We start from the raw sequence: 57,671 nt of genomic DNA, 5'->3' as shown, positions 1-57,671 counted from the left end.
TCCGGAGTCTTTTACCTTAACTTTGGTAAGCAGTTCGTTGGAGTAGTAGCCAAGCTTGCGCTGCGTTTCCACGCCAAAGTTACTCAGGGTTTCAGGGTTACTCGGGTCGATGGTTTTAGAGATGGCCTGTGCTTTCTGCTCGATAAGCGCTTTGTTTTCGGCGATGGTGATTTCTTTGTCTGCCATTATGTTCTGGTTCCGGGTTGGTTTGACTGATATTTATCTAACGAATGAAGGTGCTTTTTAATATTCTCGTGCCGTTGGGTGGTTTCGTACCACTCTATCTCTTCCAGGGGCAGGTACTCGCCAAGCAGGTCCTGCACTTCGCGCAGCAGGGCCTCTCCTTTCTTGGTTCTGAACTCCGGGTTTTTATAGTACGCACTAAGATACTGCACCTTTACCTGGCCAGCTTCTGTAACTGCCAGCTCCTTCACTTCGGTTACCAGCTCCGAGGACTGGTTATGATCGGTAACAATGGTTTTATAAACACCTTTGTTTCCTTCTTCCAGGGCCGCTATACTTTTAGCCCTTACTTCTTTAAGGGCAGCCTGCAAACGGGTATTAGGCCGTATGTAGTGTCCAAAAATATAGCCCAGTATGGCTCCTATAACAAGTGTCCAAAAAATTAACATAGCGGATGGTTCTCGTACCTGAATTTAAATGCATTCTTCTATACGCGGATTAGGGCTTGCGAGATAGCTATTGTTTTACCGCATGCCTTCCACGTAAAACAAAATACACCATTACCAGTAGGCCACTAAAAAGCTGCTGGTGCTATGCCTGATGCAGTATTCGTTTAGCTAAGCCTAATATAGAGATTATTTTCTATACTTTAGTTGGATTATCCTTTTTAGAGACAGGCTTATTATACTTTCGAAACGCAGCCGGTGGCGCAGGCTGCACTCCCGGCTGCTCTTAGTATCGATTTCTGGCTTACATGATTCCTGTCGCGGCGCTGATGTGAGAAACAAGCCTGTAAAACCTGTAAAATGACCCTGCGCCAAGCCAATTTCCCGGGCTACAAGTGTGCATTAATTCTTACCTTTGGGCATGGATTTTATCTCTATTGATTTTGAGACTGCCACCCCGCAACGAGACAGCCCTTGTGAGATTGGCTTGACTGTAGTTCGGAATAAGAAGATTGTTGAGACGCGTTCCTGGCTTATCAAACCCTTATATTACCCGCACTTTAATCATTTTAATGTGGCGGTACACGGCATCAGGCCCGCCGATGTAAAAGACCAGCCGGATTTCCGGGAGCTGTGGCCGGTGCTGAAGCCATACCTGGAGGGCCAGTTCCTGATCGCCCACAATGCCAGCTTTGACATGAGCGTGCTGCGTAAAACCCTGGCCACCTACAGCATACCTTTGCCCGAAGCACGCTATTCCTGCAGCCTGAAGTTCTCCAAAAATATCTGGAAAGGCATGAGCAAGTATGACCTTAAAACGCTCTGTAACATGCACCAGATAGATTTTCTGCACCACAGGGCCGCTTCAGACGCACATGCCTGCGCCGCGCTTTCTTTAAAGGCCATCGCACTTACCGGCACTACATCAGAGGCAGACTTTGATGCTAAAATGGGAAGCAAGATCAGCCGCATCTGATAGTATAGCTGCAGGGCTGCAAATAGCTTAGCGCTGTTGTTTCATGCCAGCTGCCTCTTAAGCCTACTGCAACAGCGTGTAAAGGCGGGTGCTCAAGTATGAGGTAGTCTTTGGTTTGGGCCTGCATAAGTATAAAAGGCTTACTTTTTTTCCTGCTGATCATAGGGAATATAGTTTTCCCAGGCCCAGGGGGTGAAGGTGTCGGCAATGGCTGTTTCGAGGAGGTACTTAAAAATGCTTTCGGCGTTATCGGAGTTGCTCATAAGTATGATGCCTGTCCCCTGCTCCGGGAAAATAATGCTGTAGTGCTGGAAGCCATCGCCGTGGCCCTCTTTAAAAGCCCCTGTACCGTGTGGCGACTGCAGCAAACCCCACCCTAGTCCGTAGCTCAAGGCAATGGCATCGTTGGCGTTTGTTTCGCGCTGGCTCAGGGGGCCAAACTGCGCCGCAGACCTTATCCTGACCTGGGGCGAAAACATCTCTTTGGTTGTGGCTGGTTTTAAGAGCTTGTGCTGCAATACTGCCTGCATAAACAAAGTATAATCGTGGAGAGTGGTTTCGAGGGTGCTGGCCGACCTGGCTTCGTTGTCTTTGTCTTTGGGGTAAAGCGCTCCGTTTATCTTATGCCCCAGCGCATAATCTTTTTCAAAGCGTGGCTGCCAGGTATACGATGATGCCTTCATGCCTGCCGGCTTAAACACCTTTTCCTGCATCAGCTGCGCCAGCGGTTTGCCCGTCATTTTCTCGAGCACCACCTGCAGGTATACCAGCCCCTCGCCGGAGTAGCTATATTTTGTACCGGGTTTATACTTTACTCGCAGCTTCTGGTCCTCTTCAAAGAACCTCCAGTTAGGAAAGCCCGACGTATGGGCCAGGCACATTCGCGCTGTTACCTGGCTGTACAGACTGTCGGCTTCCAGGTCGGAGTAGTTGTCGTGCCATTTGGTCTGGGGCTTGTACTTATAAATGGGCTGCGGCAGGTAACTTTGCAGCGGCTTGTCCAGGTCCAGCGTGCTTTCTTCAACCAGTTTCATCACCAGCACCGCAAACACCGCCTTGCTCAGCGATGCGCCATACAGGTTGGTTGTAACTTTAAGTGGCTCTTTTGTTTGTAAGTTCTTGTAGCCAAAGGCTTTCTTGTAAACCGGCTTGTTATTAAACACCGCAACTGCCAGGCCTTGCACCTGCGCCTCCTGCATCAGCTGGTGTATCTTTTGGTCTAAGGCTGTGGCGGTTATTTGGCTGCCATCAAGTTTGGTAATGGTTTGGGCGTGGGTTTGGAAGAATAGGATGGTGAGGAGGAAGAAAATGGGGAGGTTTTTCATAGGAGCAAGAGGTTAAATAGCAAGATTACATGAACTTACCATTTATACTTTTGCAACGCAAAGTAAGACAAGTATTTATCAAGTATTTCATAGTTTCCATACTTATCCCGATGCATTTCTTTGAACTGTGATTGTCTGAAGCGTTACCAAAACCCAGTTTCATAAACAGACTTGCTGACCGGACTGGTATGCTGCGTGATATGAGCTGGTTTCGATTTTCAGTATAAAGTTTTCAGCATGCGATTCGGACAGGTCGGTGCAAGGTTCTGACAGGTCAGGGATCGATTCGGACGGATTGGTGCACGATTCGGACAGGTCGCGACCTGTCCCTACGAAAGGGATTCCTGATAAAAGACATCTTCTTGCCAGAGGGCGGGATTGTTTAGGATGTATTGCATAATGTGGCGGTATGCTCTTTCGTGGCGGATGATGTGGTCGTGAAAAGAACGCTGCCAGGCAAAATTATTCAGGCCAGCTTGCCGGATCAGCTTGGAAGTAGTGGTTTTGTATACCCCCATCAGCTCAGAAATTGATTTGATCTTCCTCGTAGGGACAGGTCGCGACCTGTCCGAATCGTTCCCGAAAAATCGTTCCTTAGCAGTCATTTGCGAATCTTTCCCGTATAAATCGGTGTCAAATCCCTGATCAATCTCTAGTATGGCGTGCACATGGTTCGGCATCACCACGAAAACGTGCAACACCACGTATGGGTACTGCTCCGCAAGCCAATGCCATTGTGTCTCTGCAATTTGCCCATACTTATTCAGCACCATTTCCCCGTCCGCCACATATCCGAACACGCAGGCCTTATCCTGCACACAGGAGGTAACAAAATACAGCCCTTCCCTGCTGTAATTATACCCCACCAACCTGTTCCGCTTCCGATCCGGTTTTACCATAAAAAAAGTGTACGATCATTCGCAGGGACAGGTCACGACCTGTCCGCGGATTGGCTGACCTATATCCCGTAAAGTATAAGCTTGTTAACCATACGTATTGTTCATTCTGCAGGCCTGTCAATTCTGATGCAAACAATGATTACCTTGCACACGATTCGGGCAGGTCGTGACCTGTCCCTACGAAAATGCATCAGTTAAATGACCAGAACCGAACTTCTCACCCAGTTCCAGAACATCAATACCTGGAAAAGCAAAGGCACCCGTGCACCGCACAAGCCCTTACTTATACTGATGGCTTTAGGTGAGATACAAAGAGGAAATACCGGCTTTATTCCTTACACTCACATTGAATCCAGGTTAAAGGACCTGCTGATTGACTTTGGCCCGTACAGGAAAAGCTACTATCCTAACTTTCCGTTTACAAAACTGGCGAATGATGGGCTCTGGCAACTAAATGAACCTGGGCTGATCCATACAAAACAGGATTATACTTCAAAGTTTCTTCGCGAACATCACTTAGCAGGTATGTTCCCGGAGCATATCACCCAACAGTTAAGCCATGATCCGGAGCTGGTAATAAGTATAGCAGAACTTATACTTGAGCAGAACTTCCCGGATACCTTGCACCAGGATATACTGGATGCAGTCGGTTTAGACATCACAATCAGTCCGACAACTAAAATTATAAAAACAACCCGAAAGCGCGACCCACTATTCCGGGAAAGTATACTGAAAGCCTATGAGTACCAATGCGCTGTTTGTGGGTTTAGCGTAAGGCTGCGCCACCAGCTACTGGCATTAGAGGCAGCACATATTATGTGGCACCAGGCTGGCGGACCGGATGTAGAAGTTAACGGTTTAGCCCTTTGCGCAACACACCACAAACTTTTTGACATGGGTGCGTTTACTATAAATTCAGAGCTTAAAATGCTTGTGTCCGATGAAATTAATGGCGTAGGTGCACAAGAGTGGCTGCTGCGGCACGATGGCAAATCAATAAAGCCACCTCAAAAGAAAGCTTTTTACCCCAACCCGGATTTTACGACCTGGCACGTGAACGAAGTTTTTAAAGGAGGCTACAGAGAAGGATAACCGGATGCTGTTGATGCCGGCTAATTGCAATTGAAAGAGAAAAGTGCGTTGTTGCAGCCTTGTAAGCTACCGTTGCTATACTTACCCCACATGAAAACCATTGACAAACTAGCCTGGATTGAGATTCGGGACGGCAAGATATTGAGCACCCGCAGCAAAGGCAGAACCAAATACTACCTGCCAGGCGGAAAGCGCGAAGCCGGCGAAACCGATTTCCAGGCGCTGCACCGGGAGATACAGGAGGAGCTAAGTATAAACCTGCTAGCGGAAAGTATAACGTTTACTGGCATTTTTGAGGCACAGGCCGATAGCCACCCGGAGGGAGTGCTGGTAAAAATAACCTGCTACGAAGGGGTTTATACCGGTACGCTTTGCCCCGCCAACGAAATAGAAGAAAAGGTTTGGCTGGGCTACAACGACAAGCACCTTACCTCGGCAGTCGACCATATTATTTTTGACTGGCTGAAAGAGCAGAACCGATTGCATTAAAGATTTTAAACTATACATCACATGTCAGCACAACCGCAGTACATACCCATTGCCAAAGATGCGTTCGGGCAATACCTGGACTCTAAAATAGACTTGCATACCCTGATACAGCGGTTACAGGAAATAGAACTGCAGGTGCTATCTGAGGAGGACGAAGACGAAGAAAGTGGCAAAAGCTTGTGGTTCAGGTTTTTTGACGGAGACACCCTGGCTACGACCATCAACGAGATTGAAAAAGACCTGGCCGACCCGGCACACCCAAACAGCCAGATACTGTTGCGTGGCATCGCCTACGGCTTGCAATCTGATGAACTGGAGGTGCATTATTCGTAGCAGGTAAGGCAGCAGTTGTATTATTTATACTTGCCGGAAACGCGTGCAGCTGGTCTCTCCCCTGTTCAACATGCATACAGCATCTTGCGTATCATACTTAAAAAAACGTACCTTTAGGTAAACTAAAACCTACCCATCATGGCAAAGTCTCAAGACGCAAAAAAAGATGTAAAGAAAAAGCCTGTTAAAACCGATAAGGAAAAGAAGGCTGCTAAACTGGAAAAGAAAAAGAACAGCTACGACTAAAACCGGGCTGTTGCCGGCATAATTGTCGCTTTGCCCGCCGCTATACCTCTGGCTTGCATTAAAGTATAGCGGCGGGCTGCTTTTGCTGTTAACGCGCAAAATACCTAAGCCCATTCGATACTTATTCAGTAGCTAAGCCCTTCGTTTTGCCTGGTTATGGTTATTGGGCAGCTGGCTACTACAATTCATCTATCCTGCTATGGCTGTAGACCCCGAGCAATTGCCCCTTTTCCAGAAAGGAAAAGAGATTTTTGAGATTACCGCTAAAATCGTGGAGCTGATTCCGGAGGAGGATGAAGTATTGGGGCATATTAAACATATGATGCTGGAAGACGCTGCCTTGCTTACGGTAAAAGTGGCAGGAGCTGAAGCCGGCGACCTTTACGATATCCGGATGGAGAACGCGGCAATGGCACGAAAGGCTGCCCGCGACCTGGGCACCCATTGCGCAACACTGGAAATGTTCCGCTTTCCGGATACGCAGTACCTGGTGCTGATACGGGAGGCGCTGCTGGTTTATAAAGTCTTGTTCAGGGATTGGGTGCAGGGCTTCGACCCCTGGAATTATATACTGGATGATTGGGGGCTGTTTAACCCTCCCGGCATACAGCCAGAGCAATAGCCAGGCATTATAAAGTATAAAATGGCAGCGCTTCCATCCCGGAGTACTGCCTTTTTTTGATTGCTCCTGCTCCTGAAGTGGCTTTGCAAACCTCATCACCAGCTTTATACTTCCTAAGCCCAACAGTATAAGTATAACTGCTAAGAAACCTCTTCGTTTTGCCTTAAGGCCACCGTGTTGAGGTTAAAATCACTCCAGGCCACCTACTACAAAAAGTATAACGCTGGCTTTTAAAAAAGTATGGCTTACACTCACTTTCACATCTTTTCAGCCACAGGCTTAAACCTGAAATTGCACTCTTTTTTTAGATCAATTACGGTATGCAAAACTCGCAATAGCTTAATATTCAAATAGTTGCATTACGTATAAACACTTAGATTATTTACGTATTTGCACCCGAACTGACACCAATTGAGGTCGTTTAAGAGGTTAGGTTTAGCAAACACCGTATAAGATGAAGTGGTGCTGGCCCTAAAATAATTAACCATTAAATCAAAAGCCTTTGAAAATGATAGCAATGAGAAGTTGGAGACTTTTAGTAATTTTAGTTTCTGTGGTAGCCGTTACAGCCTGCGATGACGACGATGATGATCCGATTGATATTGACCTCCTGACCGAGACGGAGTTTGTGCAGCGGGCTGCTGCAAGCGATGTATTCGAAATCGAAACCGGTTCTCTGGCAGAGAATCAGGCCGAAGCCCAGGAAGTAGCTGATTTTGGCGCCATGCTGGTAATGGACCACACCATGTCCAGCCAAAGGTTGATGGATATAGCACGCGATGAGAATATCAATGTGCCGATGCCTACTGCCGCCACACTACCAGAAGACAAACGAACCATATTAACCAGGCTGCAAAGCAAAAACGGTACAGCTTTTGACCAGGACTTTGCAGCGGTGCAAGTACAGGCGCACCGTGAGGCCATAGAGCTTTACGAAAGAGCCGTTGATGAACTTGACGACGATGACCTGAGAACTTTTGCTGAACAGACTTTGCCTACTCTTCGTCAGCACTTAGAACGTGCAGAAGATCTGCGAGACCAGGTGGGCGGATAACCCGTACATACCTGGTTTGACTTAAAAAAAGACCTGCTTTTATAGCAGGTCTTTTTACTTTTACAGCAGGTTGTTTTAGCCGAATTGTACGGTCCCGCCAGGCATATAGTAAGTGTGCACAACCCTCAGATTTTAAAAGAAACCCTTAACTAGTTTTTTTTAATTTATACTTGCAGCTAAAGTATAGGTATGTGAGGCAATGGGTAAGGCATGCCTCTGTCTTAAACTGTTTTTATATTGCCAAAGTATAAATACCATGGAAAACATGAACCTTGCTAATTGGGACGGAGAACGCTACAAGGAACTGAACACCTATTTCAGGATTATGATTGAGCAATTGCTGCGCACCAACAGCGACTTGCAGGCACACATGCAGCAAAACGCCAACCTGAAATTAGACGACCTCGTGGAGCACTTCTCGCCCGACGACCAGGAGCGCTGGCAGGAGTTTCTGGAGCTGGACCAGATGAAAATGCAGATAGACATGTGGGACCACCTGAACGGCAGAGGCACGCGGTTTAAACCCGGCGAAGGCTTTGTAAACCCCGATGACGATACCACCTGGTAAGTATAAACAAAGAGGCGCCTTGTAAAGCGCCTCTCTGTGTTATGTAGGCTTCCTCGTAACCAGAAGAAGCATGCTGTAGTAGATGTAACTAACGCAGGTTAATTCGCTCTGTTTCTTTCTTCTTCGGCACCTCCGGTACGGCGGCGCGAAGGCGTTACCTGCGAGCCGCCAAAGCGGTAACTAAAGCTAAGATTTGCCACCCGCGACTCACGGCGCTGATCAAAAGACTCGGCGTAATTTGCCAGCTTGTTTTCGCCGTGCACCTTATTTGAGAAGAAGATATCCGACACATTCAGTTTTATACTTGCCTTCTTGTCCCACAGCTGCTTCTGCACGCCACCCGAAAAGTAAAAGAGAGGGTCAACGGTCATAAAGCCATACACTTCGCTTGACCGGTATACACCTACCAGCTCTGCAGACCAGCCGTTTTTGATCGTAAAGGTATTATTAGAGTTCAGCGTAAAACTAGGTCTGCCGGCATCCAGGGTGGTGTTGGATAATTTGCCACGGTACAGGCCATAGTATAACGTACCGTTGTTCATGCTGCTAAACCAACTGCCTATCGATACAGGCACAGTCATTGTCATCCCGTAATAATCAAACGTAGACAGGTTTCTAAAAGTCTGCACAATGGTGTTCTCCTCCTCGCTCTCCCGCGATAGCACGTTAACCATCACATCTGTAGTATGGCTGTAGCTCAGCTTGGTGGTAATGCGCTTATCAAAGGTATGCGTCAACTCAAACGAATAGGCCAGTTCCGGATTCAGGTACGGGTTGCCGGCAGAGTTGGTGCTTTTATCCAGGTAGTTTTTAAACGGGTTCAGTTGTCCGTAGGAAGGGCGGTTTATACGGCGGCTTAGCGACAGGCCCACCTCATGCTTTTTGTTAAGGTTGTAGCCTACAAAAGCACTAGGGAAAAACTGGGTGTAATTGCGGTCAAAGGTACGGTCTGCCTCGTTCACCACCTCGGCAAGCTGCTCCCCTTTGGCAATGGTATTTTCCAGGCGCAGGCCAAGCTGCAGGCTAAACTTTTCCCATTTTTTAGAGCTGTTGAGGTAAGCTGCATTGATGTTTTCTTCATAGATAAAACGGTTGCTTCTGTCGGTTAAAAGCTCGTCCGCTCCGTCTGTGCGGTCATAAAATCTTTGGTCGTTGTCAGCCGTAACAATGCTGCTTTTAAGGCCTGCTTCCAGGGTGGCACCCAACGTTGGCAATGGCTGTGTGTAATCAACTTTGGCAGATTTTATCGTAAGGTTGCCATCCAGGTTGCTGTACAGCAGGTCCGAGGTTCGTAGCGGCTCGTTGCTCAGGTTAAGAAAACGCGTGGTAAAGTTCTGCTCATCCCCGTTTTGATAAGCAATGTAATCGATGTCGGCGGTCAGTTCGCGGCCAAGGCTATCCAGGGTGTGCTTTAGGTTTAGGTTGATGCTCTGGTTTTTGCGGGCGTGCTCTACTGCGGCATTTGTCAGAAACACACTTTCGGGGTTACGTTGCGCATCCAGCACCAGCGCACGGTTGCTGTTGCTGCGGTCCAGGTTAAAGAAGTTACCTGTAGTTACAAAGCCTACAACAGTTTTAGAGGATGCAAAATAATCCATTCCAAAACGGCCGGTAGTATTCCTACCCCTGAAGTCGAAATTATTTTGCTGGTCGTAAGCACCCTGGTATTCCTGGCCGGTAAAAAACTCACGGTAAATATCCAGTTCGCTGTAGCTTTTGCGGTTTGAGTAGTTCAGTCCTCCGAAAACATTAATTTTTTTAGCGCGATGGTTTAGCTGCAGGCTGGCATCGCCTTTGCCATAACGCCCCTGCCCATAGGTGGCAGAAAAGGTACCATTGGTACCCATACTTTTATCGCGCTTTAGCTGTATGTTAATGATACCCGCGTTACCGGCTGCATCATACTTAGAAGAGGGGTTTGTGATCAACTCGATCTTATCAAGCGCGTTTGCCGACAGCCCTCTGAGGTAGTTGGCCAGTTCTGTTCCTGTCATCGGCACCTGCTTGCCGTCTATCATCACCATAACACCCTGGCGCCCACGCATGCTGATGTTGTCATTCTGGTCTACTGCGATGCCAGGTGCTTTCTCCAGCACATCGAGGGCTGTATTGCCAGCTGCTACAATGCTGTTTTCCACGTTCATCACCGTTTTATCAAAATGTTGCTCAATCAAAGGCCTTTGCCCTTCAATTACTACCTCTTTCAGGTTGTTGGCAGCTTGTTTTAGTTGTATTGGGTCCAGGGCAATGGTTTCGGAAGTACCTGATACACTAAATTGCCGGGAACTGGCTTTGCCCTGCCCTACCATACTTGCCACCACTTTATAGGTTCCGGCGGCTATGCCCTCAAACAGAAAAGTACCTGCGTCTTCTGTCAGGGCCCCTTTTACGAGCGATGAATCTGCAGCATTCAGGAGCAGCACATTGGCATAGCCAACTGCCTTGTTCTCTCCGTCGGTTACTTTACCAGAAATGCTGCTTTGCTGCGCATGCAAGGTGGTAAAAGCTAAAAGGAAAAGGAGTAAAAATAGATTCTTCATAGTTTTAGGATATAGCTGGTGTTGTAATTGGTTCTTTGCTGCAGTAGTAGCATTTGCCCATACTTTCAGAAGCGCCTGTTTCAACATATATGCCAAATCATAAAATATTCTAAATCAGATTGTTAACAATATTAGAAGTTTTAAATGCGCTAATCCTTCGTCTGAAATCGGACAGTAGTACGTACGATTTCGTACACCGCCTACGGCTTAGCCAGGCAGGTAGCAAAACGCCTGCCGACTGGACCTTAAGCTTATGACTTAGGTAGAGCAGAATAATAGTGGATGTCCTGGTAAATTCGATTAAGTGCAACTAGCCAGCCAGCAGAACTGCCTATATGAGAGGCCCCAAAATAAAATAAAAAAGGTACAGGCCGTGTGGCCTGTACCTTTCCTAATAAATTAAGTGTCGGTTAACGCTGTAGCAGTAGCTTAACAGTCTGTACTTTATCCCCGGTTCTGAGCTTTACAAAGTATAAACCCTGGTCCAGGTCTCTGCCGTCTACCTCTACCTCAATTGCCTGTGCAGCCTGCGCTGTACCGCTTTTAAGTGTGCCCACTACGGTTCCCTGAGTGTTATACAGCACAGCTTCGTAGGCTCCTGCTGCCAGGCTCTTGAAGGCAACCGTTGTTCTGTCTACGAATGGGTTAGGATATGCTTTGGCCTGCTCTGTTTCTTCCTGGTCCCCTTCTGCCAACTCACCAGCGCTGCCGTTAATAATGATCTGCCCAAACCCGATGGAAGGAAGCGGTTGGTGCAGGTCTAGTTTAGCAGGGTTGGCAGCATAGCTGTCGAATACAAGTTTGCCATAGGCGTTCAGGTCCCATACTTGCAGGCGTAGGCCATCCCCCAGGTCAGTCGGGCCAGGGCCTCCGGCATCCATCATAGTAGCCACAAACTTATAGTTGCCAAGTCCCGAAATACTGGCTGTACCCTGTATAGCTGCCCTGTTACCGTCTATCACCAGCCAATCCAGGGTTCTGCTGGCCATATACTCTTTATCTCCTACCATCACACGTAAGCTGCCAACTGGCTCAGTAGCATATTGGTTCGGGTACTGTATTCTGAAGTTATAAGCCAGTTTTGTATTGCCGAACTGGGCTGGGGCCACAAACTCTCCTGAGCCGGTTACAAAGCCTGCCTCCGGATCGAAAATCACCATTTGCTGGGTGTAATCATCAGAGTTAGGATTCAGGCAACTCTCCTCAAAATCGAGCCCAATAGTATAAATGCCCGCTTTTTGGTACGTGTGCTCTCCGGTGATGCGCTGTGTGCCGAAGGCTGTATAGGAAATGGTTGGCTCGCTGCCATCTCCCCAGGCCCAACGCACGCCGGTATCCTCGTTAAGTATATAACTTCCAAAGTCGGCGGTGGTGCGTACCTGCCAGCCTACACGCTTGGCCATCGGTGGCAAGTATAGTTTTACATCTACAGGCTCGTTGCACGGCTCTTCTGGTTCGTCGGTGCTGCCATACTTTACGAGGAGTAAATCAGCAGTTTCGCTGCCAGGCATGCCTGAGGTACCGGCGGCATAAAGGTTGCCCCTGTCATCCATGGCCAAGTGCGTGCCCACTTCTGTCAGGTTTGCTTCGGCGCTATAACTATCCTGTTGCACACGTACACCCTGCGCATCATACACATACACAAAAAGGTCGGCGTAGGCGGTGCCGGTTGCAGCCACATAACCGTTGTCCATTGCCAGTACCCCCATTAAACCTTCCTCCATTTTAAACCATACCTGCTCTCCGTTGCTGTTGATTTTAGAAACAAACCTGGTGTTGATTCCGGCTCTTGGGTTGTATAAGGTGCCCACTACTGCCATACTTCCATCCATGCCCAGGGAGGCATCCAGCAATTCTATCTCACTTCCATCGCCTGCGCGGGCATTCCAGAGCACATTGCCTGCTGCATCTGCTTTTAATACAAATGCCGTAGGGTGGCTGATGCAACACGACTGTGTCGTACCTGCTATGTAAAGGTTTCCGTCGCTGTGGATGAAGAGTTCCTGCGGGTCGTAATGCGTGGCTGTTTCACTTTGCGGGTATACTTTGTCCCACAGGAAAGATCCTTCACTCCCATCATACTTTAGCAAGAACAGGTGGCGCAAACCTACTTCCATCGCATAGTTGCCTGTTACATACACCTCGCCTTGCTCGTTAAGTACCAGGCCTGCTGCGCGTGGGTTGCTAAAGTCAGCGTTGCCCTCATAGTTTGCTTGCCAGCTTTCTGTTCCGTCTGCATTCAGCTTGATTACTTTTACATACCCATCGTTGCCGGAATTAAAGACTGTACTGCCCACAAATACTTCGCCCTGCTCGTTTACAGCCAATCCGCCGCCACGCATGTTGTGGTGTACCTGCCCGTACTGGTACTTCCATAGCTGTTCGCCGGCGCTGTTATACTTTGTTACAAGCAGTATGTTGTTTGTATCGCTAATCGGCCATTCGGTGAGGACGTAAATGTTGTTTTGCTTATCCTGTACGGCATCCTTAAAGTTGATCGTAGAAGGACTTTCCCATACTTTCTGGCCTGCTGTGGAGAAGGCTGAGATTGCGTTGTTGCTGAGGAGCACAGGCTTTTGTCCCTCTCCTATCAGTAGCTTCTTCACTTCACCGGCTTCATCTTCCTCTGTCACGGCCCAGGCGCGGGTAAGGCTGCCTGCTGGCGGCGGAGGTGTTACGGTGCCACCTGTTGCATATTTTATAGCAAGCAGGCTGGTGGCATTGGTGTTTGATGCGTATGCATGGCCTGTTACGTATAAATCACCAGCGGCATCAAAGGCAATACCCCACCCTGATTCGGTTGCGTCTGCTGTTTGGTTATACCTGTCCATGTCAAGTTGTTCTCCATTAGCGGCATACAGGTACGTAACCAGATCAGGAACTTCGTGCGCGAGGCTGCCTCTTACAAAACCCGTAAAAGCAACCACGCCATCCTCACGCATCGCCAGGGAGTTTGAATAAATGTTGTCTCCGGCCGCATCTACGATAATATCTCCCCAAACCTTCTCCCCATCGGGGTTATACTTTGCCACATACGCCTCTGTATCTGAGCGGCCAAACTGTGCGGAGTAAAGCACGAGCAGGTTCTCCGCGTCATCTAACAGGGCATCGCTGAAATAGGAAGCATAAGACGGCGTTTCATCAAACTTACTCCAGACGTGGTTGCCTTCGCTATCAAGCTTTACCAGCAAAGGCCTTAAGTTAACAGTGGCGATTGCGGCTCTTGTGCCTGCTATGTACATGTTGCCACTTTCACCTATAAATAGTTTATCGGCGGTATAAGTGTTTACAAACATTATCTCTCCGCCCTCAGGCAGGTTTACCCATACTTGTTGCCCATCCGCCTGACTATACTTGGTTACAAATAAGGTGCGTCCCCTTTCAGTTGAGATTATATTTCCGGCAACCACAACATCTCCGGCAGCATCAAGGGCTATCGACTGCACCTGCGGATCCGAGACATCCTCTGGTCCTGTAAATGTTTTTTCCCAGGCAATGTTTCCTGCAGCATCAAACTTAGCAGTTAGTACCTGGCTACCTCCCGGCACCTGCGATGTGCCGGTAACGTATACTTCCCCGGCATCAGAAACTGCCATACTTTCGGGCAGGTCTCTTATGCCATCGCCGCCGTTCACGTGCTGCGCCCACATAAAAGATCCGTCAGAGCTATACTTTAAGGCAAGCAAATCCGGGTTGTCTTCTTCAAAAGCTACCGAACCGAGAATGTAAATATTGCCTTGCCGGTCCAGCGACATCTGGTTTGGAGACTCGCCCATGCTTCCTGCTACCCCTGCATATTCCTGCTGCCACACAACATCGCCTGTGGCGTTAAGTTTAGTTATAACAATACGAGTTGTACTATTGCCGTCTCTGCTAAAGCCAACTACCACAGGCATTTGATCAGGGCCGATGGCGGTGGCAACGGTAGCGGCATAGCTACTAGCGCCGGTACTTATCTGCTTGGCCCACTCGCGTTCCAGCTCAGGCTCCTGGTTTGACTGTGCCTGAAGATCAGGTGCAAAAAGAAACGCAAACAATAAGCAGTATATCCACCTTTTGCCTGCGTTGACCGGGTTAAGAAAATTTTTAATGAGCAGATACCTACTCATTACATCAGGTACTTGTTGTTTCATAGCAATTGGTATTAAGGTAAAAAATGGCGGCGGGTGATTGTGGAAGTGTAGGTGGTGTTAGGGCTATGGCTTTAAGTATAAGCATTGGATGCACGGCTTATCTACAGCAGGCTGTTAACTCTACTATCATACTTTCTTATACTATTTTGGTTTCAGATTAAACTGGAAAAAGAAGTGACAACAGCAAATAGCTTCATTTCAAGATTGTACTATACTTATACACATAATTCCAATTACTGAATCAGCTTTAGTTAAACAGCAGCCTGCAAGTATAAAAATTCTCAGTACAGATACTGAACGCACTACAGCTATTGTTGTGGCAGCTATAGCTTTGACTGTTACTCATGTAACTCCCGATCATCTTACTGTGCAAAAAAGCGGTAACTGCAACCGGGCCAATACAGGAACAAAGCCGCTGAAAATCTTTTTTAACACAAGGAATAAACTTTTTAGCTAGTTACCGTTTATTATGTAGGTTAAGCGAGGCTAATAAGATTAAAACATCGTTAAATCGAAATATTGTACCTACAACGAATTTCTTTTTAGAACATTTTTCTATAATTTCGCTTCCTAAGACATACAACAACAGACATAAACGAAAAATACACATGTCAGAAATTGCTGAAATAATTTTAGACGGTAAATCTTACAAGTTGCCAGTTGTAGAAGGTACTGAGAATGAGAAAGCTATTGATATCAATTCTCTTCGCTCAGAGTCCGGCTACATCACTTTGGATTCTGGTTATAAAAACACAGGTGCCACTACCAGCGCGATCACTTTCCTTGATGGTGAGCAGGGTATTCTTAGCTACAGGGGCTATCCTATCGAGCAACTGGCTGAAAAATCAAACTTCATTGAAGTTGCCTACCTTCTGATTTACGGCTCGCTGCCAACTGCTCAGGAGCTTGAAGACTTCAGCAATAAAATAAAAATGCACACCCTCGTAAACGAGGACATGCGCAAAATTCTAGATGGTTTCCCATCGGCAGCTCACCCAATGGGTATTCTGTCTGCTTTAATTAGCTCTTTAACCGCTTTCTACCCTGAGTCGCTTAACCCGAACCAGTCTAAAGAAGAAGTTGATCTGTCTATTATTCGTTTGATGGCTAAGTTGCCAACTATTGCAGCCTGGTCGTACAAAAACTCTGTTGGCCACCCGGTTAACTACCCAAAAAACAAGTTAGACTATTGCTCTAACTTCCTGCACATGATGTTTGCATACCCAACCGAGGATTATGAAATTAACCCGGTAATTGTGGATGCGTTAAACAAACTGCTTATACTGCACGCTGACCATGAGCAAAACTGCTCTACGTCTACTGTGCGTTTGGTTGGTTCTGCAAATGCAAGCTTATACTCTTCTGTTTCTGCTGGTATCAGCGCACTTTGGGGCCCGCTTCACGGTGGTGCTAACCAGGCTGTTATCGAGATGCTGGAGCAAATCAAAGCTGACGGTGGCGACTCTAAGAAATTTATCGCTAAAGCAAAAGACAAGGATGATCCTTTCCGCTTGATGGGCTTCGGCCACAGAGTTTACAAAAACTTTGACCCTCGCGCCAAGATCATCAAGAAAGCAGCTGACGAAGTATTAACTGCCCTTGGCATCAACGACCCTATTCTGACTATTGCACAGGAACTGGAAGAGGCTGCCCTGAACGATCCATACTTTGTAGAGCGTAAACTATACCCTAACGTAGACTTCTACTCAGGTATCATTTACCGTGCTTTAGGTATCCCGACTGATATGTTTACTGTGATGTTTGCTCTTGGTCGTCTGCCAGGCTGGATCGCACAATGGAAAGAAATGCGTGAGAACAAGGAGCCAATTGGCCGTCCGCGTCAGGTATATGTTGGCGAGACAGAGCGTAACTACGTTCCGATTGAGCAACGCTAGTATAGCATAAACTAAAACAGAAAAGGCTGATCTTCGGATCAGCCTTTTCTGTTTTTATACTTTGAACATATTTGTAAAGAAAAAAGGAAGTCCCCGTAACAGCAGTCCGCTTATACTTTTGATCCTACAGCACCCGCATTTCGATGCGGCGGTTGCGCTGGCGATTTTCTTCGGAGGTATTTGGTTTAACGGGTTTGGTTTCGCCATATCCTTTGTAGCGGATGCGCTCTTTGCCGATGCCGTTGCTGGTAATATAGTCCACTACTGATTTCGCTCTCTTCTCTGACAGCACCTGGTTATCCTTATCGGCTCCTACATCATCTGTATGGCCTTCTATTTCAATCTTCATGGTGCTGTTAAGCTGCATAAACTTTATCAGCTTACTTAGCTCCGTCTCAGACTTTTTCTCCAAAGCATACTTTCCTGTATCAAAAAAGAGATTATTCAGCACCATCGCAGCACCTGCTTTAATCGGCTCCAGGTAAACATCCAGGGCAACGGGTGTCAGGCTTTTAGATGATGTATAATCAAAGCTTACGCTGTTCATCAAGTAATTTGGCGCAGCAACATACAGGGCATACTGCCTGCCCTCGGTTAATACAACCGTATATTCCCCGGATACCTTATCAGACCCCACCTGTTGCAACAGCGAATCCTGCTTCACATCGTAGAGCTGCACCTGAGCGGCTAATGGCTTTTTTGTTGTAGCATCAAACACCCGGCCTTGGGCATAGGTGCTGTTCTCCAGGCTTTTCCATGCTGCTGGCACTTTAAACCGGAACAGTTGCACCGTTGGCGCACCCGCATCTGTTGTTACCTGCCTGGAGTAGTAGCCAACTTGGTTATCAGGGGTAATAAACAAAGAGCCTTCATCAGCGTGCGTGTTTAGCGGGTACCCTAAGTTTTGTGGCTCACTCCACTTTTTCTGTGGGCTTAAGCTGGTTTTGAACACATCCAGGCCGCCCATGCCCAAATGGCCATCGCTTACAAAATATAACGTAGAGCCACTCATGTGCACGGAAGGTGCCATGTCACGGCCTTGTGTGTTGATGGTATTGCCCAGGTTTACCGGTTTAATCCAGGTGCCGTCTTCACTTTGGTACGTTACCCAGATATCTTCTTTGCCAATGCCGCCGCCACGGGTTGAAGTAAAGTATAACGTGCGGCCATCGGCAGATAAACTTGGCTGCGAGTCCCAGGCTTTGGAGTTGACAGCTGTACCCATGTTTTTAGGTTTGCTCCACTCGTTGCCTGTTCTGAAGGAGATGTATAAATCACAATCGCCTATACCGTCGGGGCGGCTGCAGGAAGTAAAAACCAATGTTTTGCCATCGCCGGATATAGTGGCTGCCCCCTCGTTTGCGTTTGTATTGATATTTGATGAAATGGAGACAGGTGTTTGCCACTCGCCATTGCTTCGTTCGCTTATATAGATGTTCTCGTCGTGGTCGGGTTTTGTGCTGGCGCGCGCCGTATAAATAAAGTAGCGTTGGTCTGCGGTAGTGTAAGGAAAATACTGTAGCCCAAATTTATTTACTGCACCAGACATTTGCTCTGCCTCGAATGGCACAGGGTTTTTCATCGCCTCTATTGCATAGTCGGCAGTTTTTACCTGCTCACGTGCCCAGGCCACGAGCTTTGCGCTTTTAGGCTTCGACTTCAGAAAAGACTCAAAGTTCTGCTTCGCTGCTTCGTAGTTGCCTTGCTCAAAGTATAAATCCGCTAAATCGAAATAGAAATTGGCATAGGCTGGATTAAAAGGTGCCAACCCAAGCCCTTTTTGCAGGTTATTGAAGCTTGCAGCTTTGTTGCCCATTAACTTGTGCAGGTTGGCGGCCCTGATATAAGCTTCCACAAAACCTGGATCTCTTTCGGTAGCCTCTGCCAATGATTGCAAAGCCCTTTCAAAGTTACGGGACCTGGCGTACTCATCTGCTTTTAAGTATAATTTCTCTGCTTTAGAGTTAGCGGTACTTAACTTTTGATGCTGTGCCTGCGCAGAGGTGGCTAACAGGGAAAGTATAAAAAAAGAGATCAGCAGTACTTTATGCATACAGTATTAAGGAATATCCATGTATTTGTGCGTTTGCAAACTAACGCGCCACTTCGGGTTATTTTTGACGTATTCTACTATAAGTGGCGTAATTTCGTTTACCTTTCCCCACTCCGGTTGCAAATAAAGCTTGCAATTTTCGCCCACGCGAGCCGCATGTTCCTCTGCCCACTTAAAGTCACTCTTGTTAAAGATAATCACTTTTAGCTCATCTGCAAAAGGATACACCGATGCATCAGGTGCCTTAAACTTCTTGGGCGACAAACAAACCCAATCCCATACACCGCTGATCGGATAAGCGCCAGAGGTTTCAATGCACGTTTTTATACCTTGCTGCTGCAGCTGAGAGGTTAGAGGCAATAAGTTATAAAGAAGCGGTTCGCCTCCTGTTATCACCACACTTTTACCCGGGTAAGCAGCGGCTGTCTCTACTATTTCGTATACAGGGGTTAGCGGGTGCAATTCCGCATCCCAGCTCTCTTTCACATCGCACCAATGGCAGCCTACATCACAGCCTCCCAGCCTGATAAAGTAGGCTGCTGTGCCTGTATTGCCACCCTCTCCCTGTATAGTATAGAAAGCCTCCATCAAAGGCAACTCGCTGCCATCTTTAGGCACCGTATAGATAGACGCTTTTTTAAATGCTTTTATTTCTTCCAATGCTCAATTGCTATGGCCAATCGTTGAACCAGCCTTCCGTCTCGTAATTTTAATTTACCTGCTGATTTATACTTGTAAATCAACCAGAACTTACAAAGTTAGTTAAAATTGCAACAAGGTACGCACGGTGTTCTGTTCCAGTAAACAGATTTGAGTTGTATGCTGAAGCCTTAAATACACATACATGTATAAAAAAGGCCCGGTAGCGTCAGGTTTAGACCGATACTTAACGGTTTAAACCTGACGCCACCGGGCCTATGCATTAGGAGCCTTAGCAGCCTGAACTATCCGTATACTTCTTTTTTTGCGGCTCTTAAGGTATTCTGCATCAACATAGCAATTGTTAAGGGGCCTACTCCACCCGGTACAGGTGTTATAAAGCTGCACTTAGGGGCAACTGCATCAAAGTCAACATCGCCACGCAACCTATATCCCGATTTACGGCTGGCATCCTGCACGCGTGTTGTGCCCACATCAATAACTACTGCACCGTCTTTTACCATATCTGCGGTAACTAGGCCCGGTATACCTACCGCTGAAATAATGATGTCAGCTTGGCGGGTGTGGTAAGCCAGGTTGTTGGTGTTACGGTGGCACAGCGTAACGGTGGCGTTGCCTGGGTAAGCGGCTTTGGACATCAATATACTCATCGGTGAGCCTACAATATTGCTACGGCCTATCACCACGCAATGCTTGCCGCTCGTTTGTATATCGTAGCGCTGCAGCAATTGCAAAATACCTGCAGGTGTGGCAGGTAAATAAGCGTTTAAGCCCGCTACCATGCGGCCCACATTTGTCGGGTGGAATCCGTCTACGTCCTTTCTCGGATCGATTGACTCGATTACTTTTTCTGCATTAATGTGCTTGGGCAGGGGAAGCTGTACTATAAACCCATCAACGTTGTCATCTTCGTTCAGCTCTTGTATCTTTTGCAAAAGCTCCTGTTCCGTCACCGTATCTTCATAGCGAATAAGCGACGAGCCAAACCCGATGCGATCGCAGGCAAGCACTTTATTGTTCACGTAAGTTACCGATCCACCATCGTTGCCTACCAGTACAGCTGCCAGGTGCGGCACTTTGCCACCGTTAGCTTTAATGGCTTGTACCTCGTGCGCTATTTCTTGTAGTATGGCTTCAGATGTTTTTTTACCGTCGAGCAGGGTCATAGTTTGTGTATGGTTATGTATTTCGAATTATGGTTGATTCTTATTAAATTATATGTAGCCTTCCGGCACCAGGTCTTCCTCCTGAATCTGTAGCTGCTCCTTATAATAGTCGCATTGCTGCCGCAGCACTTCCTCTCCTACAGATCCATCAAGGTCAATCGCCTCTATCTCCAGGAAATTGCCTTGGCCCTCTACCTGGTCGATGTGGAACTTCACATTGTCTATAAAAAAAATCTTGCGAACTTTCCTTACCTCAGCTATTACTTTCTTACCGCCGCAAACCGCTGTTATAGTTGCTGCAGTTGGGTTCTTCAAGTATAAGTATACTTCTGTTTTCTTAGCGTCATCTAGTTGTACCCTGTTATACTGCATCAGTACATGCTCAACGTTTCCCTTGCGGTACTTCAGTTTACCCAGGTCTGTTTCGTAATGGGTATCCGTCTGTACATCCTGCCCCTGGTAAGTGGCATTCAGCCCCAAAAGTATACTTTCAGCCTCTGCGGGGTTGTCGCAATGCGCTTTAATAGTGATGTCGGCGTACAAGGCTTTGGTAAGTTTATAATTAGACTTCTTGCTAAAAAATATAGTAGAAATTGTCCCTTGAGTCTTTTATCCTTTGTCAAAAGACTTAAAAGCAGCAAGCCCCAACGCGCTGAGGCACGTCGGGGCTTGTTTATACTTTAGTCAAGTTTAAGCACGGCTAAGAAGGCTTCTTGCGGAATTTCCACGTTGCCGACCTGGCGCATGCGTTTCTTACCCTTTTTCTGTTTCTCGAGTAGTTTACGCTTTCTGGAGATGTCACCGCCGTAGCACTTGGCCAGTACGTTCTTGCGGAGTGCTTTTACAGTTTCGCGGGCAATAATTTTCTGCCCAATAGCTGCCTGAATGGCAATCTCGAACATCTGGCGCGGCAGCAGCTCTCTTAGCTTCTCGCACAGGCGTTTTCCCCAGTCATAAGCTTTGTCGCGGTGTACAATCGCAGACAAGGCATCCACAGGCTCGCCGTTCAGCATCACGTCCAGCTTCACCATGTTTGACTGGCGGAAACCGATCAGTTCATAGTCAAGTGAAGCGTAACCACGTGAAATTGTCTTTAGTTTATCAAAGAAGTCAAATACGATCTCGGCAAGCGGCATTTCAAAAGAAAGCTCTACTCTGTCGCTTGTCAGGTACGTCTGGTTTTTCAGGATACCGCGCTTGTCCATGCAAAGCGTAATAATCGGCCCGACAAATTCAGATTTAGAGATGATCTGCGCTTTTATGAAAGGCTCCTCTACGTGGTCAATGTAGTTAGGCTCAGGCATTTCGGAAGGCGCACTAACCTTCATCAACTGCCCTTTTGTAGTATGCACATGGAACTGCACCGACGGTACCGTCGTGATAACCGTCATGTCGAACTCACGCTCCAGGCGCTCCTGCACAATTTCCATGTGCAACATGCCCAGGAAACCGCAACGGAAACCAAAGCCAAGCGCTGCAGAAGTCTCCGGCTCCCATACTAAAGAGGCATCATTTAGCTGCAATTTCTCCATGGAGGCGCGAAGTTCCTCATACTCGCTTGTTTCTACGGGGTAAATACCGGCAAACACCATTGGCTTCACATCTTCAAAGCCTTGTATACCTTGTGCCGGACGCTCTACGTGGGTAATGGTATCACCAACTTTTACCTCTTTCGCATTCTTGATGCCCGATATCAGGTAGCCTACATTACCGGCACCCATTTCTTTACGGGCTTCCTGGTTTAGTTTCAGTACACCAATTTCATCGGCCTCGTAAGTTTTACCGGTATTTATAAACTTTACCTTCTCGCCTTTTTTAAGCGTTCCGTTAAAAATCCGGAAGTATACTTCTATACCACGATAAGAGTTAAAAACAGAGTCGAAGATAAGGGCCTGCAGCGGTGCTTCAGGGTCTCCTTTCGGTGCTGGAATACGGTCACAAATAGCAGCCAGGATTTCCTCTATACCTATCCCCGACTTACCAGAGGCATGTATAATGTCTTCTCTGTCACAGCCTATCAGGTCGATAATCTGGTCCGAAACCTCTTCCGGCATCGCGTGCGGCAAGTCAATTTTATTTAGAACCGGGATTATCTCCAGGTCATTACCTATGGCCAGGTACAAATTCGAGATCGTTTGGGCTTCAATTCCTTGTGATGAATCTACGATGAGCAGCGCTCCCTCACAAGCAGCAATAGAGCGTGAAACCTCGTAAGAAAAGTCGACGTGGCCTGGCGTATCAATCAGGTTCAGCACATACTCTTCTCCTTTATAATGGTAGTTCATCTGGATGGCGTGGCTCTTGATGGTAATGCCGCGCTCGCGCTCCAGATCCATGTTATCTAAAAGCTGGTTTTGCATTTCACGCTCTGCCACCGTAGATGTAAATTCTAACAGGCGGTCAGCCAGGGTACTTTTACCATGGTCGATGTGGGCGATGATGCAGAAATTGCGAATGTTCTTCATAAATATCTATACGAATAACAAAGTTAAGAAGAAAGTGCGTTTGTTTCTGCTATTCTGCCCACGTTTTAAAGGAAATTTATGAGAAGCATGACAAATTAACCAAACATCAAACTATAGAATTATATATGTATTAACCGGATAATCTTATATTTAATTTGCATACACAACCACATCAGCTTTTTACCATACACATGCAGAAGCAAACTACCTCTAAAGCCTAAGAAAAGATTAGTAAACTTAAACAGGAATTACAGCAGCTAAAAGAGCAATACAGTTTACTGGAGCGTGTAGTGCATGAGGTGCCCGCCAACATTTAAATTTCAGACCTGCAAAAAGGCGTGGTATGGTGCAACCGCACCAACAAAGAAACCTTAGGATATACTTTAGAGGGGATTCGGGAAATGGGTAGAATGGAGTACATGTATGAACAAGAAAGAGCAGCTGGTGCAGGCACTCCGCGAAAACCTGCGCCAGCTGCTCTTTATTAAATGCCTGCACAAACGCGAAGTAAATATACTAAACCTGATATGCCAGGGCCTGAGTACCTAAGCCATTGCCGTTAAACTATACATCAGCAAAAACACCGTAAGCACTCACCGCAAAAACATATAGCAGAAACTGGGCACAGCCAATGTAACCGACCTGGTATCCATTGCCAAAGAAGCAGGTTTAGGGGAAGCCCGTTTATTATAGCCTGAACTATAAACTATACGTTGGCAGTAGAATGGGCCCTTCTTTTATAGTTATAAGCCGCAAAAAGAGGGATAAATACAACAGCCGCCACACCTAAACCAACTATAAGTAGTTCGTGTGCGTCTGGCAGGTGCATAACTCTGAATAAATAACCTAACACGAGTGCCATGGCTGCAAAAGCGCCAGATACATAAACACCTAATCTCATAACTAACCAGTTTAAAGTTTGATCTATAGTTTGTGATACAGCATCGGAATGCTGCCTTGATATTTATTATCTAATATATGAATTTAAAAGTATAACGGAAATACACAAACTATGTTTTATTTAAATTTTTAACAACATAATATCAATTTAATGCGATTTGTCTCCGCTTCAAATCCTGTCTATTCTTTAATCTTATAAATCTTAGTCCTATCTTCGCATCATATTTTGATAAATCTTGTTACTAAAGTATGTCATTTACTACAGTAGAACCATATAAGCCTGTTAACCATATCCGTATCGTAACAGCGGCTTCTTTATTCGATGGCCACGATGCTGCGATCAATATCATGCGTCGTATTATCCAGGCATCGGGCGCAGAAGTGATACACCTTGGCCATAACCGTTCGGTGCAAGAGATTGTAGATTGCGCCATTCAGGAAGATGCCCAGGCCATTGCCATTACCTCTTACCAGGGCGGTCACATTGAGTATTTCAAGTACATGTACGACCTGCTGAACGAGCGCGGCTGTGGCCATATCCGTTTATTTGGCGGCGGAGGCGGTGTTATACTTCCATCTGAGATCGAAGAACTGCACGGTTATGGCATTGCACGCATTTACTCTCCTGACGACGGACGCGCGATGGGCTTGCAAGGCATGATAAATGACATGCTGGAGAAATGCGACTTCCCGACGGGACAGAACCTGAACGGCGAAGTAAAGCATCTGAAAGACAAAGACGCGAAATCGATTGCCCGCCTGATCTCTGCTGCCGAGAACTTTCCGGAAGATGCAAGAGCTATACTTGATGAAGTAAGAGAGCAGGCAAAAGAAGTGAAGACACCCGTATTAGGTATTACTGGTACAGGTGGTGCCGGTAAATCGTCTCTGGTGGATGAACTAGTGCGCCGCTTCCTGATGGACTTTCCGGAAAAGAAAATTGCCATCATTTCCGTAGACCCATCTAAACGTAAAACGGGTGGTGCTTTGCTTGGCGACAGAATACGTATGAACTCAATCTCCAATGAAAGAGTTTACATGCGCTCGCTGGCAACCCGCCAAAGCAACCTGGCCCTGAGCAAGTATGTACAGGACGCCGTGGACATTGTTAAGGCTGCTGATTTTGATTTAATTATACTTGAAACATCCGGCATTGGCCAGTCTGACACCGAGATCATCGAGCATTCTGACATGAGTTTGTATGTGATGACGCCGGAATATGGTGCCGCCACACAGCTTGAGAAAATCGACATGCTGGATTTTGCGGATGTAATTGCCCTGAACAAATTCGACAAGCGCGGCGCATTAGACGCTCTACGCGATGTGAAGAAGCAGTACAAGCGCAACCACCAACTTTGGGACGTGAACGACGACGATATTCCGGTTTTCGGAACAATCGCGTCGCAGTTCAACGACCCGGGCATGAACCAGCTTTACAGAGCAATCATGTCTAAAATTTCTGAGAAAACGGGTGTTGAGTTTAACTCTAACCTGCAGACTTCAAAGGAAATGTCGGAGAAGGTGTTCATCATCCCTCCTGCCCGCACGCGTTATCTTTCTGAAATATCTGAGACCATCCGCAACTATGATAAGTGGAGCAAGGACCAGGCAGAAGTTGCGCAGAAACTATACGGTATCAAAAAATCTATAGAAGCAGTTCAAAGTATAGAAATTGCCGATAAAGACCGTATAGTGAAGCAGCTGGAAGAAGCGTATGCTGAAGTAGAACTGAACCTGGACGGCCAGAACAAGAAGATTCTGGAGAACTGGAAAGACAAGGTTCAATCCTACAAGAATGAGTTCTATGTGTTCAAGGTGCGCGATAAAGAACTGAAAATAAAGACACATACAGAGTCGCTTTCTCATTTACAGATTCCTAAAGTATCTACTCCACGCTACGAAGCATGGGGTGACTTACTGAAGTGGAACCTGCAGGAGAATGTACCGGGCGAATTCCCTTACACAGCGGGTGTGTTCCCGTTCAAGCGCGAAGGCGAAGACCCTACCCGTATGTTTGCCGGCGAAGGCGGACCGGAGCGTACAAACCGTCGCTTCCACTACGTGAGCTTAGGCATGCCAGCCAAGCGTCTTTCTACGGCTTTTGACTCGGTAACACTTTACGGCGAAGACCCTGATTTCAGACCAGACATCTATGGTAAAATTGGTAACTCGGGCGTAAGCATTTGCTGCCTCGACGATGCCAAGAAACTATACTCCGGCTTTAACCTGGCTGACCCGATGACGTCAGTTTCGATGACTATCAATGGTCCGGCAGCTATACTTACCGGCTTCTTTATGAATGCTGCTATCGACCAGCAATGCGAACTTTACATTAAAGAGCATGGTCTGGAAGATGAGATAAACCAGAAGATAGAGGCTATCTATAAAGAGAAAGGCGTTGAGCGTCCAAGATACCAGGGCGAATTGCCAAAAGGTAATGATGGCCTAGGTTTGATGCTGCTTGGTGTGACTGGTGACCAGGTGTTGCCTGCTGAAGTATACGAGCCGATCAAGACCCGTACGTTAGCTGCAGTTCGTGGTACGGTGCAGGCTGACATCCTGAAAGAAGACCAGGCGCAGAATACCTGTATCTTCTCTACAGAATTCTCGCTTCGTTTAATGGGTGACGTGCAGGCGTACTTTATAGATAAGAACGTACGTAACTTCTACTCGGTGTCTATTTCGGGCTATCACATTGCAGAAGCTGGTGCTAATCCAATTTCGCAGCTGGCCTTTACGCTGGCAAACGGCTTTACCTTTGTAGAGTACTACGTGAGCCGCGGCATGGACATTAACAAGTTTGCCCCAAACCTGAGCTTCTTCTTCTCTAACGGTATCGATCCGGAGTATGCGGTGATTGGCCGTGTGGCTCGCCGTATCTGGGCGAAGGCGATGAAGCACAAGTATAATGCCGATGCCCGTTCGCAGATGTTGAAGTACCATATCCAGACGTCAGGACGTTCGCTGCACGCGCAGGAGATCGATTTCAACGATATCCGCACCACGCTGCAGGCACTTTACGCGATCTACGACAACTGTAATTCGCTACACACAAATGCTTACGACGAGGCCATTACTACACCAACAGAAGCATCTGTTCGTCGTGCTATGGCTATCCAGCTGATCATCAACCGTGAGCTTGGTCTGGCAAAGAATGAAAATCCGCTGCAAGGCTCATTCATCATTGAAGAACTGACTGACTTGGTGGAAGAAGCTGTACTGGTAGAGTTTGACCGTATTACAGAGCGTGGCGGTGTGCTGGGTGCCATGGAGACGATGTACCAGCGTGGCAAGATTCAGGAAGAAAGTTTATACTATGAGACCCTGAAGCATACCGGCGAGTACCCGATCATTGGCGTAAACACATTCCTTTCTTCAACAGGCTCTCCTACGGTGTTGCCTACAGAAGTTATCCGAGCAACGGAAGAAGAAAAGCAGTACCAGATCTCGATGCTGCAGTCGCTTCAGAAAGGCAACGAAGATAAGACTGCGGAAATGCTGAAGCGTATCCAGCAGGTGGCTATCAACAATGGTAACATTTTCGAAGAGATGATGGAAACGGTGAAGTTCTGCTCTTTGGGTCAGATCACCAATGCCTTGTTTGAGGTAGGCGGACAGTACCGCAGAAATATGTAAGTATAAGTGGTGCCATTCTCAGGCATATAAAGTATAAAAGGCCAGGCGTAAGCCTGGCCTTTTATACTTTATAAACACGCACTAATCAGCAACTTAAAACACTTAAGACATTTTAAACCGTATACTTAATACAACACTTTAATAACTATGAAAATGAAAAATCCTAAAAGCTTTCCCTTCATCCTACTCGGAACTTCTCTGCTGGTTGTAGGTGCTATTACTTATCTATACATGTGTACCCACCTGGAAGAGGAAGATGTGGATTTTGATTTATATGATGAAGAAACTACAGACTATTTGTAAAAACAGTCGATTTCCTTTAAAAGCAGCGAAGCCCCTGGTCGTATACCAGGGGCTTCGCTGCTTTTAAAGGATAGTACACCTATACTTTATATGTGATTACAAATAATGGTCTCCGCTTGCTTCCGGTTGATAGATTACTTTTTCGATGCTGTAGTTAATGGTGCCCGAAGGTACAGGCCACTCCACCACATCGCCTTCTCTACAACCAATAATGGCTGTACCTACTGGCGCAAAAATAGAGATTTTACGGCTGTTGATGTCTGCATCCTTCGGGTAAACAAGGGTGATTTCGATTTCATTGCCGCTCTGCAGGTCTTTTAGCTGCACACGAGAGTTCATGGTAATAACATCCGCAGGAATCTCTTCGGAAGGCACTAGTTTGGCGCGCTTCAGCTCTTCGCCTAATTTACTAATGTTAACGGCTGCACCACCACTCATGCGTTGCATCTGTATTAGTTCAATCAGGCGTTTATAATCCTGCTCTGTTAAATAGATTGTGTTGTTCATGTTAGTTAAGTACGTATTTTTTAGCAAGTTGGGAGGCAGCTGGGCTTTTAGGAAAGTAAATATCTTTAAAGCTAAGCGTATTGCCCTGCTCTACTCTTCTGAAAATCTTATCAGGGGTAACATCTTTTAATGAGTTAAAGCCACAGGCTTCCATTACCTCTACTGTCGATTTAATGGTATTGCCATGAAAGTTAGCGACACGTACTCGTTTGTCTGCAACATCAAGGCCCTGGTACAGGTTTTTATCCTGGGTGGCTATACCTACAGGGCATCTGCCGGAATCGCATTGTAGGGCCTGTATGCAGCCTAACGCAAACATCATTCCCCGCGCGCTGTAGCACATGTCCGCCCCTAACGATATTGCTTTAAGAATATCCACACCAGTTATGATCTTACCTGCGGCCATTAGTTTAATTTCATCGCGCAGGCCATACTTTACCAGCATCGTTTGCACAAATGCCAGGGCATCGTAAAGCGGCATGCCCAGGCTGTCGGTAAACTCAAGTGGTGCGGCTCCTGTGCCACCTTCGGCGCCATCTATAGTTATAAAGTCAGGATAAATCTGGTTATGCATCATTTCGCGGCACAATTGCTCAAACTCCTGCTTATTACCGATACAAATCTTTATGCCAATAGGTTTTCCGTCTGATAAAACGCGTAGCTTCTGCACGAAAAGCAGCATGGTAAACTGGTCTTTGAAAGCAGCATGAGCAGGCGGAGAGGCAACTGTGGTATAAGGCTCTACCTTTCGGATTGCTGCAATCTCTGGGGTGTTTTTAGCAGCCGGAAGTATACCTCCGTGCCCTGGCTTGGCACCCTGGGATAATTTAATTTCCACCATTTTGATGTTAGGATGCGCAACTTCTTCCTGAAAAAGCCTTTCAGAGAAATTTCCGTCTTTATCGCGGCAGCCAAAGTAACCCGTACCTATCTGCCAGATAAGATCTCCGCCTCCTTCAATATGGAACGGGCTCACGCCACCTTCGCCGGTGTTGTGTGCAAAGCCGCCTAGTTTTGCGCCGGCACTTAGGGCTTTAACGGCTGTTTTGCTAAGCGAACCGTAGCTCATGGCAGAAATATTGTAAATGCTGGCGCTGTAAGGCTGTCGGCAACTGCTGCTGCCAACAGTTACGCGCAGGTTTTCCTCTTTCACGTGCACCGGAAACATAGTGTGAGCGATCCATTCAAAACCTACGTCCTGGCTGTTCGCCTGCATACCGAACGGTACAGTCTGGCGCACGTTTTTTGCCCGCTGGTATACTATAGAGCGCTGCCGGCGGCTAAACGGTTTACCATCAAGGTCTGACTCAAAAAAGTACTGGCGCAGTTCAGGGCGTATGCTTTCAAAGAAATACCGCAAATAACCCAATAGCGGGTAGTTACGCAGAATGCTGTGTTTCCCCTGGCGCACATTACTCAAGTACACCAAATGCAACGGCACAATAGCTAGTAACAGCCAAAGGCTCTGCCTCTCAAAAATGGATAACAGGAAGGTAACTAAGTAAAGCGCAGCAAAGACATAGACAAATGTTTGCCTGACGCTAATTTTTGTTGCCATGAATGAAAATTGAAAAAAGTTTGGTTTTTAATTGCTGTTTTAACCGTTCCGGAATTACCTATGTGTTACAGCTTAACCCGACAGGTAACTCCGGCTTAGCCGTTAAAGGCTTTCGGAGTTGTAAAGAAGTGAAGACAATAGCCATTCAGTTCATCACGCAAGGCTACATGATGAGAAGCAGCAACCAAGCCTGTGAAGGCCGGCACTAACAAAGACAAATGGGTATAGCTAAATGGCTGCATGGTCATTGTTTGATGCAAAGGTATGGCAAAGTATGTTACAAATGCCACATCTCCTGCATAATAATTTAGTTTTATCAGGCTGGGTAATTCCAGTTTTATACTTCGTATACTATAACAACAATAACAGTCTGCTATAGTTTAAAACCTGAACTGTTACACCTTACCTGATCTACCACTCTAGGGTTACCTGAAGGACCTTAAAAAATTAAAAAACCCTAGGCACTTTATCGCGTTCAAGTGCAATATACACCTCCTTAACAAACTGCATCATGAGACATTTTTCAACGATATCATCGCTGTTGCTGCTAGGCACTACAGTTAGCTTACTTATGAAGAAATGGTCATTTAACCATAACTTAACAGCTGCCAACCCGGAAGAAGATTACCATCTATACTTATAGGCAACTTCGTGTCACCTACAAGCACACATTAGTATACTTCTATTTTACAGGCTATCATGGCCGCTCCTCATCACCCTGAGCAAAAGTATTTATACTTGTACTTTAGCCGGGACTTGGCTTGCCCGTTTTGCGTTGCATAGGGAAAATTAACGCTAAAATGTTTAATTTTGTGGCGAAGCAATTCAATAGTCACATTTTTTTAATATAGCTAGCACATCTTTTGTGCTTAAAACTCAACTATGGATTTAAAAGAAAAAATCAGCTACATTATAGGTCGCGATATGGCTTCTAACCTGAGCAAACAAGGCATAGAAGTAGAGTCAGAATCATTTATGAAAGGGTTTAAAGAAGCTCAGGAAGGAAAGCCTTCTACTTTAACTCAAAGTGATGTACAGCAGGCCATGATGGCGCTTCAGCAGGAAATGGCTGAAAAGCAAAACGCATCTGGTGGCGAAAACAAAAAAGCCGGCGAGGACTTTTTGGCTGAAAACAAAAACAAAGAAGGCGTGAAAACGCTTGCAAGTGGTTTGCAGTACATGGTTTTGAAAGAAGGAACAGGCAAGTCTCCGTCTGCCTCTGACACTGTAACTACACACTACCACGGTACTTTGATTGACGGCACTACATTTGACTCTTCTTATGAGCGCGGTCAGCCTGCCACTTTCCCGGTGAACGGGGTAATTGCTGGCTGGACAGAAGCACTACAATTAATGAAAGAAGGCGCTAAATGGAGGTTATTTATACCTTCCGGACTGGCTTATGGCGCTCAGGGCGCTGGTGACGTAATCGGGCCAAATGCCACATTAATTTTTGACGTGGAGCTTCTATCGGTAAAATAGGCAGCAACACTTCTCAAACGAAAAGAGCGGGATCAGGTCCCGCTCTTTTCGTTTCTGGTATTCCTCAGCTAGTGCAAGTCTGCTTTGCCGTTAGCCATAAAGTATGGGTAAAAGCCCCAGCCTTTTCATCCTATCGCTTAAGCCCCAGCCTGAAATTCATTTGTGTTGCTAAGCCATCGCAAAGCTTCCTCCCTGTATAAAAAATGGTTAATGATCATGAAGTTATCTCCCTGGATAAATTCATCTCCGTTTAGCTCATCAACAAGCCTCGGAAATGAAAATAAGGGAAGAATGATAGCCACGAAAATATCTTTTTTAAGAAGCCGAAGGGCCTCCGGAAAGAAATGTGTAATTACCCAATGCTGGTCTGCACGCTTTATGCTTTCGCGCTTGTGGAGGTCTATAAGCCATTTACCCGGTTTGTAGTAAAGCACCAGTTCTTTAATTTGCATGTACCCCTGCCTTACCTCATGCGAAGTAACCGCTCCTTCCCATGTAACCAATAGGGTTTGTGACTCTGCATCATAAGAAGAGCTTAATTTGTTTTTAAGCAAATCCTCCTCAACAGTATAACCCATTCCCGGATTATCCTCGGATTCATCAAATGTATGTCTCACCATATATGAACTCACGTATCGCTTTAAAACAAGATTCAATAGAAGAAATAACAGAAACTACTCGTGCCGTAGAGTGCTTCAATTTTCAGAAGCGGCTGACAAAGATTGCCAATAAATTGTTATCAAACAAGATAAATTAAAATATAATCAACTATAAGTACAGTAAATAAAGCTTAATTGCTTCTTATTTAGTGTATTAAAAAAAGAAGATTTTAACTCTAGTTAAGACAGGATATGTAAAAAGCTAAATATCTGAACAAAACATTTTGCTAATCGTTCTAAAATCAATTATTGCTCACATAAATTAAAGCAGGTATGTCAGACAACCAAAGCAACGAAGGCAGGAAGTTCTTAGAAAGTGTTCATCAGTATTTTGACCACGCCGCTAAGTACTCCCGCCTCGAACCAGGAATACTAGCACAAATTAAGGCATGCAACAGTGTTTATAAAGTATCCTTTCCTGTAGAGGTAGACGGCAAGATAGAAGTTATTGAAGGTATACGCGTGCAGCACAGCCATCACAAGCTTCCGTCTAAGGGTGGTATCAGGTTTAGCATGCAAGTTGATGAGGACGAAGTGAAAGCCTTGGCAACGCTAATGACGTTTAAGTGCGCTGTAGTGGATGTGCCATTTGGAGGAGCTAAAGGCGGTGTTAAGATTAACCCTCGCACCAGTTCCGTTAAAACACTTGAAAAAGTTACCCGCCGCTATGCCGCCGAACTAGTAAAGAAAAACCTGATTGGCCCTGGTATTGATGTACCTGCACCAGACTATGGCACAGGCAGCCGGGAAATGGCTTGGATAGCAGATACCTACCAGGCTTTTAAGTATGGAGAGATTAGTGCCTTGGGCTGCGTTACAGGTAAACCCGTTGGGCAAGGCGGTATCAGGGGGCGTGCCGAGGCAACAGGACTTGGCATCTACTTTGGAATCCGGGAAGCCTTGCAGGATACGGAACTTCTTGAGGGAAAAGGGCTTGATGGAACATCTATGGCCGGCAAAAGAATTATTGTGCAGGGTTTAGGTAACGTAGGTTATCATGCTGCCTACTTTTGCCAGCAAGACGGTGCTATCATAACAGGCATCGCTGAGCGTGAAGGCGGTATTTACAACGAGGCAGGTATAGACATCAAGGAGGCCTTTAGGCATCGCAGCGAAACCGGTTCCATTCTGAATTTTGAAGGCTGCGAAAACATAGAAGACTCTATCTTACTTTTGGAGCGGGAATGCGATATTTTACTTCCTGCAGCGCTGGAAAATCAAATACATGAAGGCAATGCAGCCAACATAAAAGCTAAGATTGTAGCTGAGGGAGCTAATGGTCCTGTTACCCGTGAAGCAGAGGAAATCCTGCTGCGGAACAACATTATCATTCTTCCGGATTTATACTTGAATGCCGGTGGTGTAACCGTTTCATACTTTGAGTGGCTCAAAAACCTTTCGAATGTACGATTTGGCCGTATGGGTAAGCGTGCGGAAGAGGCAAGTTATAAGAAACTAGTAAACGCAATCGAATCATCTTCTGGCAAAACAATGTCAGCCACAGAACGTGCTTTATTAACACAGGGGTCAGATGAAATTAACTTGGTACGCTCTGGTTTAGAGGACACCATGATAAACGCCTACCACGAAATTAGGAGCGTAATGAAAAAGCAAAATATTCCAGATCTGCGTACAGCCGCCTTTTTAACGGCTATCGAAAAGATTGGGGTAAGCTATGAGTCTCTAGGAATTTTCCCTTGATAAAGGGGCTTACAGAAGTTACAGGGAAAGGTCAGGATATCATGGAAGAAAATGAGTCCTGGCCTTTTTTAATGATGGCAAGCCAGTGCATCGCTTCTTCAAAAACAGTAAAGTAATTGAAGTTGATAAACTCTTGCCTTGCCAGGTAAGTTGGTTGCTGGTAATTTGTTACGATAGCCTTAAAGTGTTCTTCAGAAAACACAACTGCAGCATTTATATTCTCCCCTATGCATTGGTACACCTTTGGATAATATTCCAGCATAAGCCATGCCTCCTGCTCACGGCTTAACGACCCTATAACAGACAGATTAGTACAAAAAGATATAATAGTGCCTTTTTGCTCTACAAACTGTAAAGCAGCAAAGTATGAATCTTTAAACTGTTTCGTGGATGGTATCTGTATCCAGTCAATCAGCAGTATTTCAGCAGTTACGTTAAAAACTATACTAACGTAAGGAGTATCCTTTATCACCATTTGGCGGCAGGTTATTTTGTGTATCGACACGAAAGTTACTTAGTATAGTTAAATAAAGCAAGCAACATTTTCTTGTAAATCATACCAAAACAAAAGAATTAAAGTTTAACTGGAAATTGCACCCAAATAATATTTCTGTTTTTTAAAACACGTAGTTATACTCTAGGAAAATTAATAAATCCTAAAATATCTACATTTTACAATATAGTAATATTCTATAATTATCTTTTTAACCTCCTTGATACACTTCAGCAGTTTTAAAGATACGGTATCTGGTTTACCACCACAATAGCAGCTATAAGATCTGGGATAGCCTAACTGCGCAGTAATCGACTTGGAATAGAAAACTCTTCAAGCTTAAACAAGCTAATGCCGAAAGCAAAAACGGCCAGGCTTATTGCCTGGCCGTTTTCCCTAAATAGTGTTTACCTGTTAAGATTTAGCTACAGAAAGCCATGTATTGTATACTTGCTGCTGCTCTTTAGTAGGATTTGGCAGGCGCTCCATCTGGTAGCGTACATTTGTGTCCTTCAGCATTGGTATTTCCAGCAACATTAACTTTCCGTCACGTGCGATTAATACCTCCAGCTTATCCCCTGCCTGGTGGCCATTCACATATTGTGCAACGTCATCGCCCACACGGAATCCATCAACCGCAATGATTTCATCATTCACGTTAAGGCCACCCGCATAGGCGCTGGTGCCACGATTTACCGCACGCACAATCACTTTACCATCAGACACAGCCGTAGAAGCCCCCCAGCTAGTGCTTTCGCTTTGCTCGTTTATGTTTACCAGCTTTAGTCCCGCTGTTTCAAAATACTTGTTGTAATCCGGTGTCGCTGTACCGTTCACGTAATTCTTAAAAAATGCATCCATGTTCTTGCCAGCCACTTTCTCCACCATTTCCTTAAATTCTTTTTCGGTGTAACCTCTGTCAAGCTTTTTGTAATAACGTTCATACATGGCCCGCATCACATCATCCAGGCTCTTTTTCCCGTTGGTGTTCTTCATGATCTCCATGTTAAGCAAATGCCCTAGTACGCCGCCCTTTGTATAATAAGACACTTCGGCGTTATTCGAGTTTTCGGTACGGCGGTAATACTTTATCCAGGCATCAAGGCTCGACTCCGCGACCGTCTGTATCTTATTCCCCGGGGTGTTCTCTACGGAGTTGATGGTACCGGCTACAATGTCGAGGTAACGCTGCGGCGAAGTATAACCTGCCCGGCGCACAATTAGGTCATCGTAGTAGCTGGTAATACCTTCAGACACCCACAATAAGCTGGTGTAGTTTTCCTGGTTGTAATCAAATGGCCCAAGTGGCTGAGGGCGCAGGCGCTTTACATTCCATAAGTGGAAGTATTCATGGGCAACAAGGCTCAAGAAACCGTTGTATCCAGCTTCTGTGCCGTAATTCCAACGTGAGGTTTGCAACGTAGTAGAGTTAAGATGCTCCAGGCCGCCGCCGCCACGCTGCAGGTTATGCACGATAAATACATAGCGGTCTACGGGTAGTTCCCCCATAATGGCGATTGATTCCTCCACCACCTTTTTCATATCCTGGATAAGCTGCTCCGCATTAAAGTTGCCTTCTCCGTACATGGCCACCTCGTGGGGCACACCGGCGGCCGTAAAAGTATACACTTCGTGGTTGCCAATTTCAAGCGGAGAATCAGCTAGTATGTCATAATTAGGGAAAGTATAAGTAAACTGCCCTGTGCTTGTTAAACCAGTAGACACTTTGCTCCACCCTGTAAAAGGCTTAACTACAAGCTTACCAGCAATATCCTGGTAGCCTTCAGGGTACATGAATATACTGGTACCGTTTACGTATCCGTGCGAAGCATCCAGGAAGCTCGTCCGAACACTCATCTCAAATGCATACACATCATAGGTAGCGCGAACCAGGTCCGCTTTATCAGAATAGACACGCCAGGTGTTTTTGTCAATTTTTTCAGATCGCAGCGCTTTTCCGTTTTTGTCTATGGCCCTGAAACTCTCTACATTCTTGGCAAATTCGCGCACCAGGTAGGAGCCCGGCGCCCAGACCGGCATGGTAAAGTCCACATACTTTTTCTTTACACCAGTAAGCTCAGCCTCTACCTGGAAGTAATGTGTGTGCGGCTCGGGCATAGAAAGTGTGTAGCGCAAATCAGCAGCAAATAAGCTGCCGGTGCCGCTAAGTATAAATATGAATAATAGTAGGAATAGAAGTTTAAATCGCTTTAAGTTGAGCATGTTGTAAAATTGATGTTTTGTTAAATATGTAGCATTTTACAACAAAAACCATGCTTTTCAAAATCTCATGCCCTTGCAGCACCTACTCTCCTATCATCTCACCAAACTCACAGCATCCTTATTTAGCCAATCTACGGCATCTTCTAAATGGCAAAAAGTATGCATGATGATAAATGAATTGTAACTCCTAAGTCCAAATTTGCCTGCTTCTAATAGTAACGCATCGTAGCATTTTTCAGATACCACAACCGCTACAAAATTGTTGGTACCGAGTGCGCCCATCAGGAGAGGGTAAAAGTAGCCTTGCAGCCACACCTCCTCCTGTTCGTCTAAGCTGCCTATCACCCTAAAATCTAAGAGCCAGCGCTTTATCTGCTTTTGTTCAGCATAGTCTAGTGCACTTACCAACCCCTCTTTAAACTTGCCTGCATGTAGCTTCTCGGAGCAGTACAAGTGCAGCCAGTTCTGCTGGCTGTCATACTTCACACTAAAAGACTCTGTATTGTAAATCAGCATAGATTATATTTTAGAAGCCACAAAAGTAGCACATTAAAACTATTTAATGTAATTAATAGAATATTTATTTTACTTTTTCCAAGCAATTTATTTAATGGCCATTTTTTGGCGGTGAGTTATCAATTGAAGTGAGTAAACCATTTATAGCTTAAAGTTTGTTACAACAAAGCTAGTAACCATTAAATTATGAGCCACTTACAGCTTATAAAGTATAAAGATCTGTGTTTGGCACGATATTTCCATTAAAGCAGTTGAACCAGGCCTACTTAATTATGAAAAAGAACTTATTATTAGCACTTTCGCCACTCGTTATACTTGTCGTACTTTTTTGGTCAGATACATTTCATTACCTGATCCCAGACATAGCCGAAAATGGCACGGAAGCCGCCGCTGTGGCAACTGCAACATCACCAGCAATTACTCTAACCTCTAACAGGCAAAGCACTTATACTACTCCTGCGCCTTTACCAGACATAAGCGAGCAAATTGTCAGCAATGCGCTATCCTTGATCGGGAGCCCTTATGTTTATGCCGGTACAAGCCCCAATGGGTTTGATTGCTCTGGGTTTATAACCTATGTATACGATCAGGCAGGCATTAATCTGCCACACTCATCTGCTATGCAGGCAAACGAAGGAGCATACGTTGCAAAGGAGGAGGCCCGCACCGGCGACCTTGTGATATTTACCGGAACAGACGCTGACAAACGAGAACCGGGCCATGTGGGTATAGTCCTTTCCTCTCCCGGGGATACCATAGAATTTGTACATTCATCTTCTAACGGCGGCGTTAAGATAAGCAAGGTAGAGGGTACACGTTACGATGTTCGTTTTTTGGAAGTGCGTCGGGTACTTTAAAGCGCAGCGCATACTGCATAGCAAACACTTTTGTAATTTAACGTACATAAGCCTAAGCAATGCCGCTTAGGCTTATGTACGTTATGATCCATCCTTACATTATAAATACGGTTAATGCCTTGTTGCTTATCACACTTGGGCTGATAGCATACTTCGCGAACCCCTCCAAACCGCCAACTGCCCTTATGGTCCCGTTTTTTGGGTTGCTCCTGCTGGCTTGCACCTATCACCTCCGTAAGCATAACCGCTTTGTGTTTCATACGGTAACGGCCCTTACGCTTTTAGTGGGCGTATTAGTTTTTGCGCGCATTAATCTGGATGCTTTTAGCTGGACCCTGCGCAATATCATGTTGCTGCTAATGGGGCTGAGTTGTTTTGGGGCTGTCGCGTTTTATGTGTTCACGTTTGTGCGGGAAAGGCGCCTGAAAGACAATACCACCTATAAAGACGACTTATGAGGGGCATAAAATAGAAACACCTGGTGCAGCCCGTCAAGATGCACCAGGTGTTTCAGGAATCCCTCAACTTCAGAGTAAGCGGCGTTCTGTTGTTCAGAATCACCATCCTAAAAAGAATCAGAGGTAACATCGCTATCTGCGTAAGCAGTAGCTATCTACTGCTTACTAAGCCTGCTCACCTTTAGAGTGAACAAAATTACCTAGGCTTACTAAGACGACCGATGGATTAGACATAACACCTCCTTTCTCTTTAGTCAAACATAGACCTTAAACATTTGCCCGCTTTGTGGCGCCTGCTTAAGGCTGTAGCACTCGCTACGATGATTATATAGTTTAAAGGTAAAAGAACGCTTAAAAGTTCACAAGGTTTCTGCCATTTTTTTACAAGTCTCTCTACCTTTCAGTAAGATATTAATTACCAATAATTTAAACTAGTACCACCAGTTTCTGAATTTAAATTTTGCGCAGCAGCCTGTATTTTTAACTAAACTTAGATTAAATGAAAAAGCTGCAGCCTTCAGGCCATTTAATTAAAAGTCATTTAATGCATCTTTAAAATATTTTACTTATATTACGTTGCATATTACAACTAAACTTAACCAACATGAAAAAGCATCTTCTTACTCTTGTAATGCTTATGTTAATTGGGACTTGTGCATGGGCCCAAAAAATGTCACCTATAGGTGTCTGGACAAATGAGGACGGAAAAGCCAAGTTCGAAATCTACAAATGCTCCGGCGATAAGCTTTGTGGCAAAATAGTTTCGTTACGCGAGCCTAACCGCAACGGAAAACCAAAAATGGATGACAACAACCCAAATAAATCGCTTCGCAACCGCCCGTTGGTTGGTCTTGAGTTTTTGAAGGGCTTTGAGTATGACGGTGATAACAAGTGGGACGAAGGCACTATTTACGATCCGGAAAGCGGCAAAACTTATTCTTGCTACATGAAAATGGTAAGCAAAGATAAAATGGAAGTGAAAGGCTACATCGGAATCTCCTTGATCGGTAGAACCCAGAACTGGACAAGAGTGGACGGGACAGCCTCGACAAAATAACTTAATACAAAAAAGTAAAGGTTAGCAGAAATGCTAACCTTTACTTTTTTCAACCCTTTACCATAGCTATAACTGCCATGTGCCGTCAAAGGTTATACTTAGCGGCATTTTTTTTAGCTGATCTGGAGTATTTTATAATCTCTTTCGCGGAAATTGAATGTTTCGCCAGCAGTTTTGCCAGCCATGGCTTTAAAAATAGGCGACATTCCAGAAATGGCAAAGTATGATTCTCCGTCTATTTTGATCTCACCTAAGCTTACCCCAATAAAATAATTCTGAAGCTCAGTATGCACCACAGCGCCTAACGACACATCGTGGTTCGATTTTGTGGCGTTAATCCGGCGCAGCAATGCCATCGTAGAAATAAGCTCGTCCAGTTGCCGCGCATACATATCACGCTGTATCTGGCAGTTTTCTCTAAACGACTCAAATTTATCCTCCATGGCACCGTCATGTTCATTGGCGCTATTCTGTGCCTCGTCCATGGCATCTTTAGCAGCTTTGATTTGTGTGTTCAGAATCTGTATGCTCTCCTGGAGCAGGCGCTTCTTTGTTTCAAGATCTTGTGTGAGCATTTCCATAGGTTAGTCTACCGTTAGCGGGAAAAAATTCTTTTACAGGTTGAGCTCCTCAGCCCCTCCCCTTTATTTCTAAAATTTGCTTAATGTAAGAAGTAATCTGATTTAGGTGATAATGCTTCATAAACTATTTCATTGGTTTTATGTTTATGAGTAAATTATCAAATGCCGTTTAACGAATTTTTTCAACGATTGTTTGGCTTCAAAAAAGCAGCGCACAGGTGCATTAGCCTTCACCGCTCCCAAAAGTTCCTGGCAGCATACCAGGACTGGCTGGCCGCACAAGTATACTTAAACTGGACCGGGCCTTTCTTTAAAGCCTACCATTATCAGAAATGCAGCATCAGCGCTACACCTTGTAGAGTACAGCTTGTAGAGGAGCCTAATTTACAGGGCGCCATCTTATTTTACGATGCAAGCATTGGGGCACAGAATTTTGCTTTTTTGTTTGAGCTGCTGAAAGAGCGTACACAGCAATTAGGTTATAAACTGCACAGCTCCGACACCCGGCTGGTACAGCACGAACGGTATACAGAGCAAGTAGAGCATCATGTGCTTAATCCGCCGCCTGCTGATGTGCCGGGCACTACAGTCTGCAACCAGCTTTATGGCAGCATTCATCTTGACTTTGTGTCGGTAAACAAGCATCCGGGCTATATACGCTTTGTTGCAAACACCTATACAAATGCCTTCTTCAGTAAGCCTTTGCCATTTATGCAGCTATTAGAAGATGTGCTGCAACCCCAGCAAGAGCAGCGTTAACAGTTACAGTATAAAACAAACAGGATACAATGCCGTTTTACACAATTTTAATGTGCGGCAGTCTTTTTTAAATGTCATTTCTTTTAGATACATTTAATAAGACAATTCCAGTTATACTTTATACTGTTGTGCCCATGAAACTACGTTTACTGCTGTTAGCGTTTACCCTCCTGTTTTGTGCCAACACCTATGCTACACACATCGTAGGCGGTGAGTTCGAACTAAGGCACATCATCAACTACAACTACAGGCTTACGCTTAATTTATACTTCGATGATGTAAACGGCAGCCCTGGCGCTCTGGACCAATCGGTAACGGTAAACTTCTTCGAGAAAGGAACCAACCGCCTGATGTACTCACAGGTAATGCCCTTCCGAACGAGAACACCTGTTAACTATACCAATATCGATTGTACTGTCGGGGAGCTTAAAACAAGTAAGATAGTATACTTTGAAAACATTTTCCTGGACCCAAACCGCTTTAACAGCCCTGACGGTTACTATGTTACCTGGGAGCGCTGTTGCCGCAACAGCACCATCAACAACATCATTAACCCCGAAAGTGCCGCCCAAACCTTTTACATGGAGTTTCCGGCGGTTGTAAAAAACGGCGTGTTTTTCCAAAATTCCTCTCCTGTACTTTTTCCGCCATTAAGCGACTATGCCTGTGTAAACGAACTTTTTTACTTTGAATTTAACGGCACAGACCCAGATGGCGACTCTTTAGTATACGACATGGTGACGCCCTTAAATGGCTATACTACGCCGGCAATGCCAGTCTACACCATTACACCACGGCCAGAGCCCTACCCGCTTATATCCTGGCTACCCGGCTACAGCGCAAGCACCCAGGTACAGGGCTCTCCCCCCATGAACATTGATCGCCAGACCGGCCAACTTACGATGCGGCCTAACCGCAAGGGTTTGTTTGTGTTTGGCATCAGGTGCCAGGAATACAGAAATGGTAAAAAGATAGGAGAAGTGCGCCGCGACTTTCAGGTACTTGTGCTCGATTGCCCTACAAACGAGACACCTGCTGTAGCTGCCCGGGAGCAAGGCAAAAAAGACTTTTATAACAAAGGCGAGGTGCTGCGCATCAGCCCGACAGACAATCGCTGCATTGATGTTTATTTCACAGACCCTGACAGAGCAGAGTTTCTAGCCTTGCGCGCGCGACCTGTTAATTTCTCTCGCCAGGATTACAGTTTCCAGGGGCCTACCAGCGGCATCATCAACCAGGGCACCTCCACCGATTCTCTTAAAGCCACCCTCTGTTTTGCGGAGTGCTTTGATACCGAGGGTAAAGTATACCAAATGGACCTGATCGTGCGCGATGACGGGTGTAGTTTGCCACGACAAGATACTATAAGGCTAAGCTTTGTAATCGAGCCTGTTCCCAATGCTGCCCCTACAGTAGCGCTATCTACAACAGAACGAGTATTTAGGGTTAAGAATGGCGATGTATTAACCTTTGATGCCCTGGGCTTTGATGCAGACAACGACAATGTCACTATCACCGCTGCCGGGCAAAATTTTGATCTGGGTTCTCAGGGGATAACCTTCCAGTCGAAAACGGCTGCCGGCCAGGTTAGCTCCCCCTTTAGATGGGACATAGACTGCAGGGCACTACAGGAGTCTTACAAGATTGATTTTATTGTAAACACAACCGTCTGTGGCAAAACCATCAGCCGCACCGAAACCATTGAGGTAAGGCCGGATAATACTAACAATGTTCCAGTAATCAGCTCGGATAAACAGGTTACAGTATTTAACTTAGAGGTTGGCGAAACATTCGAAGCGAAGATATTCGGGAAAGACATAGACTTGCACGCCCTTGCATTACAGGCTGCAGGAGATGGTTTTAACCTGGCAGATGTAGGCATGGCGTTTAGCAGCACGGGTGGCGAAGGCAGCGCAGAAGGTACGTTTAAATGGGTTGCCACCTGCAATGGCTCACAACAAAGCGTTATGCGCGTTACATTTACTTTAAAAGAAACAGCCTGCGCCCCGTCGTCAGACCAACAGCTTGTATTCGAGTTTAGGATTACGGCCCCAAACAATGCCCCTACTTTTACAAGTGATAAAAACATACTTGTGTTTGACCTGGAACTGAACGAGGCATTTGAGGCAAACTTGTTTGGCCGTGACATCGATTTAAATGCCCTGACCATGAAAGCAACAGGTGATGGTTTCTCGTTGGAAGAAATGGGGATGAGCTTTAACAGCCAGAACGCTAACGGGACCGCTGACGGCAAATTTACCTGGACAGCCAATTGCCTGGCAGCCGACAGAGGCGTACTACGCGTAACATTTGATTTAAATGAGCAGGCGTGTTCCCCGTATCCGGACCAGCAGATAACCATGGAATTCAGAGTAAAGGTACCGGTTATCGCTGATTACGTGCCTGCTAATATTTTTACACCTAACGGCGATGGCTTAAACGACTTTTTTGAGATACCTGCCTTACCAAAAGACTTCTGCACAGCTCAGTTTGCCAGCATCAAAATTCTTAACCGCTGGGGCAAAGAGGTGTTTGCAAGCACCAGTAATAACTTTAAATGGGATGGGAAAGGCGTAAACGATGGCGTATACTTTTACGTGATTGACTACCAAACCACCACCTACAAAGGCTCAGTAACCATAGTGCGGTAAGTATAACAACTCTCAAAACAAGGGGCCCATACTCGTTAGTATGGGCCCCTTGTTTATATGAAATGCATCTGCTAATCCAGCGAATATTAAAAGCACAAAACCTGAGGCATAAGCTTTGTAGCTATAGCATTAATGTAAGAGTAATTCCCAAAGTATAAACCAGGTGAACAAGTAAGTTATACTAAGCCATAAACAGGAACACCAAGTATAAACCTAACCACAGAAAGTCCATAAAATTCCAGTAGCTGCGCAGCATCGAGAGCTGCAGACTACGGTAAGGGTCGCGGATAAAGATCAGGCTGCGAACACCATCAGCGGCTACATGCGCTGTTTTAAAGAAAAGAAAAGAAAGAAAGATCAGGCCGCCAAGCAGATGCAGAATATGCAACGCTGAAATCAAGTATAAATAAGTACCAGAGGCCTTTCCTGAAAAGTGAATTCCGGATTTGGTCATCTCATTCCAGCCAAGTACTTGTGCCACAATAAAAAGAACGCCAAAACCAAGGGTAATGCCCAGGTAGCGCGTCATGCGGTTTAACTTGTCTTTGCGGTAGCTGGCGGGCACCTTGCTTATAGTATAACTACTAAAGAGAAGTAAAATCGTACTGATGCTGAAAAATTTAGGCAACTCGAAGTTATCGTTCAGAAACCCACCCGTTCGCGCAAAAGCCACTACCAGTATAAAGAAAAGCATTCCTATCCCGATCATGCTCAGGAACAACAGCATCCGGATAGGATGCATTCTCTCCATTTTCCCAAAGGCTGAGAGTTGCTTCGGATTTACTTTATTTTTTTTATCTGGATCCATGCGGTATTTCCAACTTGCATCGAAGCAAAGCAACTGGTGCGGGGCTAAGCTTCTTGTAATCAGTTATTACTTTATACACTACCTTACCAAGTATAGTTTTGCATTTATATCATTTAATTTGAGTGTATAGCTGTATTTTCAGCCTTTTTGCACCCAAATTGCCAGCGCCTTCGCCAACCGTTTTGCATTTACACATCTTGCATGTTCGTGTTCCCGGCAATTACCTTTCTGAATAAAATTCGTTATAGGATTAGATGCTAAAATAAACCTGTATGCCAAAACCTATACTTTATAACAGCCTGCTTACCGTACTGTTTGTGTTATTTGTTTGCAAGGTGCAGGCACAGAACGTCACAAACTACACCAGCAACAATAAAGTGCTGGTAACGCTTCACGGTATAAACCGGGCTTATAACTTCACTTCTGATGAACTACTTGTGCGTTACAACAACAACACGCAAAAGCTGGAGTGTGTTTTGAACATCGCCACCCTCTTACCGATAAACGATACCATACCCCCTAACATGGCCTATGATGTTTTTTTTGCGGCAAAATATCCCGACTTGGTGCTCTTTATAGATGCTCCTGTTGAGAAGGTGAGCGGAAGCAATTTATACCCGGGCAGCATCAACAAGACAACCACCATAAGCCTGCAGGGTGCTACAAAGCAGATGGTTATACCCCTGGCCCTGACGGCAGACCGAAATGCCATTGTGTTTAATACCAGCTTCGACCTGATGCTTGATAATTTCTCGGCAAGTGTGCCTGTTCAGTACTTTAACCTGCTTACGGGGCGCATAATGATTACTTTAAATAACGCCCGATGGGTAGGAATGGAAATACGCTGAACGGAGGAGCGACACCAGCCTTCAAGAATTTTGCCACTATACCTAATATCACCTGACAATGCCTATGCCCTTATTTAAACGGCTGCTTATACTTTCGTTAGCCTTGCTGCCCTTGTGCCCGCTTACCTTTAGGGCATCCGCACAAAAAGTAGCGCTTGTACTTAGTGGTGGCGGTGCCAAGGGTATTGCCCACGTAGGCGTTTTAAAGGCTTTAGAAGAAAACAACATACCCGTTGATTATGTGATAGGCACCTCGATGGGTGGGGTGGTAGGCGGTTTATACGCAGCCGGATACTCGCCTAGCGAAATAGAGTATCTTTTTAACACGAAGGAGTTTCAGGATTGGGCTCGGGGCCGCACAGAGGACACTTATACCTACAATTATGCCTCTCCTGATATTAGCCCCTCTTTTCTGCATCTCAACCTGTCGCTGGACTCAACTTTCCAGATGCACCTGAATTCCAGCCTGGCCAATGGGGCGTCGCTAAACTTTGCCTTTGCGCAGTTGCTAGCCCAGCCGTCGGCAAAAGCCAAGTATGATTTCGATAAACTGATGGTGCCCTTCAGAAGTATGGCTTCAGATATTTATACACAGCAACAGGTAATCCTCTCTAAAGGGCAGTTAGCAGATGCGGTAAGAGCCACCATGACGGTGCCACTAGTGTTCAGGCCGATACGAATTGAGCGCCGCCTGCTATACGATGGAGGTTTGTACAATAACTTTCCGGTGGATGTGGCAAGAAGTGAGTTTAAGCCTGATATTGTGATTGGGGTTAATGTCTCTCCCAAAACATTTAAAGAGTATCCTTACGGCAAAGATGACTTTGACCTGCCGCAAACGCTATACTTTTCCATGCTGTCTAACAGCGACTCTACTGCACTTGGCGCTAAAGATGTATACCTGCAGCCCAATACCGGCAACCTGACCGCTCTGGACTTCAGCGAAGTAGTCACGCTATTTAATGCAGGCTACAACGCTGCCCAGGAAAAAATGGAAGAAATAAAAAGGAAAGTCGGACGCCGCGTTACCCCTGAGCAAATGTCTGCAAAACGGCAGGCCTACAGAAAAGACTTCTCAACCCTGACGTTCGAGGATATCTCCGTTTCTGGCTTAACACCGGGCCAGGGTGCTTTTGTGCGGAAATTCTTCCAGAAAGAAGGCAGCAACTACACCATGCAGGATATTAAAAAAGGTTATTTCAGGCTGGCCGCTATTGAAAGTTTCCGGAGCATGTACCCTACCATCCTTTATAACACCGAAAAAAAGAGCTACGAATTTAAACTGGACATGCAGCACGACGAGGAATTACAACTTTCTGTTGGTGGTGTACTCGCATCCAGGCCCATCGACAACATTTATGCAGGCTTCGACTACAGTTTACTTCGTAAAAAACTGTATACTTTTTCGAGCAGCTTTAACACAGGTCGGTTTTACCAGGCAGCGCGGGCACGCCTTCGCATCGATATGCCTGCTCGCTTGCCGTATTACCTGGAACCCTCTTTTATCTACAACAACTGGAGCTTTTTATCTACAAAAGGTTTCCTGCTGGACCGCGACAAGCTGCCCTTTATCGAGCAATCAGACAGAAACTATAACCTGGGGCTGGGCTTCACGAACACCTACAAAGGAAAGCTGGTATTAAACGCTGGCTTTATACAAACCATAGATCGCTACAGTAACCGCCTAGAGATTTTAAGCACCGACACCCTCGATAAAACAAACTTCAATGCCTTATCGGCGGGCATTACTTTTAAGCGTGGGCATTTAAACCGGAAACAATTTGCGTCTGCCGGCTCTATGCTAACAGCATCGGCACGCTACATTAACGGCCGCGAAACTTTACGCCCCGGCTCTACCAGTACCATCAGCACAAAGCAGCAAAGCGAGCACGAATGGTATAAATTAAAAGCAACCTATGAACGCTACCTGGGCGAGCAGAAACACCGGTTCGGATATTTACTTGAAGGCGTTGTTTCAAACCAGCCCTTCTTTATGAACTACCGTTCCACGCTTACCTCTGCTTCTGCTTTTACACCACTCGCAGACAGCAAAACATTGTTTCTGGATAACTACCGGAGCCACCAATACCTGGCGGGCGGCATCAAGTATATTTACCTTATCAGTCCCCGCATAGAGGCTCGTTTAGAAGGGTATGCTTTCCAGCCATACAAGCCCATTTTGCAAAACCAGGAACAGCAGGCATACTACGGTGAGATGCTACACGGCACCTCCTTTATTGGCAGCACAAATTTAGTGTATCATAGCATTATCGGTCCGGTTGCTGTAAGCTTAAACTACTACGGAGACACAGTAAAAGAATGGGGGCTTCTCTTTCACATTGGCTACATCATTTTTCAGGACAGGGCACTTAATTAGTGCATAAACCTTACGGCTTAATTAAACATATACTTTATATCACAATACCTATATATCTGATTTTATGATTTATAGTATAAAACACACTATATCTACACCTACAAAGTATAGTTAACTGTGTAACAAACGCCATACTGTGTAATATCTGTATAAAAACCCCTCTCCTGCCTGCTGCGCCTGCCAATTCACAGGGCCATTGTGAAAATAACCAGCACATCTAGATTCCTTACTCAACCTGATTTAATGGGACAATGTATTATTAATATATTTTTAATATTTTTATACTTATAGTCAATATATTAGGCCTGATTAATTAAAGTTTTTAATTAATAAAATATCAAGTATTTTATCTCTTATAAAATGTAGCCTTTTAAGGTTATTTTCCCTACGCTACAAGCTTCTCATTTTTTATTCCATTTCTTGATTTATACTTCCGGTGATTTATATATCTTTACTAATCCACCTAACCAATGTAAGGAACATGAAAAAAACCGTTTTAAGCCTTTTTGCTGTTGCTGCACTTGCTGCCTGTAACCAAACCGCACCAACTACAGATACCGCTGAAGCAACTGCCACAACCGAAACAGCTGCTGCTGAAAACATATACGGAAGTGATTTTGCAGAAGAAAACATTGTCAGCACAGAGCAGCTGCAAACGCTGGTGCAAGGTAAGGATTCTGTTGAGGCTATAGTTAGTGCAGAAGTGGTGGAAAGCTGCCAGGCAAAAGGCTGTTGGATGGATGTAAAACTGGCCGATAACAGCACCATGAAAGTAACCTTCCGCGATTACGGCTTCTTTCTGCCTATTGAGGACCTGAAAGGACGCGAAGTAGTTTTTACCGGAACAGCAAAGCGTGAACTTATTTCTGTAGACGACCAGCGCCATTACGCACAGGATGCCGGTAAAACGAAAGAGGAAGTGGCAGCCATTACCGAACCAAAAGAAGAACTACGGTTTGTAGCCGATGGCGTTAAGCTGAAATAAAAGCAAGTTTACGGTTTGGCTCTGAACATGCGCTAAAGTATAAATTGGCAGGCTCCTTTCCGGGAGCCTGTTTTGTTTACAAAGCTTATACTTGCAAGAGTTAAAAATCAAGGCTAAAATTAAAAATCTCTTCCCTATTTTTACAGAAGTATAAACAGACTGATGATGGCCCCAGAGAAAGACCCGGCTCAGGAAATAAAAGAGCTAACACACCGCGTAAATTACCTTAACTACCAATATTACCAGAACAGCGTATCAGAGGTATCGGACTTTGAGTTTGATGCCATGCTGAAACGCCTGCAGGACCTGGAAGACCAGCACCCCGAACTGCGCGACCCCAACTCCCCTACCCAGCGCGTAGGCGGTACCATTACTAAAAGCTTTGATACTGTTTACCACCGTTACCCGATGCTTTCCCTTAGCAACACATACTCTGAAGAGGATTTACGGGAGTTTGACAAACGGGTGCGTAAAGCCATTGGCGATGATGTGGAATATGTGTGTGAGCAGAAGTTTGATGGTGTCGCAATCAGCTTAACTTACGAAAATGGCCAGTTTGTACAAGGCGCCACGCGTGGCGATGGTACACGAGGCGATAACATTTCGGCGAACGTACGCACCATTCGGGACATCCCATTGCAAGTGCATGGCCAGGATTATCCTGAGCTGTTTGAAGTGCGTGGAGAGGTTTTTCTGCCTTTGCAGGTATTTGAAGAACTGAACAACGAACGCGAAGAAGCCGGAGAGCAGTTGCTGGCAAACCCTCGCAACGCAGCCTCTGGCACCCTAAAACAACAGGATTCTGCTATCGTGGCCAGCCGTAAGCTTGGCTGCTTCTCTTATAGCTTCCATTGCAATAACAGTCCGTTCCAGACACACTCCGAGAGCTTGCAGGCCATCCAGAAATGGGGCTTCAAGGTATCTGATACCTGGCGCAAGTGCGGGTCTGTTGATGATGTGCTGGCTTATATAAACGAATGGGAAACACGCCGCTTTGAGTTGCCCATAGCCACCGATGGTGTGGTGATAAAGGTAAACAACTATCACCTGCAGGAAGAGCTCGGCTATACTGCTAAAAGTCCGAGGTGGGCTATTGCCTATAAATATCCTGCCATGAGCTCGGCGACCAAGCTTCTGGGCATACAATACCAGGTAGGGAGAACCGGTGCCGTTACGCCTGTGGCGCTGCTGGAGCCGGTACTTTTAGCCGGAACGGTGGTAAAAAGAGCCTCTGTGCATAACGCCAACGAAATTCAGCGCCTGGACCTGCGCCTGGGCGATACCGTTTTTGTAGAAAAAGGCGGCGAGATTATTCCTAAAATTACAGGAGTAGACTTCAGCAAACGCCCCGAAGACAGCCAGCCTATACTTTACCCGACCCATTGCCCGGCCTGCGGCTCGGAACTGGTGCGCTCTGAAGGCGAGGCCAACTTTTACTGCCCTAACGAAAAAGGCTGTGCCCCGCAGATACAGGCTAAGCTGGAGCACTTTATCAGCCGCAAGGCGATGAACATTGATGAACTGGGCCCCAGAACCATTGAGCAGCTATACCATGCAGGCTTTGTGCGCAACGCAGCCGACCTCTATGACATTACATTTGAGCAGTTGCTGAACCTGGAGCGCATGGGCGAAAAATCTGCCAATAATATTTTAAAGAGCCTGGAGAAGTCGAAGCAAACACCATACGACAGGGTGTTGTTCGCTTTAGGCATCCGGTTTGTTGGCAGCACAGTTGCTAAAAAGCTGGCAGAGCAGCTACCCGATATTGTTGCCCTGCGCGGTGCCACTTATGAGGATTTGGTGGCCATAAACGAAATCGGGGATCGCATTGCCAACTCTATACTAGAGTACTTCCGGGACCCGGACCATGTGCAGCTGGTGGAGCGGCTTCAGGCTTCCGGCTTAAAGTTTGCCTCCGAAAATACAGCACCTGCCATGCAAAGTGATAAATTAGCCGGACATACCTTTGTTATATCGGGTGTTTTCGAAAGTATCAGCCGCGACGAATTGCAGCAACTGATCGTAAGCCATGGCGGCAAGGTGGTCTCCTCTATCTCCGCTAAACTTTCTTACCTGGTTGCCGGCGACAAAATGGGCCCCGCAAAACTAGAGAAAGCCACGAAGTTAGGTATCACGATTTTATCCGAAGATCAGTTTCTGGAGATGGTGCGTTAAGATTTATACTTTGTAAATACAACAATGAAGACGCCAGGCTGCAAAACAGCCTGGCGTCACTCATCTTAAACAAACAAACATGAATTACAACGCTTTATACTTTAGCTAACAGGAGCAGCATGCTTTCTGTTCTAGCTTAGGTCTGATCCGTAGTTACACTTATCCCCCATTTACTTTATACAAAACAAGAAGAATATTCAAGTAAAAAAAATATACTATACCAACCCACCCAAAGTATAGACGAAGGCTTACAGACTCGAGACTTTCCCTACAGCCGCAGGTGCAATTCCAAGTATAAATCTGAATTTAAAAACAGAACACAACGGTAAATGCAGAAAATGTGATACTTTGTTTATCTTTAAGCTATTAAAGGCAGCTGCTGAAAGTGCACGCATCTACTAAAGCGCGTATTTCAGAGCTATAAACAAAAATTCCACGTGAACACCATGCCTATTCCGATACCGGTAATATCCCTTAGGAAGCGTTATACTATTGCCATACACATGGTAGTATGGCTTGTATTCGGGATCTGGATCTTTTACCTGGCATCCACAAAGCAATCCATTACCCTGGGCAAAGGCGTAGACCTGGTGGTAGGCCTCCTGTTTCCGGTGCTTATCTTCTACTTTAACTGGTATGTGCTTATTTCAAAGTACCTGGCCCGCAACAAGATCTTCTTATACATCACAGCTGTACTGGCTACCCTTTTTGTTCTGGCCCTGATACAGGCCCCGATTGACTATTACCTTTTTGGGAAGTATAACCCCACCATGACCACGCTTTACAGCACAGACCGCCTGATACAGTATGTGGTAAGTGGTTTGGTAGTGGTATTTATTAGCTCGGCTTTGAAAGTTACAGGCAATTACATCCGGAACGAACGCCTGAACAAAGAGCTGGAGACACAGAAGCTGACGGCTGAGCTGGCATATCTTAAATCGCAGGTAAACCCGCACTTCCTGTTTAACACGCTTAACAATATCTACTCATTAGCTTACAAACAGTCGCCTGATACGCCGGATGCCATCATGAAATTATCTTTGCTGATGCGCTACATGCTTTATGAAAGCAACGACATGCTGGTAAGCCTGGATAAAGAAGTAGACCACATCCGGAATTTTATAGACTTGCAGAAGCTGCGGCTGCGCGAACAAACGAGTATAAAGTTGAACATTGAGGGTGATTTGGCCGGTAAGCAGATTGCCCCGATGCTGCTGATGACGCTCGTGGAAAACGCATTTAAACACGGCCTGGTAAGTAAAAACGAGATTGGCATTATACTTAACCTAGTGGTAGAGAAGGATAAACTGATTTTCAGCACCGTAAACAACATCAGTACGCACAAAAAACGTGAGTTTGGCGGCATAGGCCTTGAAAACCTGAAGCGCCGGCTTAACCTGCTGTATAACAACCGGCACAAGCTGCACTTCGAAGAAAGAGACGGTACCTTTTACGCAACTTTAGAATTATACTTCCAACGATAACCTCAAAACTATGACTATACGCTGCATTGCCGTAGACGACGAGCCTTTGGCCCTGGACATTATAGAAAGCTACATCAGCAAACTGCCCTTCCTGAAATTAATTAAAACCTGCTCCAGCGCCACAGAGGCCATGCAGGTGCTCCAGGATGAGCAGGTAGACCTGATGTTTCTGGACATTGAAATGCCTGAGCTGACGGGTATTCAGTTCCTGAACATACTGAAGCACCAGCCCATGATCATTTTCACAACAGCTTACCCGGACTATGCGCTGGAAGGATTCAACCAGGATGCAGTAGACTACCTGTTAAAGCCCATCCCGTTCGATCGTTTTCTGAAAGCGGTGACCAAGGCACAGGAAAGAATGCAGCGTAACGGCAAACCCGAGGCTAGTGCAAGTGCAGCTGCCACCCAGCAGCCCCAGCACCACGAGCAGGACTTCATGTTTGTGAAAGCCGATTACAAAACCATACGCGTAGATTTCAGGGATATACTTTGGATAGAAGGCCTGAAGGATTACATCATTATCCAGACGAAAGACCAGAAAATAATTACGCTGCTATCGATGAACAAGATGATGGAAAAGCTGCCGGATTCAAAGTTTCTGCGCGTGCACCGCTCTTTTATCGTATCGCTGCAGAAAATAGACAGCATCGAGAAAAGCCGCATAAAAATCGGGAACAAGGAGATTCCGATTGGCGAAGTATACAAAGAGCAGTTTCTGAAGTGGGTGGAGGAGAACAACATCCAGTAAAGCCACGGCTAAAGCATTGCAGCGTAAAATAAAGCTACCAAATACTGCTACCGGTTTTTGACTTGACACAACGTCGTAACATCATTTGCAGATTACAATACATAGTTCGAACTTCGTAGTTCAGAATAGATAAAATGACCAGAGAGCAACTAAGAGGAACGGGCGTGGCCTTGGTAACGCCGTTTAAAGAAGATTTATCCGTTGACTACGATGCATTAACCCGGCTACTTACCTTTGTTATAGACGGCGGTGTAAACTATATTGTAGTAAACGGCACTACTGCAGAATCTGTAACCACCTCAACAGAAGAGAAAGCAGAAATACTGCGCGTAATTAAAAAGCAGGTAAACGGCCGCGTACCGTTGGTGTACGGCATAGGTGGCAACCACACCCAGCAAGTGCTCGATACGGTAGCAAGTACAGACCTTGAAGGCATCACGGCTATACTTTCTGTTAGCCCATACTATAACAAACCATCGCAGCAGGGTATTTACCAACATTATGTACAGATTGCGAATGCCTCGCCGGTTCCGGTTATACTTTATAACGTACCCGGCCGCACAGGCAGCAACGTAACAGCAGACACCACTTTAAAGCTGGCGCTGCACGAAAACATCATCGGCATTAAAGAGGCATCTGGCAACCTGGAGCAATGCATGGCAATTGCCAAACACAAACCAGCAGACTTTATGCTGATTAGCGGCGACGACCTGCTAACGATACCTATGGCAGCTTTTGGTGCGGAAGGCGTTATTTCGGTGCTTGCCAATGCTTTCCCTGAGAAATTCTCGAAGATGATTGCGCTTGCGCTTGACAACAATTTTAAGGAGGCCTCAGCGCTTTTAAATGATTTTGTGGACCTTAACCCGCTGATGTACGAAGAAGGAAACCCGGTTGGTGTGAAGGCTGTACTGGAGCGTTTTGGAGTGTGCTCACCTTATGTACGGTTACCGCTGATAGAGGCATCCGCAGGCTTAAAAGACAGGTTATACAAGTTGCTTTAAAAAGAGTAGACACAAGTATACAGAAGGTCAGCTTAGCGCTGGCCTTTTTTTATCTCCCCGCCGCCATACCATTTTGCCATCACCTCTCCTGCCGGCTTGTTTTGGGGCGTAAAGTCAAGGTGGTCGCGGCGGTTCTCGCGCAGTTTGGGGTACCATTTCCAGATAAAGGTGCCACCGAACCACGGCTGCTGCCAAAACTGCTGAAACATGGCTTCGTACGCATTGGCTTGTGTTTGCTCGGATAGCTGCATTTGCTGCCAGTTTCTGTCGGGCCACTTCCATGGTTCTACGGCGGCATCAGGCGTGCTTTTATAACCAACCTCTGTAAATACCACAGGCTTTTTATACTTGGCCTGCATCTTAACAATTGCAGCCTGGTGCACAGCCCAACCCTGCTTTAGCTCTGCCACACCTGGCTCTGTTTTGCCTGTTAACGGAAAGTATGCCTGTATACCTATAAAATCAAGCGCATCCCAAAACCTGATTTCCTCATACTCTTTGTACCAGTTGGCTGCATAAGTCAGTTGCCCTTTGTATACTTTCCGGACCTCACGGATAAGATTTCGCCAGTCCTGCTCGCGCATAACAGCCGGCAAGTATAACTCGGTGCCAATGCAAAGGGCTTCGATACGCTGCTCCTGCGCCAACCGCGCATAATGAAGTATAAATGCGCTGTAATTTGAGAACCATTGCTGCCATGCTGCTTCGCTCTGCATTTCTACATCGCCTAACCATTTGCCGCTGTTCCGGTCCATGAGCCAGATATGAGGCTTTAAAAGGACTTTGAGGCCTGCCTGTTTTGCAAGTTGCGTTGTATGGATAAGGCCTTTATCACGCTCCCCCCAATATACCCTGTTGCCTCTGCTGATGACAATATCGGGTTCGTTATAGGCTTTCTGCCAGCCAAATGGAGTTTGCGCAATCCATGTTACGTTATACTTGTTTAGCTGCTGCAGTTGCTCCAGCGTAACGGAGTCTCCTGCCACCCAACTCACGCCCCTGATCTTGTTCCTGAGCACCTCCTCTTCCTCCAGCGCCAGGCTAGCAGTTACCGTTGGCGCTTTTAAAGCTGCGGCTATAATCATAGCCAGCAGCAGCGCCACAACACCAGGCATCAGCAGATTTTTCTTCATAGTATTGCAACGTTACACATGCAGGAAAGGCTAGCGTTAACGGAATTAAATTAGCCTATATTTTCTAAAGCAAAAATGTTTATATCAGGATGCATATACTTGCATTACTAGTTTAACCAGAGACAGGTTTAATTTTCGTTATCAATACTCTAAATGCAATAATACCCTAATTTAAATCATTTTTATCTGCGAAAAGCTTATCCAAATTAAAACTGACGAGCCCACGTTCTTCCTGCTAATTTTACTAATTTGCGTGCTTAATCTACAGCCATTTATGCGTAAACTTCTGTTACTGCCGCTTGCCTTTTGTTTTAGCTGTAAGCAGTCTGTTGAGAATACTGTTACCGTCCCGCAGCATGATCATGTTGTTGCCACTATAGCAGACGAACCGGAAGCAACAGAAAAGGAAGAAGTATATATTACCTACGAAGCTGACACAGCAAACCTCTCCCCTGAACCAGATACGCCGCTTAAGTTGATGCTGGAGGGTAGCTTTCATAAGCAGGAAGTATGGCAGCATGCAGAAAAGAAGCCCTGGCTCGCTGTTTATGATGAGAATGGACGTTTTTACCTGCGCCCTGCCAGCTTTAAGGTTCAGCCTGTTTATGACCCCGTAACCGACTCCGAGAATGAGGTAAATGGCAAAAGGATCATATCTGGCAGAGAAGTAATAGGTCAATCCGAAAACACAGTATTTTATTTGACGGGACTTACCAAGTATAAAGAGGGCGAGTTGGATACCGTTAGCTTTTCGCAAAGTGTAATTCCGGCTAACAAAGAGCTTAAATTTACATTTAAGGGCAAACCCTTTAGCATAAAAGCTTACGGAGACAGCACCAAACTGCACGATGAAGCTTACAGGTACCATAACTACAGCTGGAAAGTGACGGGAACCAAACACGGCAAACGCCTTGAGCAGACATTGGCAGAAAATGAGCAATTCGATGAATCCATCTACACGCTACTGTGGGCCGGCGACCTGGACCGCGATGGCACACCTGACTTATTGATAGATGTCTCGAACCATTACAATATCTCAACAATAGTGCTCTTCCTGTCTTCTATGGCAGAAAAAAATAAGCTTTATAAAAAAGTAGCCGTCTTTGAGACAATAGGTTGCTAGCTGCATCTTACCCCTGAGTTTAGCCATACATCTGCAATAGCTGCTTTCATCCTGATAAATTCTCCTTTTACCAAATAGCGCCTCGCCAAACGCACTAAAATTGTACTTTCTGCATTTGGATGATATACACGGCAACACTAGCTAAGCCCTTGTTTTAGCTCATTCGTTTTCTGCACCCTGACTTACGGTTATGGTTTAGCCTATACTACCAGGGTGCACATTTACGACTGACATAGGTTTAGAAATTGTGGCCTTGCACTTGAGACTATAAATTGAATGGCGCTAACCCAAGGTAATTTTCAAAAGCACTTTTCGGCACCCCGGATTATACTTCCTGTTCTTTTAGGCTTAGGGGTGATTGCTTACATGCTGTACCAAAACTACGAGCCTGCGCAACTGGACACCCTCTTAAATGCCAGCCCATTCTGGATCGGGATGACCTTGCTGATGCTCTTTATAAGAGATTTTGGATACATGTACCGCATACGCTTTCTGACAGATAAAGCACTTAACTGGAAGCAAAGCTTTAATGTGATAATGCTATGGGAGTTTGCCTCCTCCGCCCTGCCCTCAGTTGTTGGTGGCTCTACTATTGCAGCCTATATTCTGTTCAAAGAAAAAATTGCATTGGGCAAATCGATAGCGCAGGTAATGGTAACGGCCATGCTTGATAATTTATACTTTGTGGTGGCGCTGCCGCTTGTACTGCTCTTTACCGGTGGCCAGGTTTTCCCGGAAATGGTTGGGTTAAACCAGACTGTACGCGAAAGTATAAGCATCGCATTTTTTGTGAGCTACCTCATGATCGCGCTTTATGCCAGCACCATGTTTTATGCTGTTTTCATAAACCCTAAGGGTGTTAAAAAGCTATTGCTACGTATCGGGCAGCTAAAGCCCTTTAAACGCTGGAGAACGGCTTTATTTCAGCATGCAAACGAACTGCTTATAGCATCCAAGCACCTGCGCACTAAAAACGCTTCTTTCTGGTTTCATGCCAGCATCTCCACGGCCTTCGTCTGGACTGCCCGTTACATAATCATCGGTTGCCTGATCGCGGCTTTCACACATTTAAGCATGCAGGACCATTTGATCGTGTTTTCGCGTAACCTGGTTTATAAAATTGTCTTGTTCTTATCTGTAACGCCAGGTGGTGCCGGCATAGCCGAAATATCCTTTCCTGCGTTCTTCGGGGCTTTTTTGGGAGGATTTACTACAGTTGTGGTATTGCTGTACCGTATTTTAACTTATTATTTATACTTGCTGGTAGGGGCCATTGTGTTTCCGAGGTGGGTGGCCCGAGTTTTTAAGGCCAAACCAACCACCCCGGCAACAGCAGTCAAAAAAGAGGCTGTGGCAGCCTGAACCATCTTATAAGCCCTGGCTATACTTTGTGATCACTCCTTTGCCCTTCTTCTTACCCTCGCTGGCAATATACATTTCTCCATTTGTCCCAAATGCTAAGCCCTCAGCTTTAGGCAATTCCGCGGGGTTCAGGTT

The 57,671-nt window shown here is 45.8% G+C and carries 52 protein-coding genes (2 of these 52 running past the window's edge); 29 read left to right on the top strand and 23 right to left on the bottom strand.

Features of this window, described 5'->3' with window-relative positions; all coding sequences use genetic code 11:
* Positions 1-186, bottom strand: the 5' portion of a protein-coding gene (locus tag Q1A23_RS07240; RefSeq protein ID WP_299821510.1) for a toxic anion resistance protein. It extends 900 nt beyond the left edge of the window; only the first 186 of its 1,086 coding nucleotides appear in the window; its start codon is at positions 184-186; its stop codon lies off the left edge, out of view.
* Positions 186-632 carry a hypothetical protein gene (locus Q1A23_RS07235; RefSeq protein WP_299821508.1) on the bottom strand — a complete coding sequence of 149 codons (447 nt, stop codon included), beginning with the start codon at positions 630-632 and terminating at the stop codon, positions 186-188. Before Q1A23_RS07235 ends, Q1A23_RS07240 begins: the two co-directional genes overlap by 1 nt.
* Before the next feature lie 418 nt (positions 633-1,050).
* On the opposite strand from Q1A23_RS07235, the gene Q1A23_RS07230 reads away from it, so the two are divergent.
* A complete protein-coding gene (locus Q1A23_RS07230) occupies positions 1,051-1,605 on the top strand; it encodes a 3'-5' exonuclease (protein ID WP_299821507.1) in 555 nt (184 codons plus the stop codon).
* A 140-nt stretch (positions 1,606-1,745) separates the two neighbouring features.
* Here the strand turns inward: Q1A23_RS07230 and Q1A23_RS07225 are convergent, their stop codons facing one another.
* Entirely contained in the window at positions 1,746-2,930 is a 1,185-nt protein-coding gene (locus Q1A23_RS07225) for a serine hydrolase domain-containing protein (protein WP_299821505.1), read from the bottom strand.
* Between the two features lie 329 nt (positions 2,931-3,259).
* Positions 3,260-3,829, bottom strand: coding sequence for a transposase (locus Q1A23_RS07220; RefSeq protein ID WP_299821503.1), 570 nt, complete (start codon positions 3,827-3,829; stop codon positions 3,260-3,262).
* Positions 3,830-4,027: 198 nt separating this feature from the next.
* Here Q1A23_RS07220 and Q1A23_RS07215 point away from each other — a divergent pair, with 198 nt between their 5' ends.
* From Q1A23_RS07215 to Q1A23_RS07190, 6 genes are all read left to right on the top strand, one after another.
* Entirely contained in the window at positions 4,028-4,921 is an 894-nt protein-coding gene (locus tag Q1A23_RS07215) for a phosphorothioated DNA-binding restriction endonuclease (RefSeq protein WP_299821501.1), read from the top strand.
* A gap of 90 nt (positions 4,922-5,011) precedes the next feature.
* A complete protein-coding gene (locus tag Q1A23_RS07210) occupies positions 5,012-5,410 on the top strand; it encodes an NUDIX domain-containing protein (RefSeq protein ID WP_299821499.1) in 399 nt (132 codons plus the stop codon).
* A gap of 21 nt (positions 5,411-5,431) precedes the next feature.
* Complete coding sequence (locus Q1A23_RS07205) at positions 5,432-5,743, top strand: hypothetical protein (protein WP_299821497.1); 312 nt, start codon at positions 5,432-5,434, stop codon at positions 5,741-5,743.
* A 445-nt stretch (positions 5,744-6,188) separates the two neighbouring features.
* On the top strand, positions 6,189-6,611 hold the full coding sequence (locus Q1A23_RS07200; RefSeq protein ID WP_299821495.1) for a hypothetical protein: 423 nt from the start codon (positions 6,189-6,191) through the stop codon (positions 6,609-6,611).
* Between the two features lie 517 nt (positions 6,612-7,128).
* Positions 7,129-7,665 carry a DUF4142 domain-containing protein gene (locus Q1A23_RS07195; RefSeq protein ID WP_299821493.1) on the top strand — a complete coding sequence of 179 codons (537 nt, stop codon included), beginning with the start codon at positions 7,129-7,131 and terminating at the stop codon, positions 7,663-7,665.
* Between the two features lie 256 nt (positions 7,666-7,921).
* The gene (locus Q1A23_RS07190) at positions 7,922-8,233 is read left to right on the top strand and encodes a hypothetical protein (RefSeq protein WP_299821492.1); all 312 of its coding nucleotides are present in this window, start codon (positions 7,922-7,924) and stop codon (positions 8,231-8,233) included.
* A gap of 98 nt (positions 8,234-8,331) precedes the next feature.
* Here the strand turns inward: Q1A23_RS07190 and Q1A23_RS07185 are convergent, their stop codons facing one another.
* Positions 8,332-10,773: a TonB dependent receptor gene (locus tag Q1A23_RS07185; protein WP_299821490.1), complete on the bottom strand. Its 2,442-nt coding sequence runs from the start codon at positions 10,771-10,773 to the stop codon at positions 8,332-8,334.
* Positions 10,774-11,183: 410 nt separating this feature from the next.
* Positions 11,184-14,906: a T9SS type A sorting domain-containing protein gene (locus Q1A23_RS07180; RefSeq protein WP_299821488.1), complete on the bottom strand. Its 3,723-nt coding sequence runs from the start codon at positions 14,904-14,906 to the stop codon at positions 11,184-11,186.
* Positions 14,907-15,514: 608 nt separating this feature from the next.
* Between Q1A23_RS07180 and Q1A23_RS07175 the strand changes: the two genes are divergently transcribed.
* On the top strand, positions 15,515-16,801 hold the full coding sequence (locus Q1A23_RS07175) for a citrate synthase (protein WP_299821486.1): 1,287 nt from the start codon (positions 15,515-15,517) through the stop codon (positions 16,799-16,801).
* Positions 16,802-16,925: 124 nt separating this feature from the next.
* Here the strand turns inward: Q1A23_RS07175 and Q1A23_RS07170 are convergent, their stop codons facing one another.
* From Q1A23_RS07170 to lepA, 5 genes are all read right to left on the bottom strand, one after another.
* Complete coding sequence (locus Q1A23_RS07170) at positions 16,926-18,854, bottom strand: OmpA family protein (protein WP_299821485.1); 1,929 nt, start codon at positions 18,852-18,854, stop codon at positions 16,926-16,928.
* Positions 18,855-18,860: 6 nt separating this feature from the next.
* Positions 18,861-19,514 carry a 7-carboxy-7-deazaguanine synthase QueE gene (locus tag Q1A23_RS07165; RefSeq protein ID WP_299821483.1) on the bottom strand — a complete coding sequence of 218 codons (654 nt, stop codon included), beginning with the start codon at positions 19,512-19,514 and terminating at the stop codon, positions 18,861-18,863.
* 284 nt (positions 19,515-19,798) lie between these two features.
* Complete coding sequence (locus tag Q1A23_RS07160) at positions 19,799-20,680, bottom strand: tetrahydrofolate dehydrogenase/cyclohydrolase catalytic domain-containing protein (protein ID WP_299821481.1); 882 nt, start codon at positions 20,678-20,680, stop codon at positions 19,799-19,801.
* Positions 20,681-20,728: 48 nt separating this feature from the next.
* A complete protein-coding gene (locus Q1A23_RS07155) occupies positions 20,729-21,223 on the bottom strand; it encodes a CYTH domain-containing protein (protein WP_299821479.1) in 495 nt (164 codons plus the stop codon).
* A 137-nt stretch (positions 21,224-21,360) separates the two neighbouring features.
* Positions 21,361-23,145 (bottom strand): translation elongation factor 4, encoded by a 1,785-nt coding sequence (lepA, locus tag Q1A23_RS07150; protein ID WP_299821476.1) that lies wholly within the window; start codon positions 23,143-23,145, stop codon positions 21,361-21,363.
* Between the two features lie 423 nt (positions 23,146-23,568).
* Between lepA and Q1A23_RS07145 the strand changes: the two genes are divergently transcribed.
* Positions 23,569-23,694 carry a hypothetical protein gene (locus tag Q1A23_RS07145; RefSeq protein ID WP_299821474.1) on the top strand — a complete coding sequence of 42 codons (126 nt, stop codon included), beginning with the start codon at positions 23,569-23,571 and terminating at the stop codon, positions 23,692-23,694.
* A gap of 3 nt (positions 23,695-23,697) precedes the next feature.
* A complete protein-coding gene (locus Q1A23_RS19590) occupies positions 23,698-23,757 on the top strand; it encodes a hypothetical protein (RefSeq protein WP_363322034.1) in 60 nt (19 codons plus the stop codon).
* Positions 23,758-23,851: 94 nt separating this feature from the next.
* On the opposite strand, the gene Q1A23_RS07140 is transcribed toward Q1A23_RS19590, so the two are convergent.
* On the bottom strand, positions 23,852-24,046 hold the full coding sequence (locus Q1A23_RS07140) for a hypothetical protein (protein WP_299821472.1): 195 nt from the start codon (positions 24,044-24,046) through the stop codon (positions 23,852-23,854).
* Between the two features lie 248 nt (positions 24,047-24,294).
* Between Q1A23_RS07140 and Q1A23_RS07135 the strand changes: the two genes are divergently transcribed.
* A complete protein-coding gene (locus Q1A23_RS07135) occupies positions 24,295-27,681 on the top strand; it encodes a methylmalonyl-CoA mutase family protein (RefSeq protein ID WP_299821470.1) in 3,387 nt (1,128 codons plus the stop codon).
* Between the two features lie 147 nt (positions 27,682-27,828).
* Positions 27,829-27,984, top strand: coding sequence for a hypothetical protein (locus Q1A23_RS07130; protein ID WP_299821468.1), 156 nt, complete (start codon positions 27,829-27,831; stop codon positions 27,982-27,984).
* 96 nt (positions 27,985-28,080) lie between these two features.
* On the opposite strand, the gene rnk is transcribed toward Q1A23_RS07130, so the two are convergent.
* The 3 genes from rnk to Q1A23_RS07115 all read right to left on the bottom strand — a co-directional run bounded on the left by rnk (position 28,081) and on the right by Q1A23_RS07115 (position 30,339).
* A complete protein-coding gene (rnk, locus tag Q1A23_RS07125; protein ID WP_299821466.1) occupies positions 28,081-28,491 on the bottom strand; it encodes a nucleoside diphosphate kinase regulator in 411 nt (136 codons plus the stop codon).
* Position 28,492: 1 nt separating this feature from the next.
* Positions 28,493-30,049 carry an FMN-binding glutamate synthase family protein gene (locus Q1A23_RS07120; protein ID WP_299821464.1) on the bottom strand — a complete coding sequence of 519 codons (1,557 nt, stop codon included), beginning with the start codon at positions 30,047-30,049 and terminating at the stop codon, positions 28,493-28,495.
* A 95-nt stretch (positions 30,050-30,144) separates the two neighbouring features.
* Positions 30,145-30,339, bottom strand: a complete 195-nt coding sequence (locus Q1A23_RS07115; RefSeq protein WP_299821462.1) for a hypothetical protein — start codon at positions 30,337-30,339, stop codon at positions 30,145-30,147.
* Positions 30,340-30,560: 221 nt separating this feature from the next.
* On the opposite strand from Q1A23_RS07115, the gene Q1A23_RS07110 reads away from it, so the two are divergent.
* Together Q1A23_RS07110 and Q1A23_RS07105 are read left to right on the top strand one after the other, a co-directional pair.
* Positions 30,561-30,692 carry a hypothetical protein gene (locus tag Q1A23_RS07110; RefSeq protein ID WP_299821460.1) on the top strand — a complete coding sequence of 44 codons (132 nt, stop codon included), beginning with the start codon at positions 30,561-30,563 and terminating at the stop codon, positions 30,690-30,692.
* 239 nt (positions 30,693-30,931) lie between these two features.
* Positions 30,932-31,531, top strand: coding sequence for an FKBP-type peptidyl-prolyl cis-trans isomerase (locus Q1A23_RS07105; RefSeq protein ID WP_299821458.1), 600 nt, complete (start codon positions 30,932-30,934; stop codon positions 31,529-31,531).
* A 137-nt stretch (positions 31,532-31,668) separates the two neighbouring features.
* Here the strand turns inward: Q1A23_RS07105 and Q1A23_RS07100 are convergent, their stop codons facing one another.
* Positions 31,669-32,151, bottom strand: coding sequence for a hypothetical protein (locus tag Q1A23_RS07100; RefSeq protein ID WP_299821456.1), 483 nt, complete (start codon positions 32,149-32,151; stop codon positions 31,669-31,671).
* Between the two features lie 312 nt (positions 32,152-32,463).
* On the opposite strand from Q1A23_RS07100, the gene Q1A23_RS07095 reads away from it, so the two are divergent.
* Complete coding sequence (locus tag Q1A23_RS07095; protein ID WP_299821454.1) at positions 32,464-33,891, top strand: Glu/Leu/Phe/Val dehydrogenase; 1,428 nt, start codon at positions 32,464-32,466, stop codon at positions 33,889-33,891.
* Between the two features lie 31 nt (positions 33,892-33,922).
* Here the strand turns inward: Q1A23_RS07095 and Q1A23_RS07090 are convergent, their stop codons facing one another.
* The 3 genes from Q1A23_RS07090 to Q1A23_RS07080 form a co-directional block, all read right to left on the bottom strand.
* Complete coding sequence (locus Q1A23_RS07090; protein ID WP_299821452.1) at positions 33,923-34,366, bottom strand: hypothetical protein; 444 nt, start codon at positions 34,364-34,366, stop codon at positions 33,923-33,925.
* Between the two features lie 432 nt (positions 34,367-34,798).
* Positions 34,799-36,607, bottom strand: coding sequence for a PDZ domain-containing protein (locus Q1A23_RS07085; RefSeq protein ID WP_299821450.1), 1,809 nt, complete (start codon positions 36,605-36,607; stop codon positions 34,799-34,801).
* 93 nt (positions 36,608-36,700) lie between these two features.
* Positions 36,701-37,123 carry a hypothetical protein gene (locus Q1A23_RS07080; protein ID WP_299821448.1) on the bottom strand — a complete coding sequence of 141 codons (423 nt, stop codon included), beginning with the start codon at positions 37,121-37,123 and terminating at the stop codon, positions 36,701-36,703.
* A 272-nt stretch (positions 37,124-37,395) separates the two neighbouring features.
* Here Q1A23_RS07080 and Q1A23_RS07075 point away from each other — a divergent pair, with 272 nt between their 5' ends.
* The 3 genes from Q1A23_RS07075 to Q1A23_RS07065 all read left to right on the top strand — a co-directional run bounded on the left by Q1A23_RS07075 (position 37,396) and on the right by Q1A23_RS07065 (position 39,495).
* Complete coding sequence (locus tag Q1A23_RS07075; protein ID WP_299821446.1) at positions 37,396-37,980, top strand: C40 family peptidase; 585 nt, start codon at positions 37,396-37,398, stop codon at positions 37,978-37,980.
* Between the two features lie 83 nt (positions 37,981-38,063).
* Entirely contained in the window at positions 38,064-38,438 is a 375-nt protein-coding gene (locus Q1A23_RS07070) for a hypothetical protein (protein ID WP_299821444.1), read from the top strand.
* Positions 38,439-39,108: 670 nt separating this feature from the next.
* Complete coding sequence (locus Q1A23_RS07065; RefSeq protein WP_299821442.1) at positions 39,109-39,495, top strand: DUF2147 domain-containing protein; 387 nt, start codon at positions 39,109-39,111, stop codon at positions 39,493-39,495.
* Between the two features lie 113 nt (positions 39,496-39,608).
* On the opposite strand, the gene Q1A23_RS07060 is transcribed toward Q1A23_RS07065, so the two are convergent.
* Entirely contained in the window at positions 39,609-40,076 is a 468-nt protein-coding gene (locus Q1A23_RS07060) for a hypothetical protein (protein ID WP_299821440.1), read from the bottom strand.
* A 162-nt stretch (positions 40,077-40,238) separates the two neighbouring features.
* Here Q1A23_RS07060 and Q1A23_RS07055 point away from each other — a divergent pair, with 162 nt between their 5' ends.
* Together Q1A23_RS07055 and Q1A23_RS07050 are read left to right on the top strand one after the other, a co-directional pair.
* A complete protein-coding gene (locus tag Q1A23_RS07055; protein ID WP_299821438.1) occupies positions 40,239-40,835 on the top strand; it encodes a hypothetical protein in 597 nt (198 codons plus the stop codon).
* 134 nt (positions 40,836-40,969) lie between these two features.
* The gene (locus tag Q1A23_RS07050; protein ID WP_299821436.1) at positions 40,970-43,486 is read left to right on the top strand and encodes a gliding motility-associated C-terminal domain-containing protein; all 2,517 of its coding nucleotides are present in this window, start codon (positions 40,970-40,972) and stop codon (positions 43,484-43,486) included.
* A 181-nt stretch (positions 43,487-43,667) separates the two neighbouring features.
* Here Q1A23_RS07050 and Q1A23_RS07045 read toward each other — a convergent pair whose 3' ends face one another.
* Positions 43,668-44,294: a cytochrome c oxidase subunit 3 gene (locus tag Q1A23_RS07045; RefSeq protein ID WP_299821434.1), complete on the bottom strand. Its 627-nt coding sequence runs from the start codon at positions 44,292-44,294 to the stop codon at positions 43,668-43,670.
* 272 nt (positions 44,295-44,566) lie between these two features.
* On the opposite strand from Q1A23_RS07045, the gene Q1A23_RS07040 reads away from it, so the two are divergent.
* From Q1A23_RS07040 to dapA, 7 genes are all read left to right on the top strand, one after another.
* Positions 44,567-45,142 carry a hypothetical protein gene (locus Q1A23_RS07040; RefSeq protein WP_299821432.1) on the top strand — a complete coding sequence of 192 codons (576 nt, stop codon included), beginning with the start codon at positions 44,567-44,569 and terminating at the stop codon, positions 45,140-45,142.
* Between the two features lie 64 nt (positions 45,143-45,206).
* Positions 45,207-47,519, top strand: a complete 2,313-nt coding sequence (locus Q1A23_RS07035) for a patatin-like phospholipase family protein (RefSeq protein WP_299821430.1) — start codon at positions 45,207-45,209, stop codon at positions 47,517-47,519.
* A 481-nt stretch (positions 47,520-48,000) separates the two neighbouring features.
* Positions 48,001-48,504, top strand: a complete 504-nt coding sequence (locus Q1A23_RS07030; RefSeq protein WP_299821428.1) for a DUF4920 domain-containing protein — start codon at positions 48,001-48,003, stop codon at positions 48,502-48,504.
* A 165-nt stretch (positions 48,505-48,669) separates the two neighbouring features.
* A complete protein-coding gene (gene ligA, locus Q1A23_RS07025) occupies positions 48,670-50,679 on the top strand; it encodes an NAD-dependent DNA ligase LigA (RefSeq protein ID WP_299822292.1) in 2,010 nt (669 codons plus the stop codon).
* Between the two features lie 446 nt (positions 50,680-51,125).
* Positions 51,126-52,163, top strand: coding sequence for a sensor histidine kinase (locus Q1A23_RS07020; protein ID WP_299822289.1), 1,038 nt, complete (start codon positions 51,126-51,128; stop codon positions 52,161-52,163).
* Positions 52,164-52,173: 10 nt separating this feature from the next.
* Positions 52,174-52,914 carry a response regulator transcription factor gene (locus Q1A23_RS07015; RefSeq protein WP_299821426.1) on the top strand — a complete coding sequence of 247 codons (741 nt, stop codon included), beginning with the start codon at positions 52,174-52,176 and terminating at the stop codon, positions 52,912-52,914.
* A 134-nt stretch (positions 52,915-53,048) separates the two neighbouring features.
* Positions 53,049-53,918 carry a 4-hydroxy-tetrahydrodipicolinate synthase gene (dapA, locus tag Q1A23_RS07010; RefSeq protein WP_299821424.1) on the top strand — a complete coding sequence of 290 codons (870 nt, stop codon included), beginning with the start codon at positions 53,049-53,051 and terminating at the stop codon, positions 53,916-53,918.
* A gap of 32 nt (positions 53,919-53,950) precedes the next feature.
* Here dapA and Q1A23_RS07005 read toward each other — a convergent pair whose 3' ends face one another.
* Positions 53,951-55,051 carry a hypothetical protein gene (locus Q1A23_RS07005; protein WP_299821422.1) on the bottom strand — a complete coding sequence of 367 codons (1,101 nt, stop codon included), beginning with the start codon at positions 55,049-55,051 and terminating at the stop codon, positions 53,951-53,953.
* 274 nt (positions 55,052-55,325) lie between these two features.
* Here Q1A23_RS07005 and Q1A23_RS07000 point away from each other — a divergent pair, with 274 nt between their 5' ends.
* Complete coding sequence (locus tag Q1A23_RS07000; protein ID WP_299821420.1) at positions 55,326-56,174, top strand: hypothetical protein; 849 nt, start codon at positions 55,326-55,328, stop codon at positions 56,172-56,174.
* A gap of 276 nt (positions 56,175-56,450) precedes the next feature.
* Positions 56,451-57,536 (top strand): lysylphosphatidylglycerol synthase transmembrane domain-containing protein, encoded by a 1,086-nt coding sequence (locus Q1A23_RS06995; RefSeq protein WP_299821418.1) that lies wholly within the window; start codon positions 56,451-56,453, stop codon positions 57,534-57,536.
* 6 nt (positions 57,537-57,542) lie between these two features.
* On the opposite strand, the gene Q1A23_RS06990 is transcribed toward Q1A23_RS06995, so the two are convergent.
* Positions 57,543-57,671, bottom strand: the 3' end of a protein-coding gene (locus Q1A23_RS06990) for an SdiA-regulated domain-containing protein (protein ID WP_299821416.1). Its footprint extends 1,092 nt past the window's final position; only the last 129 of its 1,221 coding nucleotides appear in the window; its start codon lies off the right edge, out of view — the gene reads right to left on this strand; the stop codon is at positions 57,543-57,545.

The organism is uncultured Pontibacter sp. (assembly GCF_947492645.1).
In the GTDB taxonomy this organism is placed as follows: domain Bacteria; phylum Bacteroidota; class Bacteroidia; order Cytophagales; family Hymenobacteraceae; genus Pontibacter.
The sequence above is the reverse complement of the archived record's forward strand: the minus strand, read 5'-3'. Positions and strand labels throughout refer to the sequence as shown.

Bases quoted from the DNA above. Each gene is read 5' to 3' on its own strand.
- Q1A23_RS07235 (WP_299821508.1), bottom strand. From the start codon at position 632: ATGTTAATTTTTTGGACACTTGTTATAGGAGCCATACTGGGCTATATT.
- Q1A23_RS07230 (WP_299821507.1), top strand. From the start codon at position 1,051: ATGGATTTTATCTCTATTGATTTTGAGACTGCCACCCCGCAACGAGAC.
- Q1A23_RS07225 (WP_299821505.1), bottom strand. From the start codon at position 2,930: ATGAAAAACCTCCCCATTTTCTTCCTCCTCACCATCCTATTCTTCCAA.
- Q1A23_RS07220 (WP_299821503.1), bottom strand. From the start codon at position 3,829: ATGGTAAAACCGGATCGGAAGCGGAACAGGTTGGTGGGGTATAATTAC.
- Q1A23_RS07215 (WP_299821501.1), top strand. From the start codon at position 4,028: ATGACCAGAACCGAACTTCTCACCCAGTTCCAGAACATCAATACCTGG.
- Q1A23_RS07210 (WP_299821499.1), top strand. From the start codon at position 5,012: ATGAAAACCATTGACAAACTAGCCTGGATTGAGATTCGGGACGGCAAG.
- Q1A23_RS07205 (WP_299821497.1), top strand. From the start codon at position 5,432: ATGTCAGCACAACCGCAGTACATACCCATTGCCAAAGATGCGTTCGGG.
- Q1A23_RS07200 (WP_299821495.1), top strand. From the start codon at position 6,189: ATGGCTGTAGACCCCGAGCAATTGCCCCTTTTCCAGAAAGGAAAAGAG.
- Q1A23_RS07195 (WP_299821493.1), top strand. From the start codon at position 7,129: ATGAGAAGTTGGAGACTTTTAGTAATTTTAGTTTCTGTGGTAGCCGTT.
- Q1A23_RS07190 (WP_299821492.1), top strand. From the start codon at position 7,922: ATGGAAAACATGAACCTTGCTAATTGGGACGGAGAACGCTACAAGGAA.
- Q1A23_RS07185 (WP_299821490.1), bottom strand. From the start codon at position 10,773: ATGAAGAATCTATTTTTACTCCTTTTCCTTTTAGCTTTTACCACCTTG.
- Q1A23_RS07180 (WP_299821488.1), bottom strand. From the start codon at position 14,906: ATGAAACAACAAGTACCTGATGTAATGAGTAGGTATCTGCTCATTAAA.
- Q1A23_RS07175 (WP_299821486.1), top strand. From the start codon at position 15,515: ATGTCAGAAATTGCTGAAATAATTTTAGACGGTAAATCTTACAAGTTG.
- Q1A23_RS07170 (WP_299821485.1), bottom strand. From the start codon at position 18,854: ATGCATAAAGTACTGCTGATCTCTTTTTTTATACTTTCCCTGTTAGCC.
- Q1A23_RS07160 (WP_299821481.1), bottom strand. From the start codon at position 20,680: ATGACCCTGCTCGACGGTAAAAAAACATCTGAAGCCATACTACAAGAA.
- lepA (WP_299821476.1), bottom strand. From the start codon at position 23,145: ATGAAGAACATTCGCAATTTCTGCATCATCGCCCACATCGACCATGGT.
- Q1A23_RS07145 (WP_299821474.1), top strand. From the start codon at position 23,569: ATGAACAAGAAAGAGCAGCTGGTGCAGGCACTCCGCGAAAACCTGCGC.
- Q1A23_RS07140 (WP_299821472.1), bottom strand. From the start codon at position 24,046: ATGAGATTAGGTGTTTATGTATCTGGCGCTTTTGCAGCCATGGCACTC.
- Q1A23_RS07135 (WP_299821470.1), top strand. From the start codon at position 24,295: ATGTCATTTACTACAGTAGAACCATATAAGCCTGTTAACCATATCCGT.
- Q1A23_RS07130 (WP_299821468.1), top strand. From the start codon at position 27,829: ATGAAAATGAAAAATCCTAAAAGCTTTCCCTTCATCCTACTCGGAACT.
- rnk (WP_299821466.1), bottom strand. From the start codon at position 28,491: ATGAACAACACAATCTATTTAACAGAGCAGGATTATAAACGCCTGATT.
- Q1A23_RS07120 (WP_299821464.1), bottom strand. From the start codon at position 30,049: ATGGCAACAAAAATTAGCGTCAGGCAAACATTTGTCTATGTCTTTGCT.
- Q1A23_RS07110 (WP_299821460.1), top strand. From the start codon at position 30,561: ATGAGACATTTTTCAACGATATCATCGCTGTTGCTGCTAGGCACTACA.
- Q1A23_RS07105 (WP_299821458.1), top strand. From the start codon at position 30,932: ATGGATTTAAAAGAAAAAATCAGCTACATTATAGGTCGCGATATGGCT.
- Q1A23_RS07100 (WP_299821456.1), bottom strand. From the start codon at position 32,151: ATGGTGAGACATACATTTGATGAATCCGAGGATAATCCGGGAATGGGT.
- Q1A23_RS07095 (WP_299821454.1), top strand. From the start codon at position 32,464: ATGTCAGACAACCAAAGCAACGAAGGCAGGAAGTTCTTAGAAAGTGTT.
- Q1A23_RS07090 (WP_299821452.1), bottom strand. From the start codon at position 34,366: ATGGTGATAAAGGATACTCCTTACGTTAGTATAGTTTTTAACGTAACT.
- Q1A23_RS07085 (WP_299821450.1), bottom strand. From the start codon at position 36,607: ATGCTCAACTTAAAGCGATTTAAACTTCTATTCCTACTATTATTCATA.
- Q1A23_RS07080 (WP_299821448.1), bottom strand. From the start codon at position 37,123: ATGCTGATTTACAATACAGAGTCTTTTAGTGTGAAGTATGACAGCCAG.
- Q1A23_RS07075 (WP_299821446.1), top strand. From the start codon at position 37,396: ATGAAAAAGAACTTATTATTAGCACTTTCGCCACTCGTTATACTTGTC.
- Q1A23_RS07070 (WP_299821444.1), top strand. From the start codon at position 38,064: ATGATCCATCCTTACATTATAAATACGGTTAATGCCTTGTTGCTTATC.
- Q1A23_RS07065 (WP_299821442.1), top strand. From the start codon at position 39,109: ATGTCACCTATAGGTGTCTGGACAAATGAGGACGGAAAAGCCAAGTTC.
- Q1A23_RS07060 (WP_299821440.1), bottom strand. From the start codon at position 40,076: ATGGAAATGCTCACACAAGATCTTGAAACAAAGAAGCGCCTGCTCCAG.
- Q1A23_RS07055 (WP_299821438.1), top strand. From the start codon at position 40,239: ATGCCGTTTAACGAATTTTTTCAACGATTGTTTGGCTTCAAAAAAGCA.
- Q1A23_RS07050 (WP_299821436.1), top strand. From the start codon at position 40,970: ATGAAACTACGTTTACTGCTGTTAGCGTTTACCCTCCTGTTTTGTGCC.
- Q1A23_RS07045 (WP_299821434.1), bottom strand. From the start codon at position 44,294: ATGGATCCAGATAAAAAAAATAAAGTAAATCCGAAGCAACTCTCAGCC.
- Q1A23_RS07040 (WP_299821432.1), top strand. From the start codon at position 44,567: ATGCCAAAACCTATACTTTATAACAGCCTGCTTACCGTACTGTTTGTG.
- Q1A23_RS07035 (WP_299821430.1), top strand. From the start codon at position 45,207: ATGCCCTTATTTAAACGGCTGCTTATACTTTCGTTAGCCTTGCTGCCC.
- Q1A23_RS07030 (WP_299821428.1), top strand. From the start codon at position 48,001: ATGAAAAAAACCGTTTTAAGCCTTTTTGCTGTTGCTGCACTTGCTGCC.
- ligA (WP_299822292.1), top strand. From the start codon at position 48,670: ATGGCCCCAGAGAAAGACCCGGCTCAGGAAATAAAAGAGCTAACACAC.
- Q1A23_RS07020 (WP_299822289.1), top strand. From the start codon at position 51,126: ATGCCTATTCCGATACCGGTAATATCCCTTAGGAAGCGTTATACTATT.
- Q1A23_RS07015 (WP_299821426.1), top strand. From the start codon at position 52,174: ATGACTATACGCTGCATTGCCGTAGACGACGAGCCTTTGGCCCTGGAC.
- dapA (WP_299821424.1), top strand. From the start codon at position 53,049: ATGACCAGAGAGCAACTAAGAGGAACGGGCGTGGCCTTGGTAACGCCG.
- Q1A23_RS07005 (WP_299821422.1), bottom strand. From the start codon at position 55,051: ATGAAGAAAAATCTGCTGATGCCTGGTGTTGTGGCGCTGCTGCTGGCT.
- Q1A23_RS07000 (WP_299821420.1), top strand. From the start codon at position 55,326: ATGCGTAAACTTCTGTTACTGCCGCTTGCCTTTTGTTTTAGCTGTAAG.
- Q1A23_RS06995 (WP_299821418.1), top strand. From the start codon at position 56,451: ATGGCGCTAACCCAAGGTAATTTTCAAAAGCACTTTTCGGCACCCCGG.